We start from the raw sequence: 49,334 nt of genomic DNA on the forward strand, positions 1-49,334 counted from the left end.
GGCCAAAATCCCGGTCTGAGTACACGTTCGGCGAGAAGAAGGTGCGCAGCCGGCCTCAGCGCTCGATGCGGAACACCGGATCGGCGCAGTCGACACCTTCTGCCGAGAGGATGCGTTTGAGCACCTTGAAGGTCTCGGTGCGGGGCAGTTCGGCGGCGATCCGCACGTACGACGGCCACTGTTTGGGCCCCAGGTCGGACTGCGCGGAAAGGAACGCCCGGAACGCGTCGGCGTCGAAATGTGACCCCGGCGCCAGCATCAACGCCGCCATCACCTGGTCGCCGACCGCCGGGTCGGGGATCGGATATACCGCGACCTCGGTGATGTCGTTGTGCCGCAACAACACCCGTTCGATCGGTGCGGTACCCAGATTCTCGCCGTCGACCCGCATCCAGTCGCCGAGTCGGCCGGCGAAAAACACGTACCCGGCGTCATCGCGATAAGCCAGATCGCCGCTGTGGTAAACCCCGCCGGTCATCCGTTCGGCTTCGGCGCCGGGGTCGTTGTAGTAGCCCTCGAACCGGCCGGCACCCGAGATGTTCACCAGCTCACCGACCACACCGGGCGGGCAGGGCTCGCCGGTGTCGACGTGGAGGATCTCGATCCCCTCGGGCAGCGGCCCCAGGGCGCCGGGCGGGCTGTCCGGAGTGTGGGTGATGGCGACCCCGCCCTCGGTGGACCCGTACCCGTCCATCGCGACGCAACCGAACCGCGCGGCGAAGCGCTCCACGTCGGCGGCCGCACCCTCGTTGCCGTACACGGCTCGCAGCGGATTGTCGGTGTCGTCGGGTTGTTGGGGCGTGGCGAGGACGTAGGACAACGGCTTGCCGACGTAGTTGGCGTAGGTCGCCCCGAATCGGCGCACGTCGGGAATGAACCCGGATGCAGAGAACTTGCGCCGCAACGCCATCGAACCACCGCAGGCCAACGACACCGCCCAGCCCACCAGTACCGCGTTGGAATGGAACAGCGGCATCGACACGTAGCAGACGTCGTCGCGTCCCAACTCGAAGCGCTGCGTCATCGTGATCCCGGCGATCGCCACCTTGCCGTGGCTGCACTTGACCGCCTTGGGATCACCGCTGGTACCCGAGGTGAAGATCAGCATGAACAGGTCGTCGGGGGTGGCGGGTGCGACGGGCAGCACGGCATCGCGGTATCCGGCCAGTTCCTCGGCCCACGCCGCCGAATCGACATTGATGTGCACGATATTGTCCAGCGTCGCCGCCGATTTCGCGTCCGCCAACACCACCTGGCAGTCAGAGTGGCTGATGTCGCGGGCCAACGCGGCCCCCCGGCGCACCGGATTGAGTCCCACCGGCACGATGCCGTACAGCCCGGCCGCGGCCAGCAGCGCCGAGAAGAACGGGGTGTTCTCCAGCAGCACCCCCACGTGCGGTGGCCGCTGCGGGTCCAGACGCGCCCGCAGCGCCGCCGCGATCGCCGTCGCCTGCGCAAGATGCTCACACCACGGGGTGAACGAATCCTCGAAGTAGACGCCGCGATCCTCGACTCCGGCCAGCGGCGCCAGGAGGTCGGTGACGGTCGGGAGCGCCTCGGACACTAAACCGGGGTGTCGGCCAGTTCGCGACCGATCGTCAGCAACTGTCCGGTGGCGCCGCCGAGTGCGAACTCGGTCTGCTTGGCGGCCAGGAAGTAACGGTGCACCGGGTGGTCCATGTCGATCCCCACCCCGCCGTGCACGTGCACGATGGTGTGCGCCACCCGATGGCCGGCCTCGGCGGCCCAGAACGCCGTGGTGGCCACCTGGGTGTCGGCGGGCAGATCCTCCGACAGCCGCCAGGCCGCCTGGGTCAGCGTCAACCGCAGGCCCTTGATGTCGATGTAGCCATCGGCCAGTCGCTGCGCGACCGCCTGGAAGCTGCCGATCGGGCGGTCGAACTGTTCGCGTTCGCGGGCGTACTCGGCCGTGAGCTGCAGTCCACGCTCCAGCACGCCGAGCTGAAATGCGCTGCGGCCCAGGGTGCCCAGTGTGGTCAGCCAGGCGGCCACCTCCTCGCCGCCGACTCGGCGGCCGGCATCCAGCTCGACGCCGGTCAACTCCAGATGACCGACGCTGCCCAGCCCGGTGGCGTCCAGCGAGGTCACCGTGACGCCGGGATCAGCGGCGGCGACCAGGAAAACCGCGCTACCCGAGCCGGTGTCGGCGGGCACCAGGAAGGCGTCGGCCACCGGGCCGTAACCGACCTGGGTGCGGGTGCCGGTGAGCCGGTAGCCATTCCCGGCCGCGGCAGCCTGCACCGGGCCCTGGCCCATCTCGCCGTCCAACGCGACGGTCAGCACCTTGTCACCGGCGACTGCGGGCGCGCCCCAGCCCTGCTGCAGTTCCGGCGAGCCGAACCGGGCCAGCGCGCCGGCGGCCTGCACCACCGATTCCAGATACGGCACCGCGGCGAGCTGGCGGCCCAACGCGGTCAGGACCGCGGCCTGCTCGAGCACGCCGAACCCGCCGCCGCCCAGCGACTCGGGCGCCGCAGTCGACAGGATGTCGGAGTCGAGCAGCTTGCCCCACAGGGTGCGGTCGAACCGTTGCTGAAGGCGGTCCAGCTCACGCTGGTGCTCGGGCGTGCAGACCGCGTCGACGATGGTGCCGACCAGGCCGGAGAGGTCTTGTGCTGCTTCGGTTGTGGAGAAGTCCATAACGAATCCTTTACCGGTTGCGGGGAAGGCCCAGGGCCACCATGCCGATGATGTCGCGCTGCACTTCGTTGGTTCCACCACCGAAGGTCAGGATCAGGCACGCCCGGTGCATGCGCTCGACCCGGCCGCGCAGCAGGGCGCCGGGCGAGTCCTGACGCAGCGTCGCGCCGGTGCCCAGTACCTCCATCAGCAGCCGGTAGGCCTCGGTGGCCAACTCGGTGCCGAACACCTTGGCGGCCGAGGCGTCCGCCGGTGACGGCGCGGCATCGGAAGACGATGCCAGCTCCCAGTTGATCAGCTTGAGCACTTCGGCCTTGGCGAGCACCCGGGCCAGGTTGAGCTGCACCCACTGCGAGTCGATGACCCGGTTGCCGTGGATGTCCTTGGTGTTCTGCGCCCACTCCCGGACCTCGTCGAGGGCCAGGAAGATCGGCTGCGCGGACACCAGCGCGACACGCTCGTGGTTGAGCTGGTTGGTGACCAGCTTCCAGCCCGCGTTCTCCTCGCCGACCAGGCTGGTCACCGGGACCCGGACATCGGAGTAGTAGGTGGCGCTGGTGTCGGGGCCGGCCATGGTGTGCACCGGCGTCCAGGAGAAGCCGTCGGCGGTGGTCGGCACGATCAGCATGGAAATCCCGCGGTGCTTCTTGGCCTCCGGGTTGGTGCGCACCGCCAGCCACACATAGTCGGCGTAGGCGATCAGCGACGTCCACATCTTCTGGCCGTTGACGACGTAGTCGTCGCCGTCGCGGACCGCGGTGGTGCGCAACGCCGCCAGGTCGGTGCCGGCGCCGGGCTCGGAATAGCCGATCGCGAAGTGCAGCTCACCGGCCGCGATCTTGGGCAGGAAGAACTTCTTCTGTTCCTCGGTACCGAACGCCATGATCGTCGGCGCGACGCTGTTGATGGTCAGAAACGGCACCGGGGCGCCGGCGATCGCGGCCTCATCGGTGAAGATCAGCTGCTCCATCGTCGAGCGCGCCTGGCCGCCGTACTCCTTCGGCCAGCTCAGCGTCAGCCAGCCGTCGTGGCCCATCTGGGCGACGGTCTCCCGGTAGACGTTGCCGGTGCCGTACTCGCCCTGGGTCGAACTCAGCGCTTCACGACGCTCCGGTGTCATCAGCGTGGAAAAGTACGACCGCAGCTCGGTGCGCAGCTGCTCCTGCTCAGGGGTGTAACTGATCTGCATCCCCGATATCCTCCACTCGGCTCACGGCTACCTACTCGCCATCTCTTGTAACACGTTCTAGTCTGTGGGTCCAGGCCGACAGTACAGCCGTCTGCGCGGTTCGTATTCTGGAGGTCTTCGTATTCTGGAGACCGGCCGGTTCAGCCCCGAGGTACAAGGAGAAAGTCATGCGAGTGGAAGTAGACCTCGACCGGTGCGAGGGCAACGCGATCTGCGTGGGAATAGACCCCGACGTGTTCGAACTCGATGACAACGAGCAGGCGCGTGTCCTGGTGGCACCGATCCCGGCCGACAAGGAAGCGCACGCCCTGCAGGCCATCGACGAGTGCCCTCGGGCCGCGTTGATCCGCAAAGACTAGAGGTATTCGTAAAAATATGACTGAGCACAGCAACGCGACCGATCTGTCCGGAAAGGTCGCGGTGGTCACCGGCGCGGCCGCAGGCCTGGGCCGCGCCGAGGCCATCGGGCTGGCACGTTCCGGCGCCACCGTCGTCGTCAACGACATGCCGGCCGCCCTGGAGTCCTCCGATGTCTTCGACGAGATCAGCGCCGCCGGCTCCAAGTGCGTCGCGGTCGCCGGTGACATCAGCCAGCGGGCCACCGCTGATGACCTGATCAGCCGGGCCGACGAGCTGGGTGGCCTGAGCATCGTGGTCAACAATGCCGGCATCACCCGGGACCGGATGCTGTTCAACATGTCCGACGAGGAATGGGACCTGGTCCTGGCGGTGCACCTGCGCGGTCACTTCCTGCTCACCCGCAATGCGGCGGTCTACTGGCGCGCCAAGGCCAAAGAAGCAGGGGGCTCGACCTACGGCCGGATCATCAACACCTCATCGGAGGCCGGTCTGGTCGGGCCGGTCGGCCAGGCCAACTATGGCGCCGCCAAGGCCGGTATCACCGCGCTGACCATGACCGCGGCGCGGGCGCTGGGCCGCTACGGGGTCTGCGCCAACGCGATCGCGCCGCGGGCGCGCACCGCGATGACCGCCGACGTGTTCGGCGCGGCGCCGGCCGACGGCGAGGTCGACCCGCTGTCGCCTGAGCATGTCGTCACCCTGGTCTCCTTTCTGGCGTCGCCGGCATCTCAGTCGGTCAACGGTCAGCTGTTCATCGTGTACGGCCCGAACGTGACCCTGGTGGCCGCACCGGTGGCCGAGCATCAGTTCTCCGCCGGCGGGTCGGCATGGGACCCCGCCGCGCTGAGCAGCACCATGGCGGGCTACTTCGCCGGCCGCGACCCCGAACGGGGGTTCTCGGCCACCGGGCTCATGCAACAGTGACCGCGATCGTCCCCTCGATCACCGCTAGAACGTGTTTCAGGGTAACCTGCATCACAATGGCTCTGAACTGCAGATATGACCGATTTTTCGGCAATCGCATGGTTCTTTGACACTGTGAACTTGTTCTAGCTAGCATGAGCCCACTCACACCGGGGCGCCCCACCTGTCCAAGTCACAGATTCGGTCTTATTCAGTGGGAAACCCCGGTGCTGCTCAGGCTGATGGTTTATACATCACCTAGCCGATACCTAGTTTGGTACCACCGCGCGACTCTGGCGAGGAAGGAACGAAGTTGCTCGAACAGCTTGCGGTTCCCGCCCGGGCTGTCGGCGGTTTTATGGAGATGACCGGCCAGGCGTTCCGGTACACGTTCCGGAGGCCGTTCCAGCTCCGTGAGTTCCTGGAACAGACGTGGATGATCGCCCGGGTTTCGCTCATCCCCACGCTGCTGATCGCGATCCCGTTCACCGTCCTGGTTTCGTTCACCCTCAACATCCTGCTGCGCGAGATCGGTGCTGCCGACTTGTCCGGCAGCGCCACCGCATTCGGCACGGTGACTCAGCTGGGGCCGATCTCCACGGTGCTGGTCGTCGCGGGCGCCGGGGCGACCGCAATCTGTGCGGATCTGGGTGCGCGCACCATCCGCGAAGAGATCGACGCCATGCGGGTGCTGGGCATCGATCCGATCCAGCGACTGGTGGTGCCCCGGGTGCTGGCCTCCACGTTCGTCGCTGTTCTGCTCAACGCGCTGGTGTGTGCGATCGGCCTGGCCGGCGGCTACGTGTTCTCGGTGTTTCTGCAGGGCGTCAACCCCGGCGCGTTCATCAACGGGCTGACGGTGCTCACCGGCCTGGGTGAACTGGTGCTCGCCGAAGTCAAAGCGCTGCTGTTCGGCATGGTCGCCGGGCTGGTCGGCTGCTATCGCGGCCTGACCGCCAAGGGTGGTCCGAAAGGGGTCGGCAACGCGGTCAACGAGACCGTTATCTACGCGTTCATCTGCCTGCAGGCGATCAACGTGCTGATGACCGCCCTCGGCGTGCGGATCCTGGTGCGGTGAGGCGATGAGCTACGACGCCACCGTGCGGTTCCGCCGCCTGTTCCGCGGAGCGCCGCAGGCCGTCGACCATTTCGGCGAGCAGGCCCTCTTCTTCGGAATGGCGTTCCGTTATATCCCCAACGCCGTCAACCGCTACCGCCGCGAGACCGTCCGGTTGATCGCCGAGATGACGTTGGGTGCCGGTGCGCTGCTGATGGTCGGTGGCACGGTCGGTGTCGCCACCTTCATGACGCTGGCCGCCGGCGGCACCCTGGCGGTGCAGGGCTACGCATCGCTGGGTGACATCGGCATCGAGGCGTTGACCGGCTTCCTGTCCGCGTTCCTCAACGTCCGCATCGTCGCACCGCTGATCGCCGGTATCGCGCTGGCGGCGACGCTGGGTGCCGGCGCGACCGCCCAGCTCGGAGCCATGCGGATTGCCGAGGAGATCGACGCCGTCGAATCGATGGCGGTGCACGCGATGTCATATCTGGTCTCCACCCGGATCGTCGCCGGGCTCGTCACCATCATTCCCCTGTACTCGCTGTCGGTGCTGGCCGCGTTCTTCTCGGCCCGGGCCATCACGGTCTACATCAACGGCCAGTCCGCGGGGCTCTACGACCACTACTTCGACACGTTCCTCAACCCGGTTGATCTCTTGTGGTCGTTCCTGCAGGCCATCGTGATGTCGATCGCGGTGATGCTGGTGCACACCTACTACGGATACAACGCGGCAGGCGGTCCGGTCGGGGTGGGCATCGCGGTCGGCCGGTCGGTACGGACATCCCTTATCGTCGTCGTCGTCGTCACGCTCGCGGTTTCACTCGCGGTCTACGGCTCCTCCGGCAACTTCAACCTCTCCGGATAAACGCAGGGATACCAGGACAGCATGGAAACGCAGCTGAAACGCAGCCAGGTCAGGATCGCCGCGGCGATCCTGGCCGGCCTGCTGGCCGCGGCGGCGATCTTCACCTACCTGTCCTACACCGCCGCGTTCACGCCGGTCGACACCGTCACGGTCACCTCGGACCGGATCGGCCTGATGACCGACCGCGACGCCAAGGTCAAATACCGCGGTATCCAGATCGGCAAGGTCCACGCCATCGACTACCGCGGCGACCAGGCCACGCTGACGCTGGCGATCGAACGCAGCCAGCTGCACTACATCCCGGCCAATGCGGAGGTGCACATCGGCGGCACCACCATCTTCGGGTCCAAGTCGGTGGAGTTCCTGCCGCCGAAGGACCCCGCGGCCACGTCGCTACGACCGGGCGACAAGGTGCATGCGTCCCAGGTGCAGCTCGAGGTCAACACACTGTTCCAGACGTTGACCGACCTGCTGAACAAGATCGACCCGGTCAACCTGAACGGGGCGTTGAGCGCATTGTCCGAGGGGCTGCGCGGCAACGGCGACAACCTGGGTGCGACCCTGTCCGGCCTGAACACCTATCTGGCACAGCTGAACCCGCATCTGCCCGCGCTGGAATCCGACTTCGCCAAGACCGGCAGGGTCGCCGCCGTCTATGCCGCCGCCGCCCCTGACCTGGCGCGAATCCTGGACAACGCCCCCACCGTCACCAACACCATCATCAATCAGCGGGACAACTTGAACGCCACCCTGCTGGCGGCGACCGGGTTGGGCAACAACGGATACGAGACCCTGGCGCCGGGGGCCGACGACTACATCGCCACGATCCACCGATTGCGCGCGCCGGCGAAGGTGCTGGGCGACTATTCCCCCGAGTTCGGCTGCCTGTTGAAGGGGTTGGAGGTCGAGATGCAGACCTTCGGGACGGTGTTCGGTGGGGTCAAGCCGGCGCTGTTCCTGTCGTCCAACTTCATCCCGGGCGTGCCGGCCTACACCTACCCCGAAAGCCTGCCGATCGTGAATGCCTCGGGCGGACCCAACTGTCGTGGCCTGCCGTACATGCCGACCAAACAGATGGGTGGATCCTGGTACCGGGCGCCGTTCCTGGTGACCGACAACGCCTACATCCCCTTCGAGCCGAACACCGAAGTGCAGTTCGACGCCCCGTCCACGGTGCAGTTCCTGTTCAACGGTGTGTACGCGGAACGGGACGAATACTGATGGGCGGCCACGAATCGCACCGCTCGATGCTGATCAAGGTCTCGGTCTTCGCCGTGGTCATGTTGGTGGTCGCGGCCGGCCTGATCATCGTGTTCGGGGAGTTCCGATTCGCGGCCTCGAACACCTACCACGCCAACTTCGCCAACGCCTCCCGGCTGAAGGCCGGACAGGACGTGCGTGTCGCCGGGGTGCCGGTCGGCACCGTGCACGCGGTGGAGCTGGCGCCGGACAACAGCGTCAACGTGACGTTCGACGTGGACAAGCGCTACCAGCTCTACACCTCGAGCCGCGCCCTGATCCGCTACGAGAACCTGGTCGGCGACCGATACATGGAGATCACCGCCGGCCCCGGCGAGCTGCACAAGTTGGGGCCGGGTGCCACCATCGCACGTGACCACACCCAGCCGGCGCTCGATCTGGACGCCCTACTCGGCGGACTGCGTCCGGTGCTCAAGGGCTTGGACGGCTCCAAGGTCAACGAGATGAGTGGCGCCATCATCGAGCTGCTGCAGGGCCAGGGCGGCGCGTTGTCCCAGATGCTGTCCAGCACCAGCGCCTTCAGTCAGAGCCTGGCCTCCCGCGACCAGCTGATCGGCGACACGATCACCAACCTCAACACCGTGCTGGCGACCGTCGACGCCAAGGGCGCCCAGTTCGACACCAGCGTCGATCAACTCCAGCAGCTGATCAGCGGGCTGGCCGAGGGGCGTGATTCCGTCGCCGGGGCGATCGGTCCGTTGGCGTCGGCGGAGTCCGCTTTGACCGAGATGCTGGCGAAATCCCGGCGCCCGCTGCAAGGCGTGATCGAGAACGCCCGGCCCTTGGCGACGGTGCTGGACAAACGCAAAGACGACATCAACAAGGTCATCGACCCGCTCGAAGAGAACTACATGCGACTCAACGCGCTGGGTGCCTACGGCTCGTTCTTCAACATCTACTATTGCTCGGTCCGTATCAAGATCAACGGGCCGGCCGGTAGCGACCTGCTCATTCCGTTCGGCGGCCCCCCGGACCCATCGAAGGGGAGGTGCACGTGGCCGACGCAGTAAAGCCTGCCAAGCAGCTGGACCGCGCGGTCCGCACCGGTATCTTCGGCGTCACCCTCGTCGTCTGCCTGGTGCTGGTGGCGTTCGGTTACACCAGTCTGCCGTTCTGGCCGCAGGGTCAGCCCTATGACGCATACTTCGCCGACGCCAGCGGCATCACCGCCGGCAGCGACGTCGAGGTCTCCGGCATCAGGGTCGGCAAGGTGACCGAGGTCGCCCTCGCCGGCGACAGCGCGAAGGTGTCGTTCACCGTCAACCGCAAGGTCCGGGTGGGGGACCAGTCGCTGGCGGCGATCCGCACCGACACTGTGCTGGGCGAGAAGTCGCTGTCGGTGACCCCGGGTGGCAGCGGCTGGGCCGCCAGCATCCCGCGGGGACGCACCACCACCCCGTACACGCTGAACGCCGCATTGCAGGATCTGGGCGGCAACGTCGGCGACCTGGACAAGCCGAAATTCGAGCAGGCACTCAACACGCTCACCGACTCCCTGCGGGATGCGACCCCGCAGCTGCGCGGCGCGCTGGACGGGGTCGCGGATCTGTCCCGCACCCTCAACCGCCGCGACGATGCACTGCAACAGCTGCTCGCGCACTCCAAATCGGTGACCCAGGTGCTGGGCCAGCGGGCCAACCAGGTCAACCAGCTCGTGGTCGACGGCAACCAGCTGTTCGCCGCGCTGGATCAGCGTCGCCAGGCGCTGAGCACCCTGATCGCCGGGATCGACGACGTGTCGACGCAGCTGTCGGGTTTCGTCGCCGACAACCGCCAGGAATTCGGACCGGCCCTGACCCGGCTGAACTCGGTACTGGACAACCTGCTGGACCGCCGCGAACGGATCAGCGGTGCACTGCGCCGACTGCCCGGCTATGCGACGGCCCTGGGCGAGGTGGTCGCCTCCGGTCCGGGGTTCCAGATCAACCTGTACGGTCTGCCGCCGGCCACCATGGCCGAAGTGTTGCTGGACGGCTACTTCCAACCGGGCAAGCTGCCGGACAGCCTCGCCGATTATCTGCGCGGAATGATTGCGGAGCGCCTGATCATTAAGCCGAAGTCGCCATGACCGTCCGTTCCGTGCTGCAGAACCGAAACCGGGCGTTTCGGGTGATCCTGGCTGTCCTGCTGGCATTCGTGCTGGCGGTCGGCGCGTACCTGGCCTGGCCGATGCGCGGCGGACACCGGGTCGTCGGTTACTTCTCCTCGGCGGTCGGCATCTACCCGGGTGACGAGGTCAAGGTGCTCGGGGTGCCGGTCGGCAAGATCGACGGGATCGAGCCGCGCGTCGACGATGTCAAGATCACCATGACCCTGCGCCACGGCGTCGACCTGCCGGCCGATGCGCGCGCCATCATCGTGGCGCCCAATATCGTGTCGGCCCGCTTCGTGCAGTTCGCACCGTCCTACACCGGCGGCCCCAAACTCGCCGACGGCGCGTCGATCGGGCAGGACCGCACCGGGGTGCCGGTCGAATGGGATGAGGTCAAGACCGAACTGAAGGCGCTGTCGGCCCAATTGGGACCCGCCCAGGGTAAGACGGCGGGCACGCTGAGCGCGTTCGTCGATCAGGCCGCCGACACCTTCGACGGCAACGGCGACTCGTTCCGGGCCGCGCTGCACGAGTTGTCCCAGACGGCGGGCCGGCTCGGCGACTCCCGCACCGACCTGTTCGGGACCATCAAGAACCTGCGCCTGCTGGTCGACGCCCTGTCGGCAAGCAACGAGCAGATCGTGCAGTTCTCCCACCACGTCGCATCGGTGTCGGGGGTGCTCGCCGACAGTGCCACCGACCTGGACCAGACCCTGGGTACGCTCAACCAGGCGCTGCGCGACGTCAAGGGCTTCCTGCACGACAACAACGACGTGTTGATCGCCCAGGTCAGCAAGCTGGCCGATTTCACCAAAATCCTGTCCGACCAGCACGACGACATCGAACAGGTGCTGCACATCACGCCGAATGGCCTGGCGAACTTCTACAACATCTACAACCCGGCCCAGGGCACCGCGTCGGGCTTGTTGTCGCTACCCGACCTGGGCAACCCGGTGCAGTTCATCTGCGGTGGCACCTTTGACACCGGTACCACCCCGGACAACTTCAAGCGGGCCGAGATCTGCAAGGAGCGGATGGGGCCGGTGATGCGGCGCTGGACGATGAACTTCCCGCCGCTGCTATTCCACCCGGTCAATTCCATCACCGCCTACAAGGGCCAGGTCATCTACGACACCCCGGCAACCGAGGCCAAGGCCCAAACCCCGATCCCGTACCTGCAGTGGCTGCCGGCACCCGGGGTGGGCCAGGTCAACCCCGACGATGTGGCTTCGATGTTCCTGCCGCCCACCCCGCCCCCGGTGCCCGGGCAACTCGGCAGGCCGCCGGGTCCGGCGCCGCAACCGCAGGGAGCCGGCGGATGAGGCGGGTCAGCTACCGGGTCGCGGTACTCGGTTCGGGGGCGCTACTGCTGGCGGGCTGCCAGTTCGGCGGCTTGAACTCGCTGAACATGCCCGGCACCGCGGGGCACGGTCGCGGGTCCTACAAGATCACAGTGGATGTGCCCGACGTGCTGACGCTGCCACAGAACTCGCCGGTGATGGTCGACGACGTCACAGTGGGCAGTGTGTCCGGCATCGACGCCCGGCAACGGCCGGACGGCACGTTCTACGCCGCGGTGCAGTTGTCGCTGGATCCTGGCGTGCGGCTGCCGGCAAACGCCACCGCCAAGGTCGCGCAGACCTCACTGCTGGGTTCTCAGCACATCGAACTGGCTCCGCCGCCGCGGGGAGGGGAGCCCGCGGTGGGCACCCTCAGCGCGGGCGGCCACCTCCAGCTGAGCCAGGCCAGCCGGTACCCGAGCACCGAAGAGGTGCTGTCCTCGCTGGGTGTCGTGGTCAACAACGGCAATCTGGGTGCGCTGCAGGACATCACCGATGCGGCCTACGCGGCGGTGGCCGGCCGGGCCGGCACCTTCGCCGAGCTGATCCCGAGATTGGCGCAGCTCACCGCGTCGCTGGAGCGCCAGACAGGCGACATCATCACCGCCCTCGACGGAATCAACCGGGTCGGTGACACGCTGGCGCGCAGCAAGGACAACCTGGCGCGCACGCTGGATACCCTGCCGGGGGCGCTGCGCGTACTCAACGACAACACGACCAACATCGTCGACGCATTCGGCGCGTTGGGCGCCCTGGCGACGGTCGCGTCAAAGATACTGGTGCAGACCAAGGATGACTTCGCCGCGGACCTCAAAGACCTCTACCCGGTGGTCAAGTCGCTGGCGGACAACGCAGACTCCCTGGTGACCACGCTGGATGCGACCACCACGTTCCCGTTCGTCGGAAGGTACTTCCGCAACGCGGTCCGCGGGGACTACCTCAACGTGATCACCACCTTCGATCTGACCCTGCGCCGGCTGGGAGAGACCATCTTCACCACCTCGGCGATGGACCCGAACATGCAGCACCTCGACGAAGTCGTGAACGCACCGGACTTCCTGATCGGCGATCTGGCCAATCTGTCCGGGCAGGCCGCCGACCCCTTCAAAATCCCGCCGGGCACCGTGGCCGGACAGCAGGGAGCACGCTGATGCTGGATCGTCTGGCCCGCATTCAACTGGCGATCTTCGCCGTCATCACGGCGCTCTCGGTCGGCTCGATCGCCCTGTTCTACCTGCACCTGCCCACCACGCTGGGGCTCGGTAGCTATCACGTGAGTGCCGACTTCGCCGCCGGGGGCGGCATCTACCGCAGCGCCAACGTCACCTACCGCGGTGTGACGGTCGGCCGGGTGGAGGAGGTCAAACTCTACGACGACGGCGCGGACCCGGACCAAAAAGGCGTCAGAGCCTTGATGCGCATCAACAACAGCGCACACATCCCGGCCAGTGTCACCGCCACCGTGAAGAGCGTGTCGGCGCTGGGCGAGCAGTACATCGACCTCGTGCAGCCCGACGGCCAGCCCCCGCAGGGCCAATTGCACGCCGGCTCTCGGATCGGCCAGGACCGGACCGCGATCGGCCAGGACATCGCCGGGCTGCTCGCGCAGTCCCAGGAGTTGGTCAACAGCGTCACCAACAGCCGGCTCAAAGACCTGCTGGCCGAAGCGTTCAAGGCGTTCAACGGGTCCGGGCCGGAGCTGGCGCGGATGATCGAGTCGTCCCGAGGGCTGATCGACGAGGCCAACGCGCATTACGACGACGCCACCACACTGATCGATCAGGCGGGTCCACTGCTGGACGCCCAGATTCGCAGCAGCGATGACATCACGTCACTGTCCGCCTCGCTGGCGCGACTCACCGCGGAGGTGGCCCAGGCCGACCCCCAGCTGCGGTCGACCCTGGAGACGGCGCCCGGTGTCGCCGATGAAGCCAACACCGCCTTCACCGGCATCCGGCCGACCTTCCCGATGCTGGCGGCCAACCTGGCCAACCTGGGCCGGATCGGTGTCATCTACCACAAGTCGATTGAGCAGGCGCTGGTGATCTTCCCGGCGCTGATCGCCGCCCTGACCACCGTCGCCGGTGGATCGCCAACGGAGGAGGGGGCCAAACTCGACTTCAAGATCGACCTCCACGACCCGCCGCCATGCTCGGTCGGTTTCGTGCCGTTCGGCGACATGCGTTCCCCCGCCGACGAATCGCTGCGTGAGCTGCCTACCGATCTGTACTGCAAGACGGCGCAGAACGATCCCGCTGCGGTGCGCGGCGCACGCAACTATCCCTGCATGGAATTCCCGGGTAAGCGCGCCCCGACCGTGCAGCTGTGCCGCGACCCGCAGGGCTACGTGCCGATCGGGAGCAACCCGTGGCGCGGGCCGCCGATCCCGTACGGCACCCCGATGAACGACCCGCGGATGACGTCGCCGATGAACAAGTTCCCCTATATTCCGCCGGAGGCCGACTACGACCCGGGTCCACCGGTCGTGCAGTTGCCGCCGGGTGTGCCCGCGGGGCCGGGCCCGGCGCCCAACCCGCCATACCCGTTGCCGGTGCCGCCCAACCAGCCCGGACCGCAACCGCCGCCCAACGCGTTCTACGCGCCGCCGGACCAGAACCTGCCGACCGCACCCGGCGGCAACGGCGGACTGCCGCCGTACGGGCGGCCCGGCCCGCCGCCCGCCGATGCGCCCCTGCCGGGTCCGCCGGCCGGTCTGCCGGCGGAGGCGAGCGGTGCTGGGTACACCACCTACGACGAGCGAACCGGGAAGTTCATGGATCCCGCGGGTGGGACGGGCACCTTCGGGCCCGGCGATCCACGTCAGCGACCCGCCGAGAACTGGGTGGATCTGATGCTTGATCCGAGGCAGGTGTAGTGGACGAATCCGTGTCCGCACCGGCCACCGGGCGGGTGCGGCGGCGTGCGTCGCGCGCTGCCGGGCCGGCCGGTGATGCCACCGATGGGGTCACCGCGACGGTGCCGGTGTCGGAGTCGACGACGGTCGGTGTCAAGGCCGGCCGCCCGGTTGGGCCGCCACCGCGCCGGCCGGCCAATGGCCGGCTGGTCGCAATCCTGGCGCTGACGGCCGGGCTGATCGGGGTGTTGGTGCTGGGCGGGCTGATCGGCGTGCTGGTCACCCAACAACGCCACGCGAACGCCGACACCGCGCGTGAGCAGCGGTTCGTCGACACCGCGTCGCAGACGGTGGTCAACATGTTCAGCTACCGGCCGGAAACCATCAACGAGAGCGTGGACCGGTTCATCGACGGAACCAGCGGCCCGCTGCACGACATGCTGAGCCAGCAGGGCAATGTCGAGGGCCTCAAGTCCTTGTTCCGCGACACCAACGCCAGCTCCGAGACGGTCATCAACGGTGCCGCGCTGGAGGACATCGACGAGGAGCGCCAGAACGCGTCGGTGCTGGTCTCGGCGCGGGTCACGGTCACCGACATCGACGGCGTCAACCGGCCGTCGCAGCCCTACCGGCTGCGGGTGATCGTGCACGAGGACGGCAACGGCGCCATGAGCGCCTACGACCTCAAATACCCCAATGGGGGCAACTGATGCGGCAGGTGATCGCCCGGCTGCCGGGCCTGATCGCGGTGCTGCTGGCGGGTGCCTTCGTCGGACTGGCAGCCGCGGGCGGCTGGCTGTATTGGAATCGGCTGGAGCGCAACGGCGAACAGGCTGCCCGCGCCCAGCTGGCCCCGCTGGCCGGCACCGAGATTCCCAAGATGTTCGGCTACGACTATCAGACCGTGGAACGCAGCCTGACCGAGACCTACCCGCTGCTCACGCCGGACTTCCGCCGGGAATTCGAAGGCCGCGCCGCCAAGGACATCATTCCGGCGGCCCGGGACGGCCAGATCGTCAGCCAGGTCAACGTGGTCGGAGTGGGCGTGCTGGACGCCCAGCGGACATCGGGATCGGTGATGGTCTACATCAACCGCACGGTGACCAGCAAGGCCAACAAAGACCCGCTCTACGACGGCAGCAGGCTGCGGGTGGACTATCTGAAGATCGGCGGCAAATGGCTGATCAATGGGATCAAACCGATCTAGAGTCAGACCTGCGGACGGGAGGTTCATCGTGAAGTTGATGCCGATGGTGTCGGCCGTGCTTGCCGCCGCGGGTGCTGCGGTCGCCGGCGCAGGCCCGGCGGTGGCCGAGTCGGACCTTGTCGAAGGGGTCTACAACGTCGTCCAGGATGGTGCGCAGGTGGCTGTCTGGACGATCAGCCCGATCTGCGTCCCGGTAGTCGGTGACGCCCGGGTTCCGCTGGAGCTGCCGGTGGGGTGTGGGCTGGCGGTGTTGAGCTCGATCGGCGACACCGGCACCTTCCGGCTGACCGGCGGCCGATGGTCGTATTCGGCGTTTGTTCAGGGCGCCATCAAGTGTCCGGACGGTACGGCGTTTCCGGTACACCAGACCTACGCATTCGACGACTCGCTCAACGGCACCCAGACGCTGACCTACGGCCATGCCTGTGGCCAGCAGCCCGGCATCAGCCGTCACCCGTTCACCCTGAGCTATGTTGGGCCGCTGCCTCACCCGAACTCGCGCTACCCGCTGAACTGCCAGGACAACCCGCAGCACCTGTGTTCCTGAGCGCGTCGAGGAACGACCGCGCCCAGCGGTCCACATCGTGAGCCAGCACCTGGCGGCGCAGTGAACGCATCCGCCGCCGGCCGTCCTCGCGGGGCTGGTTGATCGCCGCTTCGATCGCGTTCTTCACGCCGTCCAGGTCGTGCGGGTTGACGAGATAGGCCTGGCGCAATTCGGCGGCCGCACCGGTGAACTCGCTCAACACCAGTGCGCCGCCGAGGTCGCTGCGGCACGCCACATACTCCTTGGCCACCAGGTTCATTCCGTCTCGCAGCGGGGTGACCAGCATGACGTCGGCAGCCACGAAGAAGGCGATCAGCTCGTCGCGGGGGACCGGGCGGTGCAGGTAGTGCACCACCGGATGGCCGACCTCCGCGTACTCGCCATTGATGTGGCCGACCTGGCGTTCGATCTCGTCGCGCAGAATCTGGTAGCTCTCAACGCGTTCCCGGCTCGGCGTCGCCAGTTGCACGAACACCGTGTCATCGCCCTTGACCCGGCCCTCCACCAGCAACTCGTCGAAGGCCTTCAGCCGGACATCGATGCCTTTGGTGTAGTCGAGGCGGTCGACGCCGAGCAGAATGGCGCGGGGATTGCCGAGCTCAGAGCGGATCTCCCTGGCCCGCCGCCGGATACCGCGGTCGCGGGCTTTGGCGTCCAGCTCGCCGGCGTCGATCGAGATGGGGAAGGCGCCTACGGTGACGCTGCGGGTGTCCAGTTGTACCTCGCCGAACCGCGAGCGCACCCCGACCAGTCCGCGCGAGGTGTTCGCGCCGACCAGCCGCCGCGACAGGATCAGGAAGTTCTGCGCGCCGCCGGCCAGGTGGAAGCCGACCAGGTCGGCGCCCAGCAGCCCCTCGATGATCTCGGTGCGCCACGGCAGCTGCATGAACAGTTCCACCGGCGGGAACGGGATGTGCAGAAAGAAGCCGATGGTCAGGTCGGGGCGCAGCTCGCGCAGCATCTTCGGCACCAGCTGAAGCTGGTAGTCCTGCACCCACACCGTGGCGCCGGCGGCGGCCGCGCGTGCGGCGGCGTGCGCGAAACGGCGGTTGACGTCGACGTAGCGGTCCCACCACTGCCGGTGATAGCTCGGTTTGACGATCACATCGTGATACAGCGGCCACAGTGTGGCGTTGGAGAAGCCTTCGTAATACTGCTCGACGTCCTCGGCGGACAGCCGCACCGGATGCAGCTGCAGATCCTCCGCGACGATCGGATCGTCGATCACATCGGTTTCCGGCTCAACCAGCCCGGCCCAGCCGATCCAGGCCCCGCGTCGCCGCCGCAGCAGCGGCTCCAGCGCGGTCACCAGTCCACCGGGACTGCGCTTCCAGGAGGTGCTGCCGTCGGGCAGCCGTTCCATATCGATCGGCAGCCGGTTGGCGACCACCACAAAATCGGAATCCCCCGGCCCGCTAACGGGGCCGCGGTCTTCCGGGCGGCTCATCAGCTCTCGTTTTTCGATGGCCCAATGCCGAGCATGGACAGAAACACCCGGCATTCGTCGGCGTCGGTCGCGTAGGCGGCGACCACCCGACGGGCCTGGCGCGCGGTGCTGTCGGCCAGCGGCTCCACGTCGCCGATCTCGGCGGGGTCAGATTTTGCGGGCATCAGCTCACTCTACAGCCGCTGCGCCACCCAGCGTGGCCGGCGTTACACGTTGGCCGTAATGTGCAAAGCATGGCTGACCTGGTGACCTACGAAACCCTCGATGACGGGCAGATCGCCCGAATCTGGCTGAACCGGCCCGATGCACACAACGCGCAGAACCGGACGCTGCTGGTCCAGCTCGACGAGGCGTTCTCTCGCGCTGAAGCCGACGACGACGTGCGGGTGGTGATCCTCGCGGCGCGCGGCAAGAACTTCTCCGCCGGGCACGATCTCGGGTCCGAGGAGGCGCTGGCCGAACGGGCTCCCGGGCCCGGGCAGCATCCCACCTTCCGCTCGCACGGCGCCACCAAGGAACCCATCGCCGAGAAACTCATCCACCAGGAGTGGCACTTCTACTTCGAGAACACCCGCCGGTGGCGCGACCTGCGCAAGATCACGATTGCGCAGGTACAGGGCAATGCGATTTCCGCGGGCCTCATGCTGGTCTGGGCCTGCGACCTGATCGTGGCTGCCGACAACGCGAAGTTCTCCGACGTGGTCGGTGTGCGGCTCGGCATGCCGGGTGTCGAATACTATGCCCACCCTTGGGAATTCGGCCCGCGCAAGGCTAAGGAACTGCTGTTGACCGGGGATTCGATCGACGCCGAAGAGGCCTACCGGCTGGGCATGGTGTCCAAGGTGTTCCCGGTCGACGAGCTCGAGGACAAGACGCTGGCGTTCGCCCGGCGGATCGCCCAGCGTCCGACCATGGCCGCCTTGCTGATCAAGGACTCGGTGAACGCCGCCGCCGACGCGATGGGTTTCACCGAGGCGCTGCGGCACGGCTTCCATATCCACCAGCTCGGCCACGCGCACTGGGCCGCGCACAACGAGAACCGTTTCCCAGTGGCGCTGGCGCCCGATGTCGAGGATTGGCGCACCGCCAAACCCACCCAGCCGGCACGCCGCGACCAGCCCTGAGCCCGCCCGCGCCAGGCTTTGCGGTGTGTGGGCGGGCCACCGCACCGCGAGATTGCATCGTTGTACGAAAAGGTCGAGTGGACCTGTACCTGAGTGCAATCTCGACGCCAGGGGTTCGGGCGGTGGCGGCACGTGGTTCCATAGGTAGAACGTGTTCCAATTACCTAAGGGGTCGGTGTGCAGCTTTCGTTGGAGGACCGGACCTGCCTGGTCACCGGTGGCGGTAGCGGTATCGGCAAGGCGGTGTCCGCGGCGCTGGCGCAGGCCGGGGCAAACGTGGTCATCGTGGGCCGCAACGCCGAACGGTTGCGGGAGACCGCCGCCGAGATCGAGGCTGCCGGCGTCACCGGTGCGATCCGGTGTGCAGCCGCCGACATCACCAACGAGGAGGAAACGGCGGCCGCCGTCGACGCCGCCACCGCGTGGAACGGCCGGCTTTACGGCGTCGTGCACTGCGCGGGCGGATCGGAGACCATCGGGCCGATCACCCAGATCGACTCCGAGGCGTGGCGCCGCACCGTCGACCTCAACGTGAACGGCTCGATGTACGTGCTCAAGCACGCCGGGCGGGCACTGGTCAGCGGCGGCGGCGGTTCGTTCGTCGGGATCTCCTCGATCGCGGCCAGCAACACCCACCGCTGGTTCGGCGCCTACGGCCCGACCAAGTCCGCGCTGGACCACCTGATGCAGCTGGCCGCCGACGAACTCGGCGCGTCGTGGGTGCGAGTCAACAGCATCCGCCCGGGCTTGATCCGTACGGAGTTGGTGGCGCCCATCCTGAACTCGCCTGAGCTGAGCGAGGATTACCGCATCTCGACGCCGCTGCCCCGGCCCGGCGAGGTCACCGACGTCGCCAACCTGGCGTTGTTCCTGCTCAGCGATGCGGCCAGCTACATCACCGGCCAGGTCATCAACGTCGACGGTGGGCAGAAGCTACGGCGCGGCCCGGACTTCTCGGCAATGCTGGAGCCTGCCTTCGGTGCCGACGGGCTACGCGGGGTGGTGCAGTAACTAGGTACTGAGTTTCGCTGCAGTAGCACGGATTTCGCGGATGTAGCGGTGACGGTCGGCGGCGCTGACCGCATCGCGAAGCGGCCCCAGTTGCAGTTCGTAGACGGCCTCGCCGCGTTCGAAAATCGCGGTGGACAGGTAGCTCACCGACAAATCCCGGTCGGTGCCCAGCTGATCTGACGTGTAGGGAATGCCGCCGACGCTGCTCAGCTGCTCGAAGATCTGTTGGCGCAGCACGGCCCGCCGGGGGTGTTCGGCGAGTAGCTCCACCACTTCCGCGAGCATGTCGAGGGTCTTCGGATCGGCTGTGCCCAAGCCGAACACGACGACTCCGTTGGCGCGCACCTGGGCCAGCACGTCGTCGAGGACGTCCTTGCCGAGTCCGCGTGCTGACGCCAGCCATTTTCGTTGCGCGCGGTTGTCACGGTGGGCGATAACCGAGGCGCCGCCGGGTGCGACCAGCGGCAGCCGGACACCGACGCCGACCCCGGGCGGAATGCGGCCTTTGCCCCTTGACACGGTGATGAAACGCAATTCGTCGGACCCGACCAGGGCCACCGACGCTCCGCACCCGGCCCGATCCGCCAGGTCCTCGATCGCACGGGCGAATTCCGTTGATAGCGGCAGTGCTTCGCGAACCGCATTCGCGACACCGATCAGCCCGGGGCCCAGCGTGTAGCTGCGGTCTGCTTGTCGCGTCGCCCAGCCGGCCCGCTCCAGTGCCAACAGGATCGACGTCACGGTGGATCGGTTCAGTTCCAGGCGGGACGCGATCGACGCCACCGTGTTCGGCTGATGCTGTGCCGCCAGCAGTTCGACGATGGCGACCACCCGATCGGTCGGCGGAGAACCCGTCCGCTCCACCTCGCCTCGTCCGCCGGGCCCAGTCATTGCGCTCCCTTACTTCGCGATCCGGGTGGTCCCCGATCCTACGACGGCCAGACTCTTGCGCGACTTCCGCGCCCGTTATAGCATCCTCGAAACACAAATATTCGTCATCATGACGACAACTATTCGTCACCGAAAGGGATGGGATGACCGCGACGATGCCCGACGAGATCGTGGCTTTCACGCCGCGCAGCGGCAAGACCTGGAGCGCGCCGTGGCCGATGTATGCCGCCCTGCGTGACCACGATCCGGTGCACCGCGTGATCCCGGAGCGCGCACCGGACAAGGACTACTGGGTGCTGTCCCGATACGCCGATGTCAGTGCCGCCGCGCGGGACTGGGAGACGTTCTCCTCGGCGCAAGGGCTGACGATCGACTACGGGGAGATGGAGCGGCTGGGCATCAGCGACAACGCCCCGCTGGTCATGCTCGATCCGCCGAGGCACACCGAGCTGCGGCGACTGGTGCACAAGGGCTTCACCCCGCGCCAGATGGTGCTGGTCGAGCCGGCCGTTCGTGCGTTCGCCGTCGAGCGCATCGAGCGACTGCGCGCCAACGGTGGTGGGGATATCGTCACCGAATTGTTCAAACCGCTGCCGTCGATGGTGGTCGCGCACTACTTGGGTGTGCCCGAGCAGGATCGCAGCCAGTTCGACGTCTGGACCGATGCGATCGTTGCCGGTGCCGTCGCCGGCGGCCAGCCACCCGAAGCCGTTGTGGCCATTGCCGAACTGTTCGCCTACTTCACCGAGCTCGTCAAGCGGCGACGCAAGGAGCCGGGCGAAGACACGGTGTCGCATATGGTCGCGGCCGGGCTCGGCGCCGACGGCGACATGCTGGGCGTGCAGAAGATCCTGGGTTGGACCTTCACCATGATCACCGGCGGCAACGACACCGTGACCGGGATGCTGGGCGGCAGCGCCTTGCTCTTGACCCAGCACCTCGATCAACGCGCGAGGTTGGTCGAGGACCCGGCCCGCATCGGCGATGCCGTCGAAGAGTTGCTGCGGCTGACGTCGCCGGTGCAGGGGCTGGCCCGCATGACCACCCGGGACGTGACGGTCGACGACACGACCATCCCCGCCGACCGTAAGGTGCTGCTGCTGTACGGCTCGGCGAATCGCGATCCGCGCCAGTACGGGCCGGACGCGGACGCGCTGGACGTTGGACGCAAGCCGCAGGGGATCCTGGCATTCAGCCAGGGCAACCACCATTGCATCGGCAACGCCGCCGCGCGGATGCAGTCCCGGGTGGTGCTCGAGGAACTGCTGAGCCGCTGCCCGAACTTCCGCGTCGACTGCGATGCCATCCGGTACGCGGAAGGGATGTTCGTCCGGCGTCCGGTCAGCCTGCCCTTCATTCCTGATGCCTGACACCGGGGACCAGCCCGCCGTGCGGGTCATCGTCGAGCGCGGGCGCTGCGTCGGAAACGGCATCTGCGAGGGGATCCACCCATCGGTCTTCGAAGTGGGCGACGACGGCGTCGTCGTCGTCCACGGCGAGAACATCCGCGACCAAGACCGGCAGGTGTTGTCGGACGCGGTCGATAACTGTCCTGCCCAGGCGTTGCGGATCGCCGGGTACTAACCACCACCAAAGGAGTTGGAGTGAAAAAGAAGGTACGCAAAGTACAGCGCCGGACGGTGCTCTCGACTGCGATCGCCAGTGTTGCGATCCTGGCCGTCGCCGCGCCGTCGGCCGGCGCCGAGGCGACGGCGGCGTCGGTGGTGTTGCTCTCCTCGGACAGCGCCCTGCAGCCGGTGATCGATCAGATCGTGGCCAATATGCAGACGGCGCAGCAGTCCTTCGAGGCGCTGCCGTTCGCCACACCGGACAGCAACGCCATGCTGATGGCGAGTCTGCAGGCCACCAACTACGAACTGCTGATGTCTGCCGGCCTTTCGCAGGCCACCCACGGTCAGGTGTTCGTCCAGGTGCCCGAAGTCACGGCCGGGGACGCCGCGGGATACCGGCCCTACTTCCAGTTCTTCACTCCCGACATCTACTACCGCACACTGCAGGGATTCGACCCCAACGCGACCTACGAGCTCACCGGCACCGTCGGCGCGGGCACCGGGGGAATGGCCCTCATGCCGATCTCGGTCGGCGGTTCCTCCGCTGAGGGCGGTGGCGCCCTGGAACTCGGGCACAGCCTGGTGGTCAACCCCGACGGCACCTTCACCGTCTACATCGGTCCCGACGCCCCCGACGGCGCGGCTAACGTCATCGACAGCACCCACGCCAACGCGTTGCTGATCCGCGACATGCTGAGCGATTGGGCGGTGGGCGGCAGCAACTTCCACATCGAGTGCGTGACCGACTGCGCGCCGATCAACCCGGGCATCACCGACACCGGGTTGTCGCCCGACGTGATCAGCATGCTGCTGCACACGGTCGCTCCCGGGGTGATCCCATTCAATCAACTGAACATGCAACTGGCCGGCGCTGCGGGAATCCTGCAGCCGGCCAACACCATGAGCAACCTGGCTTCTCAGGGCGGCTACGGGGTGGCGCTGCCCAGCGCCGCGGCCTCTTCGGGGCATTTCGACTTGAACCCGGGCGAGGCGCTGATCGTCAAAGTCCCGCAGGTGGAGTCGGGCATGAACGGTATCGAGCTGATGAACGTCTACGGCACGAACCTGCCCGCCACCCTGTCGCAGACCAGCCTCAACGGCAGCCAGTCCTTCTACGCCCACGACGGGTACACCTACTACGTGGTCAGCGCCACCAACCCCGGTGTGGCGAACTGGCTGGACAGCAGCGGCGTCACCAGCGGTGAGATCTACATGCGGTATCAGAACATGCCTGAGGGCGCCGTGCCCGCCGGCGGCCTACCGGTGCAGACCGAGGTGGTCTCGGTGGGCGACGTGTCGCAGTACCTGCCGGCGGACACCCCCACCGTCAGCCCCGCCCAATTCGCCGCCGACATGACCGAGCGGGTGATGTCCTACGACTACGCACTGGATACCGCCCGGGTAGCCGGACAACCCGGCTGGGTGACGCAGGAACTGTGGCTGCATGACATTCAGGCCGCGATGGGACCGTCGAATTTCGAGGCGGTGTTCGGTGAGCAGCCGTCGACGCCGATGTGGCTGCGGATGACCGACGCACTCAGCCCGGATTGGCTGGCCCTGACCAAGGCGTTCCTGACGAACCCCGCCGACAGCTGGTCGGCGGTCCAGGACAATTGGGACCTGGCCGCAAAGGATGTCTCGCTGCCGCTCCAGTTGATGCAGGCGCTGCTGGAAAAGAACCTCGACCAGACGTCCGAAGCGGTGCAGGCCGCGTTCGCGTCCGGCGACCCGATGCAGGTGCTGACCGCGCTGTTCACCGGTGGCCAGCAGTTCGGCTCGATCCTGACCGAGGCGCTGTTCGACCCGAACACCAGTATCACCGCGGGCCTGCTCAACGCCCGCGACGACCTGGCGACCGCGGTCTTCACCGCCACCGGCGGCTTCCCTGATGTGGCGAATCCGCTGGCGACGCTCCAGTGGGCGTTCCTGCCGGGGCTGGCCGGCTCGGGTGGGGATCTCAGCACGCTGCTGGACCCGTCGGTGTGGGCGGGTATCGATCTGAGCGCAGCGCTGAACCCGACGGACTATTTCGCGTCGCTGTTCGACTTCAGCTGACCCGACGCCTGACCCCCGTGGCCGTCATGGCCTCGGGGGTCAGCGCGTGGTCGTCCGGTCTCAGCCGGCCGCGGCGGGCCCCCGCGGCAGCACCACGATCTTCACGTGCTCGTCGGGCGCCCGCAGCGTGCTGAAGGCGTCGGCCACCCCGTCGAGATCGACCCGACCGGTGATGATCGCCTCGGCGTCGATCTGACCGTCGGCCAGGCGCCGCAACGTCACGTCATAGGGGTCCTGGTAGTCGCCGTGGCCGAAGTTGATCGCGATCCGGCGGAACTGGCCCACCACCGGAATGATCGGCTCCTCGGCGAAACCCGCTGCCAGCACCTGGATCCGGGAGTTGAACGGCAGGGTGTGCAGCAACTCGTTGAGCATGCCGGCCCGGCCGCTGCACTCGTAGGCGATCAGGATTCCGGTGCCAGCCTGACCGACCACCGGATTGCCCTCGGCGATCGTGCGGGTCCACAGCTCGATCGGGTCCTGCTCAATCGGGTTGACGACCATGTCGGCGCCCATCGCGGCCGCCACCTCGCGGCGCTTGCGCGACGGGTCGGAGGCGATGACGAAACGCGCGCCGTGCGCCTTGGCCGCGACGATCGCGCCCAGCCCGATGGTGCCGCAGCCGATCACCAGCGCCGAGTCGTCGGCGGTGAGACCGGACTGCTGCACGTGCATCTCGCCGACGTGCAACGGCTCGGCCAGCGTCGCGTGCTCCAGCGACAACCCGTCGGGAACCCGACGCACCCAGAAGCCGTCGACGACGATGCTCTCGCCGAAGGCCCCGTGATAGGTGTTGGAGTACCCGATGATCGTCGGGATCCCGGTCGCGGTGTCGGTGGCCAGCCCGATACCTGCCACCCGATCGCCGACCGCGAAATCGATCACCTGGGACCCGATCTCGGTCACCACCCCGGCGTATTCGTGTCCGAGCACCACCGGCGCGTCGGAATCGAACGTGGCCAGCGGATAGCCCGCGTTTAGGGCCACCTGTACGAAGCGGCACGGGTCCTTGGTCATCGACAGGTCGCTGCCACAGATCCCGCAGGCGGCCACGTCGATGCGGATCTGGTGTGGGGCCAGCGCCGGCGGGTCGGCGACGTCGGTGACGGTGAAGGTGTCGTCGAGGTACTGTGCCGCGCGCATCACTGGGCCCCTGCCGTCGCGGGCGCACCGTAGTAGTCGGTGTGCGCCTTGGTCAGCGCGCCGATCAGCTGACCGACCAGCAGTTCGCGGTTGTCCTGCGCGAACTGCAGACTGGCTTCGCGGTTGCGGTTGCGGTTGCGGAAGTGCGGAACCACCTCGGAGGCGAACAGCTCGTAGCTGCGTTTGGTGTTCTCCCAGTCCGCCATGTCCACGTGCAGGATCAGCAGGGTGCCGAAGCCGCCGGTCTTCTCGACCAGCCGCTCGATCTGGGCGATCGCCTGGTCCGGGGTGCCGATGATGGCCTGACCGAACTCGCCGATGGTGTCGTTGCGCCACTGATCGATGATGCCCTTGGGTGTGTTCGCCCAGTCCGGCTGCTGGCCGGTCTGGCGGTTGACGTAGGCGGCGATGGCGCCGATCCGGCGGCTGACCGCCCGCTCGGCATCGGCTTCGCTTTCGGCCAGGAACATCGGGTTGACCAGCCGCCATTTCGACCGGTCGGCGATGTGCCCATGCTCGGCGCTGACCTTCTCGTAGATCTCCCAGTTACGGTCGAGGGATTCGAAGCCGGCCGGGGAACTGGCGGCCAGCGACATCAGCGACAGGCCGTTGCTGCCGGCCAGCACCGACCCGTTGGGCGAGATCGTGGAGGCGGCCACCACCTCGATCCCGGCCGGGTCGTAGGTCGGCAGCTGGGCGCGGGCGTCGCGCAGGGTGAACCAGTCGGTCGCCATGTTGACCACCTCGCCACGCAGCAGCGGCAGGATGGCGTCCAGCGCTTCACCCTGCATCCGGCGCTGCTGGGACGGGTCGATGCCCATCATGTGCGCGTCGAGCGGAATCTTGCCCGGCCCGGTCCCGAAGATGACACGTCCGCGAGTCTGCAGGTCCAGCTGGGTGATTCGGTCGACGGTGATCAGCGGGTGGTGGTAGGGCAGCGACACCACGCCGGTGCCGAACCGGATCCGCTGGGTTCGTTCCGCGGCGGCGGCGATGAACTGATCCGGGGCGGGAACGATCTCGGCGCCGGTCGAGTGGTGCTCGCCCATCCACGCCTCCTCGAACCCCAGATGGTCGAGGTGCTCCATCAGATCCAGGTCCCGTCGCAACTGCAGGGCCGGGTCGGCATTGAGCGGATGGTAAGGCGCCAGGAACGCCCCGAACCGGATCGAGTCAGTGGTCCACATGCGGTCTCCTCAGGTCTTCGCGAACGACAGAATTAGATCAAGTGATCCAATAATTGGCAAGGGTGTACTGCTTGGCCCGTGACAACACTCCAGCTCTGAGCTTGTTTTGCCGGGCCGAGAACGGTACAAATCCGGATATGGAAACCGATCGAGTGACCCAATATTGACCGCCGCCGTCAACAATCGCCAGGGTGCGGCGACCCGCGTGCGGCTGATCAAGACAGCCGAACGGCTCTTCGCCGAGCACGGCGCCGACGCGGTGTCGGTGCGGGCGATCAATGCGGCCGCCGGGCTGGGCCCGGCCTCGGTGCATTACCACTTCGGCAGCAAAGACGACCTGGTCGCGGCCGTCCTGCTCGACTTGGGTGCGGCAGTCCGCGATCAGATCCGCGTCAACACCGACGCGCTGGCCGCCCTACCGGATGCGCCGAGCACTGAAGCGCTGGTGCGTGCGGTCACCGAGCCGTACCTGGGACTGCTACAGCGCCAGCGGACCCGCGGCATGCGATGGATCAAGATCGTCACCCAGCTCTCCCGGCAGGGGCACCCGGCCTTCGAGTTGACCGAGCAACACCTGCGTGACCGGTTGCTAGACGAGGTTCGTCGGGCATTCCCGCACGCCGATCCCGACCGGGTGGCGCAACGCTGGGCGATCGCGGTGATGGGATTCCTGCAGGCGCTCAGTGGTGCCGACGACTGGAATCCGGGCGGCGCCCGTCTCACCGCCGACGAACTCACCGGCTTCTACTCCGACCAGGTCACGTTTCTGGTCGGCGGGCTCGATCGCCTGCTCGGCCCGCCGGTGTCCCGGTAGCCGGGATCGGCCCGCTCCGTCGGCCGGGGAACTATGTGACGATCACCCCGGATAGGGGTGAACATGCGTGTATTAATAACTGGTGGAACCGGATTCGTCGGCGGGTGGACCGCGAAAGCGGTCATCGATGCGGGGCACGAGGTACGGTTCCTGGTCCGTGACCCCGCTCGCCTGACGACGAGTGTCGCCAAACTCGGTGTGGATGTGTCGGACTACGCCGTGGGTGACATCGCCGACGCGGACTCGGTGGCACGGGCACTGGATGGGTGTGATGCCGTCGTGCACAGCGCGGCGTTGGTCGGGACCGACCCGAAACAGGCGGCCCGGATGATGACCACCAATCTCGAGGGTGCCCGCAATGTCTTGGGATGCGCCGCAGACCGTGGTCTGGACCCGATTGTGCACGTTTCCAGCATTACGGCGTTGTTCCGGCCGGGCCCGCAGACATTTCACGCCGACCTACCGGTAGTCGGGGGCTCCGACGGTTACGGTCGGTCGAAAGCGGAGGTGGAGCGCTACGCCCGGGGCCTGCAGGACACCGGCGCGCCGGTGATCATCAGCTATCCCGGCATGGTGCTCGGGCCGCCGGTCGGGAACCAATTCGGTGAAGCCGCCGAAGGCGTGCGGGGCGCGCTGCAGGTGAAGGCGCTTCCCGGTCGCAGTGCCGCTTGGCTGGTGGTCGACGTTCGTGACCTGGCCGCCCTGCACGCCGCACTTTTGGAACCCGGCCGCGGCCCGCGCCGCTACACCGCCGGTGGTCACCGGCTGCCCGTTCGGGAGGCGGCCGCGCTTCTGAGCGATGTCTCCGGAAGCGCGGTGCACTCCGTTCCGCTGCCCGACGCGATGCTGCGCGCCACCGGGTGGTTGCTGGACCGGGTGGGGCGGGTGCTGCCGCTCAATGCGGCGTTCAGCGAGGCGGGGATGCAGTACTACACCGGCATGCCGGCCTCCGACGATTCCCCCAGCCGCCGCGACCTGGGTATCGCCTACCGCGATCCCCGCGAAACCCTCACGGACACCGTTGCGGGACTGCGTGCCGTGCCCGGCGACGACGGGTCCTAGTCGGGTCCTGGCGCCATCCGGCGACCGAATGCGTTGGCTCTGATCGGATTTCCGCTCGTACCGGCAGGGTGCCTCGTTTGCTGCTGTCTCACTGATCGGGATCGGGAACACGAACCGTGCCGGAACGGCGTTACGTTCGCAGCACAATCCCAGGTGAACGGAGTACATGATGGTGAACCGGCTGTCGGGCATGGATGCCTTCTTCCTGTCCATGGAAGGCACTGCGTGGCCCCAGCACACCCTGGGTCTGATGATCTTAGATCCAAGTGAGGCAAAGGGTTTCAACTACCACACGATCCGGGATCACCTGAAGAACCGGCTGCCGCACATGCCGCAGTTCCAGCGCCGCATCCAAGAGGTGCCGTTCCAGCTGGACCGGCCGGTGTGGGTCGACGACCCCCGGTTCAGCTTGGACCAACACGTGCACCACATCGCGCTGCCGGCCCCCGGCGGTGAGCGGGAACTCTCCGCGGTGGTCGGTGAGATCCTGGCCCGCCCGCTCAACCGGCACCAGCCACTGTGGGAGAGCTGGTACGTGGAAGGCCTTGAGGGCGGCCGGGTTGCGTTCATCGCCAAGACCCACCACGCCATGGTCGACGGCGTCTCGGGTGCCGGGCTGTCCTCGGTGCTGTGCGATGTGGTGGCGGACGCGCCCGAGCGCCCGGCGCCGCCCGACGAGAAGCCGTTGGCGCCGCCCTCGGGTATCGAACTACTGGCCCGCGGTGCGGTGACGAACCTGCGCAATGCGCCCAAGCTGGTGCAGTTCGTCGGCCAGACGGTCAGTGGTGCGGTTACCCAGATCGGCCACCAGCGGCGCGCCGATCCGCCGCCGCCACGGCCGATGAGCGCCCCGCGGACCGCGTTCAACGGTGTCATCGGAACCCACCGCGGGTTCGCCTACTGCTCGCTGCCGCTGGACGACGTCAAGCTGGTCAAGAACCACTTCGGCGTCAAGGTGAACGACGTGATCCTCTGTGTCGTCGCCGGTGCGCTGCGGTCCTACCTGGCCAAGCGCGACGAGCTGCCGGACAAGCCCATCCTGGCCAGCGTCCCGATGTCCACCCGGTTGCCCGAAGACATCGAGATGGGCAACCTGGTGCACCCGATGGTGGCGTCACTGGCAACCGACATCGAAGATCCGGTCAAGCGGCTCAACATGATTCACCGTGGCATGAACACCGCCAAGGAGCTGGCCGAAGAGCTGGTGCGCAAGCAGACGGTAGGGATGACCGACATAGCCCCTCCGATCCTGCTGGGTGCGCTGTTCGGATCGCTGCGGGCGGGCAAGTTGGAAAAGCGCCTTCCACTGGCCACCAACCTGATCGTGTCCAACGTGCCCGGGCCGCCCATGCCGCTCTACATGGCCGGTGCGCGCATCGAGCACATCTTCTCGGTCGGCCCGTTGACCATGGGGATGGGCATCAACGTCACCGTGTTCAGCTACGGCGAATACGTCGATGTCGGCGTCCAGGTCGACCCGGCGATGGTCGAGGACCCGTGGGAGGTGTTGTCGTTCGCCGCGGCCGAGTTGGACCAACTGGTGGCCGCCACCAAGCCGGCCCGCGGACGTAGTCGTACCAAACGTCGATGATCTCCCTCCGCCGATGACCGAGTCCGGGCCGCCGCCACCCCGCCGCAACCTGCGCTGGGAGGATCCGTTCCGGTCGCTGGAGGTGGTGAACGCGCTGCTGTCCTCGGTCGGCGTGCCGTCGATCACCGCCGGCGCGACCGCCCCGTACCGGAGCCTGTTCACCACCCTGCAACGGCAACTGGTGGGCCGGGAGGTCACCGCGCAAGTCGGCAAGCACGATGTCACGTTGACCGTCACCGAATTCGACTCACCGCTGGACCCGCGGGGACTGGCCGTCGGCCAGTTCGGCGAGGTCCGGCTGGCGGCCCGCGACATCTCGTGGGGCCCGCATCGCCTCGATCGCGCCACCGCGCTATTGGAGAACGTGCATGTGCGGCCGGGCATGCCGCCTGTACTGGTCGCGGCCCCGGTCACCGTGTCCGCGGAGTTGTCGGCGGAAGCCGTCTATGCGGTGGTGCACCAAGCCGTGCCGCGGCTGCAAGGTGAGCTGCGACCCGACGGCACCGCCCGCCTGCGCTGGTCGCGACGCCCTCGCTGGGGTGCGCTGCAGGTCGGCGTGTCGGCGGCGGGCTCCACCCTGTGGTTCAAACCGCAAGCACTGGTGATCCGGGGCCGCCCGTGGCGGCTGCCGGCGTGGATACCGTCGTACCCGGTGCGGCTGCCGGCCCTCCCACAGGGTTTGACGGTCACCGGCGCCGGCATCGACGCCGAGACGCTGCGCTGGTCCGGACTGCTGCCGCAGTGGCGAATCGAGCTGCCACAGGTCGATGACCTGCTCAAATACGTCAGCGGCCGGGCCGGGACACTCAATTTGCCGTGGCTGCGCGGCAGCTGACGAGCCACCCGGAACATATTTTGCAAGTGAGATAATTATCAAGTTTTCCTGAGATGGGACAAAGAAAAGTTATCTCGCTCACTGAGACAATCGGTTGGTTTATTACGTAACGCCGACTAACGTAACGGCTCACTGTGAGGTCAGTCACAGTCCAGACCTGAGAGTTAAGGGAGACCGCAATGCAACTTGCCACCCGCTCCTTGATCACCGCCGGCGTCGCCCTGGCGGGTGCCGGCGTGATCGCTGTTACCCCGGTTACCGCGCCGTTGCCCGGTGTTTTGGCAGCCGATATCCAGCTCACCGCCGACGAGAACCAGGACATTCTGCTGGAGTTCGTCCGTCACGGGACGTCGACCGACAACGTGCAGCTCATCAACGGCACCACGGCACCGGGGGCGCACCTCACCGGCGACCCCTACCCGTTCGCCTACAACGGCGAGGCGCAGGCGGAGGCCGTCGGGCAGACCCTGTACGGGATCTACGGCCCGGGTGGCACCGACCCCGGTGTGGACGGGATCTTCGCGTCGGGCCTGATCCGGACCCAGGAGACCGCGGCGCCGTTCGCCGACCTGATGGGGATGAACGTCACTAACCTGGGCGGCCTCAACGAGATTCAAGCCGGCATCTGGGAAGGCCTCCAGGTCTCGACCGGCGACGAGTTCAAGAACCTGGCATTCACCTATCTGGCCGCCCCGATCGCCTGGACCTACGGGTTCTACTCGGTGCCGCTGCTGGGTTCCTCGGACTACAACGGAATGGCATTCGAGGACCGCTTCAGTGACGCCGTGCAGACCATCTACAACACCAGCATCAACGCCGACGACCCGTCCTATCAGGACGTGGCGTTCTCCCACGGCGCGGCGATCATGGCCTGGGTGCAGATGAACGTCGACAACCCCGACCCCTCGCTGATCTGGACGCACCCGCTGACCAACGCGAGCCAGGTGGTGCTGAGTGGTAATCCCACCGACGGTTGGCACCTGGTCAGCTGGGACGGGGTTGCCCAGCCGGACGCCGACACCGCGACACAGTTGTTCGTCGAGTTCCGGGACTTGATGACGGTGCCGCAGATGGCGATGTTCCACATTCAGCAGGCGCTGCTCACCACCGACGCCACACAGATCACGGATGCGTTCAACACGGGATTCACCGACATCTGGAACGAGATGCTGGCCTTCCCGCAGCAGGTGTGGAACACCCTCATGGACGCCTTCGACCCGGCTCCGGCGGCATCGGTCGCCGGCGACATGATCGGATCGGCGTTGGCCGACGCCGCCTCGGCGATCTAACCCCCGATTCACTCTGCGTCCACCACGCAAAAGTTCGCGAGAACTGCGTGGTGGGCGCAGAGTCATTTTGGGAGACCGTTTGTCCCGCACAGCGGAATCAGCCCAGGCGGCGTGATGCGGTGGCTGACATGGTTAGAGCTGATCTCGTGTGGAGGAGTCTCTGTGGCTACAAAGGCATCGGTTGCGATTGTCGGGTCGGGGAATATCAGTACTGATCTGTTGTACAAATTGTTGCGGTCGCAGTGGTTGGAGCCGCGGTGGATGATTGGTATTGATCCGGAGTCTGAGGGGTTGGCGCGGGCGCGGAAGTTGGGGTTGGAGACTTCGGCGCAGGGTGCGGATTGGTTGTTGGCGTTGGAGGAGAAGCCGGATTTTGTGTTTGAGGCGACTAGCGCCTATGTGCACAAGGCGTACGCGCCGAGGTACGAGGCGGCCGGGATCCGGGCCATCGACCTGACGCCGGCGGCGGTGGGTCCGGCGGTGATTCCGCCGGCGAATCTGCACGAACACGTGGATGCACCGAACGTGAACATGATCACCTGTGGGGGGCAGGCGACGATTCCGATTGTGTATGCGGTGTCGCGGGCGGTCACCGAGCGGGGCGGGGTGGTGCCGTATGCGGAGATCGTGGCCAGTGTGGCCAGTGTGTCGGCGGGGCCGGGGACGCGCGCCAACATCGATGAGTTCACCAAGACCACCTCGGCGGGTGTGCAGACCATCGGTGGTGCGCAGCGTGGTAAGGCGATCATTATTTTGAATCCGGCGGATCCGCCGATGATCATGCGCGACACCATTTTCTGCGCGATCCCCGAGGACGCCGACCGGGAGGCGATCACCGCGTCGATCAAAGAGGTGGTCGCCCAGGTGCAGACGTATGTGCCGGGCTACCGGCTGCTCAATGAGCCGCAGTTCGACGAGCCGTCGGTGGTCAACGGCGGCAACCACGTCGTTACGACGTTCGTCGAGGTGGAGGGGGCGGGGGATTATCTGCCGCCGTATGCGGGGAATCTGGACATTATGACCGCGGCCGCCACCAAGGTCGGCGAAGAAATCGCCAAGGAGATGGCTTCGGCTACCACAGGAGGACGGTCATGACATCGATCTGGGATGTGCGGATCACCGACACCAGCCTGCGCGACGGGTCGCATCACAAACGTCACCAGTTCAGCACCGAGGAGGTCGCCGCGATTGTGGCGGCGATCGATGCGGCCGGGGTGCCGGTCATCGAGGTGACCCACGGTGATGGGTTGGGCGGGTCGAGTTTCAATTACGGGTTCTCCAAGACCCCCGAGCAAGAGCTGATCAAGCTGGCGGCGCAGACCGCGAAAGAGGCCAGGATCGCGTTTTTGATGCTGCCCGGTGTGGGTACCAAAGAGGACATCAAAGCTGCGCAGGACAATGGCGGCTCGATCTGCCGGATCGCGACGCACTGCACCGAGGCCGACGTCTCCATCCAGCACTTCGGGTTAGCGCGGGAGCTGGGTCTGGAGACGGTCGGGTTTTTGATGATGGCCCATACCGTGTCCCCGGAGAAGCTGGCCGGCCAGGCCCGGATCATGGCTGATGCGGGCTGTCAGTGTGTGTATGTGGTGGATTCGGCGGGTGCGCTGGTGCTCGAAGGGGTGCGCGACCGGGTTCAGGCGTTGGTCGCCGAGCTCGGTGAGGACGCCCAGGTCGGGTTCCACGGGCATGAGAATCTGGGGCTGGGTGTGGCGAACTCGTTGGAGGCGGTGCGGGCCGGTGCTAAGCAGATCGATGGGTCGGTGCGCCGGTTCGGGGCGGGGGCCGGTAATGCCCCGGTGGAGGCGTTGATCGGGGTGTTCGACAAGGTCGGTGTCAAGACCGGCATCGATTTCTTCGATATCGCCGATGCCGCCGAGGAGGTGGTGCGCCCGGTGATGCCGGCCGAGTGTGTGTTGGACCGCAACGCGCTGATCATGGGCTATTCCGGGGTGTATTCCAGCTTCCTCAAACACGCCGTGCGCCAGGGCGAGCGCTACGGGGTACCCGCCCACGAACTGCTACACCGCGCCGGGCAACGCAAACTGATCGGCGGCCAAGAAGACCAACTCATCGACATCGCCCTGGAAATCCAACGCGAACAAGCCGCCGCAGCCGGTCGGTAGCCTGGACTGGGTCCGCCCCCGACCAGAGGAGTGCCCCATGACGAGCAACGGTGTGCGCCGCGGACTGGCCGGCGCGCTACTCAGCCTGGCGGCGCCCGCGGTGATCGCGCTGCCGGTCGCCGGCGCCCGCCCACCGGCCGACCCCTGCAACCCGGCCACCGTGGCCGCGGTCAGCAACTCGATCAACGGGTACCTGAACCGGCACCCCGACGTCAACCAGTCGCTGATCGACATCAACACCCAATCGCCGGGCAACGCCAACGCGGCGTACATGGACTATTTCGCCGACCACCCGGATGTGGCCAACGAGCTCCGCGCGCTCAAAGGGCCGTTGAACGATCTGCAGTGCGTCAACACCTCGTTGCCGCCCCAGGTGGTCAACGCGCTGCTGGCGCTCTAGCAGCGGGACCGTTCCGAGGAACTTGTCCACTCACCGAGACAACGCCTCGCTGCCATTTCCCTGCGGGCGCACCATCGACAGCAACACCACGGGCGTTGACGGATGGAGAATTCAATGGGGAATCCTTGCGGCGAGAGCCAATCCCGGCAGGACAACAGGGAAATCCGGCAGATCGAGGCGGACGGCCCACCCGCCCGGTTCGCCCGCGGCTGGCATTGCCTGGGCCTGGCGAAATCGTTTCGGGACGGTCAGCCCCACCGCATCGACGCATTCGGCACCACACTGGTCGTCTTCGCATCGGAGTCCGACGATGAACTCCATGTGCTCGACGGATACTGCCGGCACATGGGCGGCAACCTCACCCAGGGCACCGTCAAGGGTGACTCCATCGCCTGCCCGTTCCACGACTGGCGCTGGGGCGGCGACGGCAAATGCACCGCAATCCCCTACGCCAAGCGTGTACCCCGGGTGGCCCGCACCCGCTCCTGGCCGACCTTGGAGCGCAACGGCCAGCTGTTCATCTGGCACGACCCGCAGGGCAGCCAGCCCAACGACGAGGTGACGATTCCGGTCATCGAGGGCTTCGGCACCCCAGAGTGGACCGAATGGACCTGGAACTCGATGCTCGTCGAGGGCTCCCACCCGCGGGAGATCATCGACAACAACGTCGACATGGCGCACTTCTTCTATGTCCACTACAACATGCCGCGCTTCTTCAAGAACGTGTTCGAGGGCCACGTCGCCACCCAGTACATGCGGTCGACGCCACGCAAGGACATCGTCGTCGGCACCAGCTACGGGGACCCGAACTCCACGCTGCGCTCGGACGCCTCCTACTTCGGGCCGTCGTACATGATCGACAAGCTCTGGGTGGAGGCCCACGGCACGATGGTCGAGACGATCCTGATCAACTGCCACTATCCGGTGTCCCAGAACTCGTTCGTGCTGCAGTACGGGGCGATGGTCAAAAAGCCCGAGGGCCTTGGCGACGCCGAGGCCGAGCAGATGGCGGCCGAATTCGCCCGGGGAGTGGAGATCGGCTTCGAGCAGGACATCGAGATCTGGAAACACAAGGCAACGATCGACAATCCGCTGCTCACCGAGGAAGACGGGCCGGTGTACCAGATGCGCCGCTGGTATCAGCAGTTCTACGTGGACATCGAGGACGTCACCGAGGACATGACCCAACGTTTCGAATTCGAAATCGACACCGAACGCGCCGTCGAAAACTGGGAGGCTGAAGTGGCCGCCAACCTCGCTGCCGCCAACGGCTGACCCGACACCCACGACCCGACAGACAAAGGACGACCATGACCTACCAGGTGCTCGACAACATCATGGCGATCGCCGATCAACTCCGCGATCAAGCGCCCGAAGCCGAACTGCTCGGCAGGCTGCCCGACGAGACCGCCAAGGCGCTCAAGCTGGCCGGCACGATGAAGCTGTTGCAGCCCAGCACATACGGCGGACTCGAGGTGCATCCGCGCGAGTTCGCCGAGACCGTGATGACGGTGGCCTCGCTGGACGGCGCGTCCGGCTGGGTTTGCGGCGTCGTCGGTGTACACCCCTGGCAGCTCGGCTTCGCCGACCCGAAGGTGCAGCAGGAGGTGTGGGGCGCCGACGACAACACCTGGATGGCGTCGCCGTACGCGCCCACCGGCATCGCCACCCCGACCGAGGGCGGCTACCGGTTCAGCGGCCGCTGGCAGTTCAGCTCCGGCACCGACCACTGTGACTGGATCTTCCTGGGCGCCATGCTCGGCGACGCCGACGGCAACATCGCGACACCGCCGGCCATGCTGCACATGATCCTGCCCCGCAAGGACTACACCATCGTCGAGGACTCCTGGAACGTGGTGGGCCTGAAGGGAACCGGTTCCAAGGACATCATCGTGCGCGACGCGTTCGTACCCGACTACCGGGTGATGAACGGTGACCACGTGATCGACGGAACCGCTCAGCGCCAGGCCGGCGTCACCAAGACCCTGTTCAAGATGCCGTGGTCGACGATGTTCCCGCTCGGGATCAGCTCCGCGGTGATCGGTATCGCCGAAGGTGCGCTGGCCGCGCACCTGGACTACCAGCGCGACCGGGTCGGCGCCCAGGGCACCGCGGTCAAGGATGACCCGTATGTCCTCTACGCGATCGGCGAAGCGGCCGCCGACATCAACGCCGCCCGCCAGGAAATCCTGGCCAACGTCGACAAGATCTGGGACATCGTCGAATCCGGCCGCGAGGTCACCTTCGAGGAGCGGGCCGTTGGCCGGCGCACCCAGATCCGGGCGGCGTGGCGTGCGGTGATGGCCGTCGACCAGATCTTCGCCCGCTCCGGCGGCAACGCCCTGCGGATGGACAAGCCGCTGCAACGGTTCTGGCGGGACGCGCACGCGGGCCTCAACCACGCCATCCACGTGCCCAACACCGTCTATCACGCCGCAGCCCTGTCATCACTGGGCATCGAGCCGGCGGAATCGCTGCGGAAAATGATCTGACGTGGCAGCCGACATCAAGGGACTGGGTTATCTCAAAATCCAGACCACCGACATCGACCGCTGGCGCACCTTCGCCTTCGACGTTCTCGGATTCGCCACGGGCAGTGGCCCCGACGCGGACGCGCTGTACCTGCGGATGGACGAACGCGCCACCCGGATCATCGTGGTCCCCGGCGACACCGACCGAGTCGTCGATATCGGCTGGGAGGTCCGCGACGGTGCGGCACTGCGCCGGGTACGTGCGGTACTCGAGGATGCCGGCACCCCGGTGACCGTCCTGTCGACGTCCGACGCCGATGCGCGCCGCGTCGAAGAGGTGATCGCATTCACCGACCCCAACGGCATCAACGTCGAAGTCTTCTTCGGGCCCGTGCTCGACCACAGCCCGCTCGTCACCCCGTTCGGTGCTCGTTTCGTCACCGCTGCACAGGGATTGGGTCATGTGGTGTTACCGACCACCGACCCGCAAGGCGCGTTCCGGTTCTACACCGACGTGCTCGGATTCCTGCCGCGCGGCGCCATGCGGCTGCCGGCTCCGCCGGAGTACGGTCCGCTGCGCATCCGGTTCCTCGGCACAAACGAGCGTCACCACAGCCTCGCGCTGTGCCCGGTACCGCGCGGTGGCGCGCCCGGGCTGATCCACATCATGGTCGAAGTCGACACCCTCGATGCGGTCGGCCAGGCACTGGACCGCGTTGGGAAGCACGGGTTCTCGTTGTCGTCCACGCTGGGCAGGCACACCAACGACAAGATGGTGTCGTTCTACGTGCGGGCACCAGGCGGCTGGGATGTGGAGTTCGGAACGGACGGCATGAAGGTCGACGAGACGTTCTACACGGCCGAGGAGATCAGCGCCGACAGCTACTGGGGCCACGACTGGTCCGGCGGCGAGATGCCCGCCGCCATGCAACCGTGACCCCGCGCGACTAGAGAAAGAAGTGGAATGTCAACACTGATGCGCGCCATGGTGATCGACGGCTTCGGCGGCCCCGAGGTGCTGCGTGAAGCGACCATCGAACGACCGACAGCACGGCCGGGCAATGCCGTGATCCAAGTCGCCTACTGCGCGGTGAACCCGGCCGACTGGAAGGCGCGCGAGGGCTGGCTGTCGAGCTTCTTCGACTACCACTTCCCCTTCGTTCTCGGTTTCGACGCGGCCGGCGTGGTCGCCGAGATCGGCGAGGGGGTAACCGGGCTGGCCGTCGGCGACCGGGTCGTAACCTCCACCAACCAGGGGCTCGGCGAGAACGGAAGCTACGCCGAATTCGTTGCCTCCGATGTCGACCGGGTGGTCAAACTGCCGGACCACGTGCCGTTCGCCCAGGCCGCGGCGATTCCGACCGCCGCGATCACGGCCTACGAGGCGGTCATGGACGTCGGACAAGCCGGTCCGGGCAAGCGTGTGCTCGTTCACGGTGGCGCCGGCGGGACCGGCAGTTACGCCATCCAGCTCGCCGGGATCGCGGGCGCCACGGTGGCCACCACCTGCAGCCCACGCAACGCCGACTATGTCCGCAAGCTCGGAGCCGAGCAGGTCATCGACTACCACACCCAGGACGTCGTGCAGGCGACCAGGGAGTGGGCGCCCGACGGGGTGGATCTGGTGGTGGACACCGTCGGGCAGGGCACACTGATCAACGCGATCGAAGCGGTCAAGCGCGGGGGCATCGTCGCGCCGATCGGCACGCTGATCGCCGATGAGCCGCAGTGCGATCCGGCCCGCGCCGAGGAACTGGGCGTCACCGTGATACCCACGATCTCCAACCATCTGCGGCAGGGGCGGCAACTGCGGGCCCTGATCGGCCTGTTGGCCGACGGACAGCTTGTCGCACCCGAGATCACGACGATGCCGCTCGATCAGGTCGCTGATGCGCATCGCCGTGTTCAGGACGGCCACGTCCGCGGCAAACTCGTCCTCGTTGTCGACCCGGAGCTCGGGGGATGAGTAGCCCGGGCCCCATCTGGGTGCTCGACGACGTCACCGTCTCCGCCGGGCAGGGCCCCGCTTTCCTGGCCGCCTATCACGAACGCTACGTGCCCGTCGTGCAACAGTGCGGACTGCGGCTGGTGCACGAGTTGGTCGAGCCGGCGATGTGGCTGGACGACGAGCCGAATCGAATCCTGTTCCTCTGGGCTGCACCGGATCCCGACGCAATCTGGCAAGCCAAACATGCACTGCGCCGAGACCCGGCCGTCGTGCAGTGGTGGCAGCAACAGGCGCCGTCGATGATCGAGCACCGGCGGCGGGCAACGCTGGCCGACGCCGACGTGTTGGAAACGCTGGACGATGTATAGCCTGCTGGACGTCGTCACCTTGACCGACACCGGCCGCGACGAGACGACCGATGCGCTGCGGCGAGCGGTGGCAGGGCTGCCCGGCCTGCGTGGCGGCGTGATCGCACCCACCCTCGACGGCACCTACAACGGTGGCGACCTGATCGTGCGGCGCACCTTCGACGACAAGGACGCCGCCCGTCGGGCGACCGTCAGCGACGCGGGCCGCGCGGTCAGCGGCGTGCTCGACGATCGTGCTCGTGTCTCCCACGTCGAACACGTCGGGTTCGGTCCCGGCACGACCGGCGGACCCGGCGGCGGGGGAGGGGTCTATCGGGTGGCGCTGTTCTGTGCGAACGTCGATCCCACCGCCGAACGCCTGGATGCTTTCGCCCGCCACACCCGGGCCATGCCGTCACGGGTCCGCACCATCCGCCGCTGGCAGCTGACCCAACCCGACGAGACGGCCGGCACCCGAAACTGGACCCACGTCTGGGAACAGGAATACGCCGAGCTGTCCGGCCTGCACGGCGCGTACATGATGCACCCCGTCCACTGGGCACACGTCGAGCGCTGGTTCGATCCCGAATACCCCGAATGGCTCGTCGACACCCAGCTGGTCCACACCTTCTGCGCCATCGACGGACCGGCGGTCATCGAGTGAGAGAAAGCCCACCCGATCTGGCCGGACGCACCGCCCTGGTCACCGGCGCGAGCCGCGGCATCGGCCGCGCCATCGCCCAGCGCCTGGCCGCCGCGGGTGCCACCGTGGTCGTCAGTGCCCGATCGACCAGCGCACCGACCGCCGGCACCCGTTTCGGCGCGGTGCGGCACATCGCCGGCACACTGGAGGAGACGGTTGCGCTGATCCAGGACGCGGGGGGCCAGGCCCGCATCGTCGCCGCCGACCTCGAGGATCCAGCCCAGCGGGCCAGCCTGGTGGCGCGCGCCGCCGAGGCCGCCGGGGGCGGCCACCTGGACATCCTGGTCAACAACGCCGGTTTCGCCGACTACGCGCGGATCGATGAGATGTCCGCCGACACATTCGAGCGCACCGTCACCCACTATCTGCGTGCGCCATTCGATCTGTGCCGCGCGGCCATCCCCGGGATGAAAGAAGCCGGCGAAGGCTGGATCGTCAACATCGGGTCGGTGACTGCACTGCCGCCCCGGCACCCGTATCCCGACGTCGCCAAGGCCGGCGGTGACGTGCTCTACGCGTCGGTCAAGGCGGCGCTGCACCGTTTCACCCAGGGACTCGCCGCCGAGCTCATCAACGACAACATCGCGGTGAACATCGTCGGACCCTCGACCGCGATCCGCACGCCCGGAGCCGCCGACCTCATCCCGGAGGGCTACCAGACCGAGGACGTGGCGTATCTGGCCGAGACGGTGCTGGCGATGTGTCATCTGCCGGCCGAGCAGCGAACCGGGCAGGTCGCGTTCTCCATGCACTGGCCGCACCATCACCGGCTGCGGGTGATGAGCCTCGACGGTCGCACCGAGATGCCGCCGGCCGAACCGCCGGACTGGTCGCATCCGAGCATCATTGCCGCGGGGATGTGACCATACTGGGCTAGACCGCAACCGGCAGGAGATGTCATGACAGCCTGGAACACCATTGACCGCTACGTAGTCATTTCCACCGACACCCATGCCGGGGCCGACCTTCTCGACTACAAGCCGTACCTGCCGACCGTCCTGCACGACGAATTCGACGCGTGGGCGCAAAGCTACGCCAGCCCGTTCGACGATCTGGTCACCGCCACCGCCGACCGGAACTGGGACCACGAGCTGCGCATCGCCGACATGGACGCCGACGGGGTCGCCGCCGAGGTGTTGCTTCCCAACACGGTGCCCCCGTTCTTCCCCGCCACCCCCAACATCACCATCAGCCTCCCGCGCACCCGCCACGAATTCGAGCAGCGCTGGGCCGGCGTGCAGGCACACAACCGCTGGCAGATCGACTTCTGTTCGCTCGCCCCGGCCCGGCGCCGCGGCTTGATCCAGATATTCCCCAACGACGTGGACGCGGCGCTGAACGAAATTCGCTGGGGCAGTGAGCAAGACTGCTTCGGCGGCGTGCTGTTGCCCGCGGTGTCGCCCGGCGACCCAAATGTCGCGCCGCTTTTTCATACCCGCTACGAACCGATCTGGGCGCTGTGCGAAGACCTCGACCTGACCGTCGTGCAGCACGCGGGTGCGGGCAGCCCCAGCATGCCGATGGACCAGCCCGCATCCAACGCGGTGCTGGTCACCGAGATGGCGATCTGGGCGCAACGCACCCTCGGGCACCTGATCCTGGCCGGGGTGTTCGAACGGCACCCGAGGTTGCGTTTCGTACCGACCGAGCAGGGAACCTTGTGGGTGCCTCCGCAACTCGCCGTTCTCGACGCCATGGTGCCGGTGATGAAATCGGAGGCGGGCAACCGCACCTACGGGATGTTCGGCGGATCATCGGTCGATGAGCTGACCATGACCCCGACTGAGTACACCCAGCGAAACTGCTATCTGGCAAGCGAACTCACGCCCTACGAGTCCTCGATGATCGACCTGATGGGGGCCGATCACATCATGTGGGGCAGCGATTACCCGCATGAAGAGGGTTTCGCGCCGCACTCCAAGCTGGCGATCCGCTGGGCTCTGCACGACCAGCCGGTCGAGGTCTGCCGCAAGATTCTGGCCGGCAACGCCGCCCGGCTCTACCGGTTCGACCTGGATGCCCTGGTGCCGATCGCCGCAGCGGTCGGGCCGACGGTCGCCGAAGTGCGCACCCCGCTGCAGGACACCGGCTATCGGGCCCCGGCCGCGTTCGCCTACCGGCCGTTCGAGGGTGGGCTGGCCTTGAAGCGTCGCGCCGCGCCGCTGGAGCTTGTCAGCCAGGATGAAGCATCCTCCCGGGATATTTGCTGAACACCGTGTTCTAGAGGGTTTGCCAGCTGGGACGCGCCCCGAATGTCCCAGCTAGCGAGACGCTGTGTAGCGCGCAACGGCGACGCATTGTCCACTTTGGTGGAATGTGAGGCAGGTTACATTCGCCAAAAGTTCGCCAAAGGGGCCATCAGGCTTCCGCGAACCCGAAAAAGGGGCTCGAATGACCGAAAAGAAGCTGGACCGCAGCAGCCAAAACCGAACCGTGCCCGCTGCGCATGCGGTTCGAACTGGCGGCATGACTTCGAATAGTTATGGCCCGCGGCATCGAATGATCGTCGGAGCGACCGCGGTGGGAGCGTTCTTGACATTCGGGATGGCACCGCTGGCGACGGCGCCCACCGCGCAGGCGGATTTCGACTGGCTGGCCGATCTGTTCGACGCGAGTTCGGCAGGAGACGGCGTCGCTCTTCCTGCCGAAGGTATCGACCTGACCGGTCAGCTCGACTGGGCCGGTCAGTTTGACGCGTTCTACGCCACCGCGCATGCCCAAATGCAGGATTTCATCACCGACCCGGCTAACGCGGCGTTCCTCAACGCGATCAACACCCCGTTCGTCGACCTGTTCGGCCGGGTTCTGATCGGAAACGGCGTCGACGACTTCGCCGGAACCAACGCCTCACTCTTCGGGTCATCTGGCCTCTTTGGCGATCTCAGCGACGGGGGCTTCCTATTCGGGGACGGCGGAGACGGTGCCGCCGCCGCCTTCCATGATGGCCAACTGCTCGCCGCCGCTGCCGGCGGTGACGCCGGACTGTTCGGCAACGGAGGAACCGGCGGCGCCGGCCTCGACGCCGACTTCAGCGGAACCAACACGGTCGAGGCTTCAGCCGGCGGCGCCGGTGGAACAGGCGGCTGGCTGCTCGGAGACGGAGGCGCTGGTGGGGCCGGCGGCCAGGGCTGGGCCGATACGTCGGGTACTGGCGGCCTGGTGGCGCATCTCGGTGGTACGGGTGGCGCCGGCGGCGACGCGCACTTCTTCGGCGCCGGTGGGATCGGCGGTCACGGTGGTAGCGGCGGCACGGGCCTGAGCGGAGCCGACGGCACGCCAGGTGAGATTTTTGTCGGCAGCGCTCTCGGAGTCGCCGGCGGTGACGGCGGTAACGCCGGCAATGGTGGTGTAGACGGCGCCGGCGGAAACGGTGGATCGATCATCGGCGACGCCGGCAGCGGCGGCAGCGGCGGTGTCGGCGGCGTGGGTGGAGCGGGCGGCAGCGGCGCCAACGGAACTCTCGACGCGCACGGCACCATCACCGGCCTGCCCACGGTTGGCGGCGACGGCGGCACCGGTGGTGTTGGCGGCGCCGGCGGTCAGGCGGGTACGGTGCTCGCGCACTTCGGATCCGCAGGCCACGACGGCGCTCAGGGAGCCGGTGGAGACGGCGGCGCCGGCGGCGCCGGTGGCAGCGCCGCAGCCGCCAACTTCCTGGCCAATGGCGCAAACGGCGGCATCGGAGGTACCGGGGGCACCGGTAGCAGCGCCGGTGCCGGCGGCTTCGGCGGGGCTGGCGGGTCGGGCTTCACCGGGGGCAACGGCGGCGATGGCGGCAGCGGAGGCGCCGCGGGCGGCGACGGCATCGGCGGCGCCGGCGGTGACGGCGGCGCCGGCGGCCAAGGTCTGGCCAACGCGGGCGCCTTTGGAACCGGCGGCCACGGCGGAAATGGCGGTGCCGGCGGCGACTCCGACGCCGACAACGGCACCGGTGGTGCCGGCGGTGACGGTGGCGCGGGCGGTAACGTCGTCGGCTACAACTCGCTGGAGGGCAGCGGTGGCCAGGGTGGCGCCGGAGGCACGGCCAGCGGTGACAACGGCACCAATGGCGAAAACGGCGCGGTCGGCAATGCCGGCACCGGCGGATCGCACGACGACGGCACCGGCGCGAACTATCAAGCCGTGCTCGGGGTGGACCGCGCCGAAGTTAACGACCTCATGGCGAAATACGACCTTTACCATGACTACAAACACGCCGACGCCTGGGCTTCGTTGTTCACGCCCGATGGCGTATTCAAATACGTGACCAGCTCTGACCCGAATGCGCCGGTTTATACGATCACCGGTCACGACAATTTGATGCAGGTCGTTGAACACGGAACGCGGGTGCATATTGCCGAAGACACGCTCATGGTGCGCACCGGACCCGACACGATCGTGGCGTTCACGCCGGTTCAGACAATGCTCAATGGTGAGCCCGCCGGCATCGGCGGTTACCTGGACCACCTGGTGAAAACCCCGGAGGGCTGGCTGTTTGCTGAGCGCTTTGCGGGTGTCTACGGCGCCGGCGACCTACCCCCGGAACTGCAGCCCTGGTTGTCGCCGTCCAACCCATAAACGCGCCGACCCCGCCTGACCCGGTCGAGTGAACACATCTTGCAATCTGTCCACTGACGTTGCTAGGTTGACTTCGGCTAGTGAGACCGGGCAGGCGGAGGTGGGCCGTGGGCAATACCGCGGAGGTCAGGTACCGGCCGGCTGATGCCGCCGCGTCGGTAGCCGACCGACTGCTGGACGCCACCGAGAAATCGCTGCTCGCCAAGGGAATCCGTGCCACCACCATGATCGACGTCGCCGAGCTGGCGGGGGTGTCGAGGTCCTGGCTGTACCGCCACTATCCCGACAAGCCGGCCCTGGTCGGTGCGGCGATCGTGCGGCTGGTCGAAACCAGCTGGGAACAGGCGTCCGCCGAGATCTCGGCGATCGACGGCTTCGAGGACCAGCTCGTCGCCGGGGTGAAGATCGGCCGGCGCGCCTACGACGACCCGGGCACCCTGCTGATGCGACTGCGGACCAGCGAGCCCGAGGAGTTCGCGGCCTGCGCGGGCGCCGGTGTCCTGGGCCTGGTGCCCGATCTGGCCGGCTTCTGGCGCCCGTATGTGCAGGCGGCGCTCGACCGCGGCGACATCCACAAGAACACCGATATGGGCGAGGCCAGCGAGTGGATCGCCCGCGTGATGATCAGCCTCGGCAGCGTGCCCGGCAACTTCCTGAACCCCGATGACCCGGCCGCGCTGCGCCGGCACTTCCGGCGCTACGTCCTGCCGGCCCTGCGGATGAATCCCGCCGAATAAGAGGAGTTTTGGTGGCATACGACACGATCATCACCAACGGACTGTGGTTCGACGGGACGGGTGCGCCCGCGGCGATCCGCAACATCGGCATCCGCGGCGGGCGCGTCGCCGCGATCACCCCGGAACGCCTGGACGAGACCGGCTGCCCACAGGTGCTCGACGCGACGGGCAAATGGGTGCTGCCGGGCCTGCTCGACATCCATACCCACTACGACGTCGAAGTGCTGGGCGGGCCCGGGTTGTCGGAATCGGTGCGGCACGGTGTCACCACCGTGATGCTCGGTTCGTGCTCGCTGTCGGTGGTGCACGTCGACGGAACCAACGCCGGAGACCTGTTCGGCCGTGTCGAGGCCATCCCGCGCGAACACGTGATCACCGCCGTCGATGAGAACAAGACCTGGTCGGATGCGCGCGGCTACGTGGCCGCCCTCGAGGCGCTGCCGCTGGGCCCCAACGTCGCCTCCTTCATCGGTCATTCAGATATGCGCGCCGCCGCCATGGGCCTGGACCGTGCGACCCGCAAAGGGGAGCGGCCGACCCACGCCGAACAACAGCAGATGCAGCAGTGGCTGACCGAGGCTTTGGACGCCGGCTTCGTCGGTATGTCGTCTCAGCAGTTGTTGTTCGACAAGATCGACGGCGAGATCTGCCGCTCCCGCACCCTGCCGTCCACCTATGCCGGTGCGCGTGAACTGCGCAGGCTGAAATCGCAACTGCGCAAACGAGGTCGGGCCCTGCAGTCCGGCCCGGACATCCAGAACCCGCTGAACCTGGCGTCCCAGGCCGCGCAGTCGCTGGGCTTGCTGCGCAGGCGGCTCAAGACGTCGCTGCTGTCGGCGGCCGACATCAAGGCCAATCCGTACGCGATCGCGATGATGGGCCCGCTGGCCCGGGTCATCAACAGGCTGGGTGGCGACTTCCGTTGGCAACACCTGCCGGTGCCGTTCGAGGTTTATGCCGACGGCATCGACCTGGTGGTGTTCGAGGAGTTCGGTGCTGGTGCCGCGGCGTTGCACCTGCGTGACGAGGTCGAGCGCAACCAGTTGCTGCGCGACGAGAGGTACCGCCGCAAATTCCGCAAGCAATACGACAGCAAGTTCGGCATCCGGGTCTGGCATCGGGACTTCTTCGACGCCCAGATCGTGGCCTGTCCGGACACGTCGATCGTCGGAAAGTCGTTCGGCCAGGTCGGTGAGCTGCGCGGCGGCCTGCACCCGGTGGACGCCTTCCTCGATCTGGTGCTTGAGTATGGCCGCGAGCTGCGTTGGCGCACAACGATCTCCAACCACCGTCCGGAGGTGCTCAAGAAGCTGGCCGCCGACCCCGGAATCCAGCTGGGGTTCTCCGACGCCGGCGCGCACCTGCGCAACATGGCGTTCTACAACTTCGGCCTCCGGCTGCTGCGGCATGTGCTCGAGGCGCAGCAGACGGGCCAGGCGTTCATGACCATCGAGCAGGCAGTGCACCGGCTGACCGGAGAACTCGCCGACTGGTATCAGATCGACGCCGGCCATCTCCGAATCGGCGACCGGGCAGACCTTTTCGTGCTGGACCCGGCGAGGCTCGACGAGTCTCTGACCGAGTACGCCGAAGACGTCGTCGACCAGTACGGCGGCCTGTCCCGCATGGTCAACCGCAACGACGACGCGGTACGGACCGTTCTGATCGGGGGTCAGACTGTGGTTGATGCCGGTCAACCGACCAGTACCCTGGGCGCTCGGCGTACCGGAAGTTTCCTGCGCGCCGGGCAGAAGGTGACCGCGGTATCCGGGGACCCGAGTATGGTCAGCGCGTGAGCGTCGACCCCGAGATCGCCGAGCTACTCCCGGTGCTCACAGCGGGGTTCCCGCAGGTCGAAACGATGACGGGCGCCGAGGCGCGGGCAGCGATCCGCGCTCGCCTGCAACCGGTGCAGGACCCCGAACCGTGCGTCGTCGAGCAGCGCACCCTGCCGGGGCCGGACGGCGAAATCCCGGTCCGCGTCTACTGGCCGGCCGAGCGGCCCGACGGCGCGCTTCCGGTGGTGGTGTTCGCACACGGCGGCGGGTTCGTGTTCTGCGACCTGGACTCCCACGACGGACTGTGCCGCGCCATGACCAACGGACTCGGCGCGGTGGTGGTATCGGTGGACTATCGCCTCGCCCCGGAGGCGCGCTGGCCAGCGGCCGCCGACGATGTGTACGCGGCCACCACCTGGGTGGCGCGTAACGCCGAGGAGTTGGGTGCTGATCCGGCCCGGCTGGTGGTCGCGGGGGACAGCGCCGGCGGGAACCTGGCCGCGGTCACCGCGGTGATGGCCCGCGACCGTGGTGGACCGGATATCGCCTGCCAGGCACTGCTGTACCCGGTGATCGCGGCGGACTTCGCCACCGAGTCCTACCGGCGGTATGGGGAAGGCTTCTACAACACCGCCGCGGCCATGGCCTGGTATTGGGAGCAGTACCTGCCGACGGTTGCCGACCGCGGCCACCGGTACGCCTCCCCGATCCAGGACGTAGGTGCCGGGCTGCCGCCGGCGGTGGTGGTCACTGCGGGCTGCGACCCGTTGAGCTCCGAAGGCGAGGCCTATGCGCAGGCCCTGGCAACAACAGGTGTCGCAACCACGCATCGGGCCTACCCGGGCGGGATTCACGGGTTCCTGACCATGCCGATGCTGCAGCTGACCCAGCGGGCCCGGCAGACGCTGTGGGCCGATATCGCGGAGGTCCTGTCCGCCTAGCCGCACGAGTGCAATCCGCGTACCGCTGAGCGGGACTGCCAGTTGAACGGTGTCGTCCCGCCTCGCAAGCTTGATCCACTGACCGTGCAGGGGAGAACAATCGTGTCGCCAGTGATCAGTATCGCTGAGGTGTCCGAACGCGCCGCGGCGGCAACCATGTTGTGGCGGGCCGAACGGCTGTGCCGTCCGATCGCGCCGATTCACAATGCGTTTCCAGATCTGGATGTCGACGACGCGTATGCGATTCAACGACGCAACATCGCGCGCAGAGTGGATGCCGGTTCGGTGATCTGCGGGCACAAAGTGGGCCTGTCATCCCCGGTCATGCAGCAGATGATGGGGGTCTACGAGCCGGGTTACGGCCACCTGCTGACCGACATGATGGCCGACGACGGCGACACGGTGAATCTATCCGGGCTCTACCAACCCCGCATCGAAGTCGAGGTTGCCTTCGTGCTGGGAGACTCACTGCCCGGCCATGATTGCACCGAGCGCGATGTGCTGGACGCCACCGACTACGTCACGGCGTCGATCGAGTTGATCGACAGCCGAATCGAGGATTGGCGCATCGGCATCGTCGACACCATCGCCGACAACGCGTCCGCTGCGCGTTTTGTGCTGGGTGCCCAGCGCTGCGCACCGCGGGCCCTGGACCTGGCCGACATCGACGCGGTCCTCTACTCCGGCTACCGCTGGCGCGAAGTGGTGGTCACCCGCGGTAACACCGCTGCGGTGCAGGGAAACCCGGTCGCTGCGGTGGCCTGGCTGGCGCGTACCGTGGCGCGGTCGGGCGTGCAGCTGGAGGCCGGCCACACGATCCTGTCCGGTTCGTGCACCCGGGCCGTCGACGTCGCCGCCGGTGATCGGTTCCGGGCCGAACTGGCCGGGATCGGCGCCGTCTCAGTCGAATTCTGCTGACCGACGGGCGGCCGTGCGCGTCGAGTGTGAATCCACGCCGCGATTCGGGC

At 67.1% G+C, this 49,334-nt stretch carries 47 protein-coding genes; 39 read left to right on the forward strand and 8 right to left on the reverse strand.

Annotated elements, in window-relative coordinates:
- Positions 1 to 55: 55 nt before the first annotated feature.
- Genes fadD17 through AC5Y36_RS22035 form a run of 3 tightly spaced genes read right to left on the reverse strand, consistent with a single transcriptional unit; the run spans position 56 to position 3,850 of the window.
- On the reverse strand, positions 56 to 1,564 hold the full coding sequence (fadD17, locus tag AC5Y36_RS22025; protein WP_500043090.1) for a long-chain-fatty-acid--CoA ligase FadD17: 1,509 nt from the start codon (positions 1,562 to 1,564) through the stop codon (positions 56 to 58).
- The gene (locus AC5Y36_RS22030; RefSeq protein WP_500043091.1) at positions 1,564 to 2,661 is read right to left on the reverse strand and encodes an acyl-CoA dehydrogenase family protein; all 1,098 of its coding nucleotides are present in this window, start codon (positions 2,659 to 2,661) and stop codon (positions 1,564 to 1,566) included. The genes fadD17 and AC5Y36_RS22030 overlap by 1 nt, the downstream gene beginning before the upstream one ends.
- A gap of 10 nt (positions 2,662 to 2,671) precedes the next feature.
- The gene (locus AC5Y36_RS22035) at positions 2,672 to 3,850 is read right to left on the reverse strand and encodes an acyl-CoA dehydrogenase family protein (RefSeq protein WP_500043092.1); all 1,179 of its coding nucleotides are present in this window, start codon (positions 3,848 to 3,850) and stop codon (positions 2,672 to 2,674) included.
- A gap of 167 nt (positions 3,851 to 4,017) precedes the next feature.
- On the opposite strand from AC5Y36_RS22035, the gene AC5Y36_RS22040 reads away from it, so the two are divergent.
- The 13 genes from AC5Y36_RS22040 to AC5Y36_RS22100 all read left to right on the forward strand — a co-directional run bounded on the left by AC5Y36_RS22040 (position 4,018) and on the right by AC5Y36_RS22100 (position 16,338).
- Positions 4,018 to 4,209, forward strand: coding sequence for a ferredoxin (locus tag AC5Y36_RS22040; RefSeq protein WP_500043093.1), 192 nt, complete (start codon positions 4,018 to 4,020; stop codon positions 4,207 to 4,209).
- Positions 4,210 to 4,225: 16 nt separating this feature from the next.
- Positions 4,226 to 5,134, forward strand: coding sequence for a 3-oxoacyl-ACP reductase (locus AC5Y36_RS22045; RefSeq protein ID WP_500043094.1), 909 nt, complete (start codon positions 4,226 to 4,228; stop codon positions 5,132 to 5,134).
- 292 nt (positions 5,135 to 5,426) lie between these two features.
- The gene (locus AC5Y36_RS22050; RefSeq protein WP_500043095.1) at positions 5,427 to 6,191 is read left to right on the forward strand and encodes an MlaE family ABC transporter permease; all 765 of its coding nucleotides are present in this window, start codon (positions 5,427 to 5,429) and stop codon (positions 6,189 to 6,191) included.
- A 4-nt stretch (positions 6,192 to 6,195) separates the two neighbouring features.
- On the forward strand, positions 6,196 to 7,038 hold the full coding sequence (locus AC5Y36_RS22055; protein WP_500043096.1) for an MlaE family ABC transporter permease: 843 nt from the start codon (positions 6,196 to 6,198) through the stop codon (positions 7,036 to 7,038).
- Between the two features lie 21 nt (positions 7,039 to 7,059).
- Positions 7,060 to 8,259: an MCE family protein gene (locus tag AC5Y36_RS22060; protein ID WP_500043097.1), complete on the forward strand. Its 1,200-nt coding sequence runs from the start codon at positions 7,060 to 7,062 to the stop codon at positions 8,257 to 8,259.
- Positions 8,259 to 9,308 carry an MCE family protein gene (locus tag AC5Y36_RS22065; protein ID WP_500043098.1) on the forward strand — a complete coding sequence of 350 codons (1,050 nt, stop codon included), beginning with the start codon at positions 8,259 to 8,261 and terminating at the stop codon, positions 9,306 to 9,308. Before AC5Y36_RS22060 ends, AC5Y36_RS22065 begins: the two co-directional genes overlap by 1 nt.
- Complete coding sequence (locus AC5Y36_RS22070; RefSeq protein ID WP_500043099.1) at positions 9,293 to 10,366, forward strand: MCE family protein; 1,074 nt, start codon at positions 9,293 to 9,295, stop codon at positions 10,364 to 10,366. The genes AC5Y36_RS22065 and AC5Y36_RS22070 overlap by 16 nt, the downstream gene beginning before the upstream one ends.
- Positions 10,363 to 11,712, forward strand: coding sequence for an MCE family protein (locus AC5Y36_RS22075; RefSeq protein WP_500043100.1), 1,350 nt, complete (start codon positions 10,363 to 10,365; stop codon positions 11,710 to 11,712). The genes AC5Y36_RS22070 and AC5Y36_RS22075 overlap by 4 nt, the downstream gene beginning before the upstream one ends.
- Complete coding sequence (locus tag AC5Y36_RS22080) at positions 11,709 to 12,881, forward strand: MCE family protein (RefSeq protein WP_500043101.1); 1,173 nt, start codon at positions 11,709 to 11,711, stop codon at positions 12,879 to 12,881. Before AC5Y36_RS22075 ends, AC5Y36_RS22080 begins: the two co-directional genes overlap by 4 nt.
- Positions 12,881 to 14,605, forward strand: coding sequence for an MCE family protein (locus AC5Y36_RS22085; RefSeq protein WP_500043102.1), 1,725 nt, complete (start codon positions 12,881 to 12,883; stop codon positions 14,603 to 14,605). The genes AC5Y36_RS22080 and AC5Y36_RS22085 overlap by 1 nt, the downstream gene beginning before the upstream one ends.
- Complete coding sequence (locus AC5Y36_RS22090) at positions 14,605 to 15,294, forward strand: Rv1363c family protein (protein WP_500043103.1); 690 nt, start codon at positions 14,605 to 14,607, stop codon at positions 15,292 to 15,294. The genes AC5Y36_RS22085 and AC5Y36_RS22090 overlap by 1 nt, the downstream gene beginning before the upstream one ends.
- A complete protein-coding gene (locus tag AC5Y36_RS22095) occupies positions 15,294 to 15,791 on the forward strand; it encodes a mammalian cell entry protein (protein WP_500043104.1) in 498 nt (165 codons plus the stop codon). Before AC5Y36_RS22090 ends, AC5Y36_RS22095 begins: the two co-directional genes overlap by 1 nt.
- Before the next feature lie 28 nt (positions 15,792 to 15,819).
- A complete protein-coding gene (locus AC5Y36_RS22100; protein WP_500043105.1) occupies positions 15,820 to 16,338 on the forward strand; it encodes a hypothetical protein in 519 nt (172 codons plus the stop codon).
- Here the strand turns inward: AC5Y36_RS22100 and AC5Y36_RS22105 are convergent.
- Both AC5Y36_RS22105 and AC5Y36_RS22110 read right to left on the reverse strand, forming a co-directional pair.
- A complete protein-coding gene (locus AC5Y36_RS22105) occupies positions 16,250 to 17,785 on the reverse strand; it encodes an alpha,alpha-trehalose-phosphate synthase (UDP-forming) (RefSeq protein WP_500043106.1) in 1,536 nt (511 codons plus the stop codon). The genes AC5Y36_RS22100 and AC5Y36_RS22105 overlap by 89 nt on opposite strands.
- The gene (locus AC5Y36_RS22110; protein ID WP_500043107.1) at positions 17,785 to 17,949 is read right to left on the reverse strand and encodes a hypothetical protein; all 165 of its coding nucleotides are present in this window, start codon (positions 17,947 to 17,949) and stop codon (positions 17,785 to 17,787) included. Before AC5Y36_RS22110 ends, AC5Y36_RS22105 begins: the two co-directional genes overlap by 1 nt.
- Before the next feature lie 69 nt (positions 17,950 to 18,018).
- On the opposite strand from AC5Y36_RS22110, the gene AC5Y36_RS22115 reads away from it, so the two are divergent.
- Positions 18,019 to 18,909, forward strand: a complete 891-nt coding sequence (locus AC5Y36_RS22115; protein ID WP_500043108.1) for an enoyl-CoA hydratase — start codon at positions 18,019 to 18,021, stop codon at positions 18,907 to 18,909.
- A gap of 177 nt (positions 18,910 to 19,086) precedes the next feature.
- Positions 19,087 to 19,920, forward strand: coding sequence for an SDR family oxidoreductase (locus tag AC5Y36_RS22120; protein ID WP_500043109.1), 834 nt, complete (start codon positions 19,087 to 19,089; stop codon positions 19,918 to 19,920).
- Here the strand turns inward: AC5Y36_RS22120 and AC5Y36_RS22125 are convergent, their stop codons facing one another.
- Positions 19,921 to 20,811 (reverse strand): helix-turn-helix domain-containing protein, encoded by an 891-nt coding sequence (locus AC5Y36_RS22125; protein ID WP_500043110.1) that lies wholly within the window; start codon positions 20,809 to 20,811, stop codon positions 19,921 to 19,923.
- 143 nt (positions 20,812 to 20,954) lie between these two features.
- On the opposite strand from AC5Y36_RS22125, the gene AC5Y36_RS22130 reads away from it, so the two are divergent.
- The 3 genes from AC5Y36_RS22130 to AC5Y36_RS22140 are packed head-to-tail and all read left to right on the forward strand — an operon-like array spanning position 20,955 to position 24,437.
- Positions 20,955 to 22,181, forward strand: a complete 1,227-nt coding sequence (locus AC5Y36_RS22130) for a cytochrome P450 (protein WP_500043111.1) — start codon at positions 20,955 to 20,957, stop codon at positions 22,179 to 22,181.
- Positions 22,174 to 22,395, forward strand: a complete 222-nt coding sequence (locus AC5Y36_RS22135) for a ferredoxin (RefSeq protein ID WP_500043112.1) — start codon at positions 22,174 to 22,176, stop codon at positions 22,393 to 22,395. Before AC5Y36_RS22130 ends, AC5Y36_RS22135 begins: the two co-directional genes overlap by 8 nt.
- Positions 22,396 to 22,415: 20 nt before the next feature.
- Positions 22,416 to 24,437, forward strand: coding sequence for a hypothetical protein (locus tag AC5Y36_RS22140; protein WP_500043113.1), 2,022 nt, complete (start codon positions 22,416 to 22,418; stop codon positions 24,435 to 24,437).
- A gap of 60 nt (positions 24,438 to 24,497) precedes the next feature.
- Here AC5Y36_RS22140 and AC5Y36_RS22145 read toward each other — a convergent pair whose 3' ends face one another.
- Together AC5Y36_RS22145 and AC5Y36_RS22150 are read right to left on the reverse strand one after the other, a co-directional pair.
- Positions 24,498 to 25,580: an alcohol dehydrogenase catalytic domain-containing protein gene (locus AC5Y36_RS22145; protein ID WP_500043114.1), complete on the reverse strand. Its 1,083-nt coding sequence runs from the start codon at positions 25,578 to 25,580 to the stop codon at positions 24,498 to 24,500.
- Positions 25,580 to 26,767 carry an LLM class flavin-dependent oxidoreductase gene (locus AC5Y36_RS22150; protein WP_500043115.1) on the reverse strand — a complete coding sequence of 396 codons (1,188 nt, stop codon included), beginning with the start codon at positions 26,765 to 26,767 and terminating at the stop codon, positions 25,580 to 25,582. The genes AC5Y36_RS22145 and AC5Y36_RS22150 overlap by 1 nt, the downstream gene beginning before the upstream one ends.
- A 205-nt stretch (positions 26,768 to 26,972) precedes the next feature.
- Here AC5Y36_RS22150 and AC5Y36_RS22155 point away from each other — a divergent pair, with 205 nt between their 5' ends.
- The 21 genes from AC5Y36_RS22155 (at position 26,973) to AC5Y36_RS22255 (ending at position 49,284) form a co-directional block, all read left to right on the forward strand.
- Positions 26,973 to 27,581 carry a TetR/AcrR family transcriptional regulator gene (locus AC5Y36_RS22155; protein ID WP_500043116.1) on the forward strand — a complete coding sequence of 203 codons (609 nt, stop codon included), beginning with the start codon at positions 26,973 to 26,975 and terminating at the stop codon, positions 27,579 to 27,581.
- A gap of 63 nt (positions 27,582 to 27,644) precedes the next feature.
- Positions 27,645 to 28,643, forward strand: coding sequence for an NAD-dependent epimerase/dehydratase family protein (locus AC5Y36_RS22160; RefSeq protein ID WP_500043117.1), 999 nt, complete (start codon positions 27,645 to 27,647; stop codon positions 28,641 to 28,643).
- A gap of 169 nt (positions 28,644 to 28,812) precedes the next feature.
- Positions 28,813 to 30,234, forward strand: coding sequence for a WS/DGAT/MGAT family O-acyltransferase (locus AC5Y36_RS22165; RefSeq protein WP_500043119.1), 1,422 nt, complete (start codon positions 28,813 to 28,815; stop codon positions 30,232 to 30,234).
- 13 nt (positions 30,235 to 30,247) lie between these two features.
- Positions 30,248 to 31,069 carry a hypothetical protein gene (locus AC5Y36_RS22170; protein ID WP_500043120.1) on the forward strand — a complete coding sequence of 274 codons (822 nt, stop codon included), beginning with the start codon at positions 30,248 to 30,250 and terminating at the stop codon, positions 31,067 to 31,069.
- A gap of 179 nt (positions 31,070 to 31,248) precedes the next feature.
- On the forward strand, positions 31,249 to 32,358 hold the full coding sequence (locus AC5Y36_RS22175) for a histidine phosphatase family protein (protein ID WP_500043121.1): 1,110 nt from the start codon (positions 31,249 to 31,251) through the stop codon (positions 32,356 to 32,358).
- 162 nt (positions 32,359 to 32,520) lie between these two features.
- Positions 32,521 to 33,453, forward strand: coding sequence for an acetaldehyde dehydrogenase (acetylating) (locus AC5Y36_RS22180; protein ID WP_500043122.1), 933 nt, complete (start codon positions 32,521 to 32,523; stop codon positions 33,451 to 33,453).
- Positions 33,450 to 34,484, forward strand: coding sequence for a 4-hydroxy-2-oxovalerate aldolase (gene dmpG, locus AC5Y36_RS22185; RefSeq protein WP_500043123.1), 1,035 nt, complete (start codon positions 33,450 to 33,452; stop codon positions 34,482 to 34,484). The genes AC5Y36_RS22180 and dmpG overlap by 4 nt, the downstream gene beginning before the upstream one ends.
- A gap of 37 nt (positions 34,485 to 34,521) precedes the next feature.
- On the forward strand, positions 34,522 to 34,884 hold the full coding sequence (locus tag AC5Y36_RS22190) for a hemophore-related protein (RefSeq protein WP_500043124.1): 363 nt from the start codon (positions 34,522 to 34,524) through the stop codon (positions 34,882 to 34,884).
- Positions 34,885 to 34,998: 114 nt separating this feature from the next.
- Entirely contained in the window at positions 34,999 to 36,159 is a 1,161-nt protein-coding gene (locus AC5Y36_RS22195) for a 3-ketosteroid-9-alpha-monooxygenase, oxygenase component (protein ID WP_500043125.1), read from the forward strand.
- 35 nt (positions 36,160 to 36,194) lie between these two features.
- On the forward strand, positions 36,195 to 37,376 hold the full coding sequence (locus AC5Y36_RS22200; RefSeq protein WP_500043126.1) for an acyl-CoA dehydrogenase family protein: 1,182 nt from the start codon (positions 36,195 to 36,197) through the stop codon (positions 37,374 to 37,376).
- Position 37,377: 1 nt separating this feature from the next.
- Positions 37,378 to 38,292 (forward strand): biphenyl-2,3-diol 1,2-dioxygenase, encoded by a 915-nt coding sequence (gene bphC, locus AC5Y36_RS22205; RefSeq protein WP_500043127.1) that lies wholly within the window; start codon positions 37,378 to 37,380, stop codon positions 38,290 to 38,292.
- A gap of 27 nt (positions 38,293 to 38,319) precedes the next feature.
- Positions 38,320 to 39,321: a quinone oxidoreductase family protein gene (locus tag AC5Y36_RS22210; RefSeq protein WP_500043128.1), complete on the forward strand. Its 1,002-nt coding sequence runs from the start codon at positions 38,320 to 38,322 to the stop codon at positions 39,319 to 39,321.
- The gene (locus AC5Y36_RS22215) at positions 39,318 to 39,671 is read left to right on the forward strand and encodes a hypothetical protein (protein ID WP_500043129.1); all 354 of its coding nucleotides are present in this window, start codon (positions 39,318 to 39,320) and stop codon (positions 39,669 to 39,671) included. Before AC5Y36_RS22210 ends, AC5Y36_RS22215 begins: the two co-directional genes overlap by 4 nt.
- The gene (locus tag AC5Y36_RS22220; protein ID WP_500043130.1) at positions 39,664 to 40,314 is read left to right on the forward strand and encodes a Dabb family protein; all 651 of its coding nucleotides are present in this window, start codon (positions 39,664 to 39,666) and stop codon (positions 40,312 to 40,314) included. Before AC5Y36_RS22215 ends, AC5Y36_RS22220 begins: the two co-directional genes overlap by 8 nt.
- Positions 40,311 to 41,216, forward strand: coding sequence for an SDR family NAD(P)-dependent oxidoreductase (locus AC5Y36_RS22225; protein ID WP_500043131.1), 906 nt, complete (start codon positions 40,311 to 40,313; stop codon positions 41,214 to 41,216). The genes AC5Y36_RS22220 and AC5Y36_RS22225 overlap by 4 nt, the downstream gene beginning before the upstream one ends.
- Positions 41,217 to 41,252: 36 nt before the next feature.
- Positions 41,253 to 42,563 (forward strand): amidohydrolase family protein, encoded by a 1,311-nt coding sequence (locus tag AC5Y36_RS22230; protein WP_500043132.1) that lies wholly within the window; start codon positions 41,253 to 41,255, stop codon positions 42,561 to 42,563.
- Positions 42,564 to 42,819: 256 nt separating this feature from the next.
- Positions 42,820 to 44,910 carry a nuclear transport factor 2 family protein gene (locus AC5Y36_RS22235; protein ID WP_500043133.1) on the forward strand — a complete coding sequence of 697 codons (2,091 nt, stop codon included), beginning with the start codon at positions 42,820 to 42,822 and terminating at the stop codon, positions 44,908 to 44,910.
- A gap of 107 nt (positions 44,911 to 45,017) precedes the next feature.
- The gene (locus tag AC5Y36_RS22240) at positions 45,018 to 45,647 is read left to right on the forward strand and encodes a TetR/AcrR family transcriptional regulator (RefSeq protein ID WP_500043134.1); all 630 of its coding nucleotides are present in this window, start codon (positions 45,018 to 45,020) and stop codon (positions 45,645 to 45,647) included.
- 11 nt (positions 45,648 to 45,658) lie between these two features.
- The gene (locus tag AC5Y36_RS22245; protein ID WP_500043135.1) at positions 45,659 to 47,443 is read left to right on the forward strand and encodes an N-acyl-D-amino-acid deacylase family protein; all 1,785 of its coding nucleotides are present in this window, start codon (positions 45,659 to 45,661) and stop codon (positions 47,441 to 47,443) included.
- Complete coding sequence (gene lipP1, locus AC5Y36_RS22250; protein WP_500043136.1) at positions 47,440 to 48,366, forward strand: LipP1 family hormone-sensitive lipase; 927 nt, start codon at positions 47,440 to 47,442, stop codon at positions 48,364 to 48,366. The genes AC5Y36_RS22245 and lipP1 overlap by 4 nt, the downstream gene beginning before the upstream one ends.
- A 156-nt stretch (positions 48,367 to 48,522) precedes the next feature.
- On the forward strand, positions 48,523 to 49,284 hold the full coding sequence (locus AC5Y36_RS22255; RefSeq protein ID WP_500043137.1) for a 2-keto-4-pentenoate hydratase: 762 nt from the start codon (positions 48,523 to 48,525) through the stop codon (positions 49,282 to 49,284).
- The last annotated feature ends 50 nt before the right edge of the window (positions 49,285 to 49,334 follow it).

The organism is Mycobacterium sp. NGS50, from assembly GCF_059812545.1.

What these genes read in the sequence shown, in the direction of transcription:
- AC5Y36_RS22080 (WP_500043101.1), top strand. Translation starts at nt 11,709, where the DNA reads ATGAGGCGGGTCAGCTACCGGGTCGCGGTACTCGGTTCGGGGGCGCTA.
- AC5Y36_RS22035 (WP_500043092.1), bottom strand. Translation starts at nt 3,850, where the DNA reads ATGCAGATCAGTTACACCCCTGAGCAGGAGCAGCTGCGCACCGAGCTG.
- AC5Y36_RS22200 (WP_500043126.1), top strand. Translation starts at nt 36,195, where the DNA reads ATGACCTACCAGGTGCTCGACAACATCATGGCGATCGCCGATCAACTC.
- AC5Y36_RS22190 (WP_500043124.1), top strand. Translation starts at nt 34,522, where the DNA reads ATGACGAGCAACGGTGTGCGCCGCGGACTGGCCGGCGCGCTACTCAGC.
- AC5Y36_RS22105 (WP_500043106.1), bottom strand. Translation starts at nt 17,785, where the DNA reads ATGAGCCGCCCGGAAGACCGCGGCCCCGTTAGCGGGCCGGGGGATTCC.
- AC5Y36_RS22195 (WP_500043125.1), top strand. Translation starts at nt 34,999, where the DNA reads ATGGGGAATCCTTGCGGCGAGAGCCAATCCCGGCAGGACAACAGGGAA.
- AC5Y36_RS22215 (WP_500043129.1), top strand. Translation starts at nt 39,318, where the DNA reads ATGAGTAGCCCGGGCCCCATCTGGGTGCTCGACGACGTCACCGTCTCC.
- AC5Y36_RS22220 (WP_500043130.1), top strand. Translation starts at nt 39,664, where the DNA reads ATGTATAGCCTGCTGGACGTCGTCACCTTGACCGACACCGGCCGCGAC.
- AC5Y36_RS22170 (WP_500043120.1), top strand. Translation starts at nt 30,248, where the DNA reads ATGACCGAGTCCGGGCCGCCGCCACCCCGCCGCAACCTGCGCTGGGAG.
- AC5Y36_RS22085 (WP_500043102.1), top strand. Translation starts at nt 12,881, where the DNA reads ATGCTGGATCGTCTGGCCCGCATTCAACTGGCGATCTTCGCCGTCATC.
- AC5Y36_RS22110 (WP_500043107.1), bottom strand. Translation starts at nt 17,949, where the DNA reads ATGCCCGCAAAATCTGACCCCGCCGAGATCGGCGACGTGGAGCCGCTG.
- AC5Y36_RS22165 (WP_500043119.1), top strand. Translation starts at nt 28,813, where the DNA reads ATGGTGAACCGGCTGTCGGGCATGGATGCCTTCTTCCTGTCCATGGAA.
- AC5Y36_RS22255 (WP_500043137.1), top strand. Translation starts at nt 48,523, where the DNA reads ATGTTGTGGCGGGCCGAACGGCTGTGCCGTCCGATCGCGCCGATTCAC.
- AC5Y36_RS22040 (WP_500043093.1), top strand. Translation starts at nt 4,018, where the DNA reads ATGCGAGTGGAAGTAGACCTCGACCGGTGCGAGGGCAACGCGATCTGC.
- AC5Y36_RS22055 (WP_500043096.1), top strand. Translation starts at nt 6,196, where the DNA reads ATGAGCTACGACGCCACCGTGCGGTTCCGCCGCCTGTTCCGCGGAGCG.
- AC5Y36_RS22030 (WP_500043091.1), bottom strand. Translation starts at nt 2,661, where the DNA reads ATGGACTTCTCCACAACCGAAGCAGCACAAGACCTCTCCGGCCTGGTC.
- AC5Y36_RS22160 (WP_500043117.1), top strand. Translation starts at nt 27,645, where the DNA reads ATGCGTGTATTAATAACTGGTGGAACCGGATTCGTCGGCGGGTGGACC.
- AC5Y36_RS22065 (WP_500043098.1), top strand. Translation starts at nt 8,259, where the DNA reads ATGGGCGGCCACGAATCGCACCGCTCGATGCTGATCAAGGTCTCGGTC.
- AC5Y36_RS22150 (WP_500043115.1), bottom strand. Translation starts at nt 26,767, where the DNA reads ATGTGGACCACTGACTCGATCCGGTTCGGGGCGTTCCTGGCGCCTTAC.
- AC5Y36_RS22095 (WP_500043104.1), top strand. Translation starts at nt 15,294, where the DNA reads ATGCGGCAGGTGATCGCCCGGCTGCCGGGCCTGATCGCGGTGCTGCTG.
- AC5Y36_RS22045 (WP_500043094.1), top strand. Translation starts at nt 4,226, where the DNA reads ATGACTGAGCACAGCAACGCGACCGATCTGTCCGGAAAGGTCGCGGTG.
- AC5Y36_RS22235 (WP_500043133.1), top strand. Translation starts at nt 42,820, where the DNA reads ATGACTTCGAATAGTTATGGCCCGCGGCATCGAATGATCGTCGGAGCG.
- AC5Y36_RS22115 (WP_500043108.1), top strand. Translation starts at nt 18,019, where the DNA reads ATGGCTGACCTGGTGACCTACGAAACCCTCGATGACGGGCAGATCGCC.
- AC5Y36_RS22130 (WP_500043111.1), top strand. Translation starts at nt 20,955, where the DNA reads ATGACCGCGACGATGCCCGACGAGATCGTGGCTTTCACGCCGCGCAGC.
- AC5Y36_RS22230 (WP_500043132.1), top strand. Translation starts at nt 41,253, where the DNA reads ATGACAGCCTGGAACACCATTGACCGCTACGTAGTCATTTCCACCGAC.
- dmpG (WP_500043123.1), top strand. Translation starts at nt 33,450, where the DNA reads ATGACATCGATCTGGGATGTGCGGATCACCGACACCAGCCTGCGCGAC.
- AC5Y36_RS22210 (WP_500043128.1), top strand. Translation starts at nt 38,320, where the DNA reads ATGTCAACACTGATGCGCGCCATGGTGATCGACGGCTTCGGCGGCCCC.
- AC5Y36_RS22145 (WP_500043114.1), bottom strand. Translation starts at nt 25,580, where the DNA reads ATGCGCGCGGCACAGTACCTCGACGACACCTTCACCGTCACCGACGTC.
- AC5Y36_RS22060 (WP_500043097.1), top strand. Translation starts at nt 7,060, where the DNA reads ATGGAAACGCAGCTGAAACGCAGCCAGGTCAGGATCGCCGCGGCGATC.
- AC5Y36_RS22135 (WP_500043112.1), top strand. Translation starts at nt 22,174, where the DNA reads ATGCCTGACACCGGGGACCAGCCCGCCGTGCGGGTCATCGTCGAGCGC.
- AC5Y36_RS22125 (WP_500043110.1), bottom strand. Translation starts at nt 20,811, where the DNA reads ATGACTGGGCCCGGCGGACGAGGCGAGGTGGAGCGGACGGGTTCTCCG.
- AC5Y36_RS22175 (WP_500043121.1), top strand. Translation starts at nt 31,249, where the DNA reads ATGCAACTTGCCACCCGCTCCTTGATCACCGCCGGCGTCGCCCTGGCG.
- AC5Y36_RS22075 (WP_500043100.1), top strand. Translation starts at nt 10,363, where the DNA reads ATGACCGTCCGTTCCGTGCTGCAGAACCGAAACCGGGCGTTTCGGGTG.